This is a genomic window from Reyranella sp., from assembly GCF_052439685.1.
GTDB lineage: Bacteria > Pseudomonadota > Alphaproteobacteria > Reyranellales > Reyranellaceae > Reyranella.
Genome location: NZ_JBQVQG010000035.1, coordinates 1 through 50779 on the forward strand (window position 1 = coordinate 1; position 50779 = coordinate 50779).

51 protein-coding genes are annotated in these 50779 nt (G+C 66.5%); 29 read left to right on the forward strand and 22 right to left on the reverse strand.

The genetic code is table 11. The annotated features are described in order from the left end of the window. Positions 1 to 21 precede the first annotated feature (21 nt). From ACT6UX_RS26900 to ACT6UX_RS26940, 9 genes are all read left to right on the forward strand, one after another. Entirely contained in the window at positions 22 to 1014 is a 993-nt protein-coding gene (locus ACT6UX_RS26900) for a branched-chain amino acid ABC transporter permease (RefSeq protein ID WP_444778282.1), read from the forward strand. Further along, complete coding sequence (locus ACT6UX_RS26905) at positions 1007 to 1759, forward strand: ABC transporter ATP-binding protein (RefSeq protein WP_444778233.1); 753 nt, start codon at positions 1007 to 1009, stop codon at positions 1757 to 1759. Before ACT6UX_RS26900 ends, ACT6UX_RS26905 begins: the two co-directional genes overlap by 8 nt. Then, on the forward strand, positions 1759 to 2460 hold the full coding sequence (locus tag ACT6UX_RS26910) for an ABC transporter ATP-binding protein (RefSeq protein ID WP_444778234.1): 702 nt from the start codon (positions 1759 to 1761) through the stop codon (positions 2458 to 2460). Before ACT6UX_RS26905 ends, ACT6UX_RS26910 begins: the two co-directional genes overlap by 1 nt. Before the next feature lie 16 nt (positions 2461 to 2476). Then, the gene (locus tag ACT6UX_RS26915; protein WP_444778235.1) at positions 2477 to 3562 is read left to right on the forward strand and encodes a polyamine ABC transporter substrate-binding protein; all 1086 of its coding nucleotides are present in this window, start codon (positions 2477 to 2479) and stop codon (positions 3560 to 3562) included. 1 nt (position 3563) lies between these two features. After that, positions 3564 to 4574 carry an ABC transporter ATP-binding protein gene (locus ACT6UX_RS26920; protein ID WP_444778236.1) on the forward strand — a complete coding sequence of 337 codons (1011 nt, stop codon included), beginning with the start codon at positions 3564 to 3566 and terminating at the stop codon, positions 4572 to 4574. 194 nt (positions 4575 to 4768) lie between these two features. Continuing rightward, positions 4769 to 5608 (forward strand): ABC transporter permease subunit, encoded by an 840-nt coding sequence (locus ACT6UX_RS26925; protein WP_444778237.1) that lies wholly within the window; start codon positions 4769 to 4771, stop codon positions 5606 to 5608. Between the two features lie 10 nt (positions 5609 to 5618). Further along, a complete protein-coding gene (locus ACT6UX_RS26930; RefSeq protein WP_444778238.1) occupies positions 5619 to 6410 on the forward strand; it encodes an ABC transporter permease in 792 nt (263 codons plus the stop codon). 30 nt (positions 6411 to 6440) lie between these two features. Next, entirely contained in the window at positions 6441 to 7682 is a 1242-nt protein-coding gene (locus tag ACT6UX_RS26935) for a sulfite oxidase (RefSeq protein WP_444778239.1), read from the forward strand. Further along, entirely contained in the window at positions 7679 to 8119 is a 441-nt protein-coding gene (locus ACT6UX_RS26940) for a hypothetical protein (RefSeq protein ID WP_444778240.1), read from the forward strand. Before ACT6UX_RS26935 ends, ACT6UX_RS26940 begins: the two co-directional genes overlap by 4 nt. Positions 8120 to 8131: 12 nt before the next feature. On the opposite strand, the gene ACT6UX_RS26945 is transcribed toward ACT6UX_RS26940, so the two are convergent. Next, complete coding sequence (locus tag ACT6UX_RS26945) at positions 8132 to 8347, reverse strand: winged helix-turn-helix transcriptional regulator (protein ID WP_444778241.1); 216 nt, start codon at positions 8345 to 8347, stop codon at positions 8132 to 8134. Positions 8348 to 8389: 42 nt separating this feature from the next. Between ACT6UX_RS26945 and ACT6UX_RS26950 the strand changes: the two genes are divergently transcribed. The 6 genes from ACT6UX_RS26950 to ACT6UX_RS26975 all read left to right on the forward strand — a co-directional run bounded on the left by ACT6UX_RS26950 (position 8390) and on the right by ACT6UX_RS26975 (position 14725). Next, complete coding sequence (locus tag ACT6UX_RS26950; RefSeq protein WP_444778242.1) at positions 8390 to 8599, forward strand: hypothetical protein; 210 nt, start codon at positions 8390 to 8392, stop codon at positions 8597 to 8599. A gap of 27 nt (positions 8600 to 8626) precedes the next feature. Continuing rightward, positions 8627 to 9517: a LysR family transcriptional regulator gene (locus ACT6UX_RS26955; protein ID WP_444778243.1), complete on the forward strand. Its 891-nt coding sequence runs from the start codon at positions 8627 to 8629 to the stop codon at positions 9515 to 9517. A gap of 96 nt (positions 9518 to 9613) precedes the next feature. Then, positions 9614 to 10081 (forward strand): formate dehydrogenase subunit gamma, encoded by a 468-nt coding sequence (locus ACT6UX_RS26960; protein ID WP_444778244.1) that lies wholly within the window; start codon positions 9614 to 9616, stop codon positions 10079 to 10081. Then, positions 10078 to 11634, forward strand: coding sequence for a formate dehydrogenase beta subunit (locus ACT6UX_RS26965; RefSeq protein ID WP_444778245.1), 1557 nt, complete (start codon positions 10078 to 10080; stop codon positions 11632 to 11634). The genes ACT6UX_RS26960 and ACT6UX_RS26965 overlap by 4 nt, the downstream gene beginning before the upstream one ends. Before the next feature lie 11 nt (positions 11635 to 11645). Then, the gene (fdhF, locus tag ACT6UX_RS26970) at positions 11646 to 14489 is read left to right on the forward strand and encodes a formate dehydrogenase subunit alpha (RefSeq protein ID WP_444778246.1); all 2844 of its coding nucleotides are present in this window, start codon (positions 11646 to 11648) and stop codon (positions 14487 to 14489) included. A 5-nt stretch (positions 14490 to 14494) separates the two neighbouring features. Then, a complete protein-coding gene (locus tag ACT6UX_RS26975; protein ID WP_444778247.1) occupies positions 14495 to 14725 on the forward strand; it encodes a formate dehydrogenase subunit delta in 231 nt (76 codons plus the stop codon). On the opposite strand, the gene ACT6UX_RS26980 is transcribed toward ACT6UX_RS26975, so the two are convergent. Together ACT6UX_RS26980 and ACT6UX_RS26985 are read right to left on the reverse strand one after the other, a co-directional pair. After that, on the reverse strand, positions 14715 to 15872 hold the full coding sequence (locus ACT6UX_RS26980) for a benzoate/H(+) symporter BenE family transporter (RefSeq protein ID WP_444778248.1): 1158 nt from the start codon (positions 15870 to 15872) through the stop codon (positions 14715 to 14717). The genes ACT6UX_RS26975 and ACT6UX_RS26980 overlap by 11 nt on opposite strands. Positions 15873 to 16004: 132 nt before the next feature. Next, positions 16005 to 17246, reverse strand: coding sequence for a Zn-dependent hydrolase (locus ACT6UX_RS26985; RefSeq protein WP_444778249.1), 1242 nt, complete (start codon positions 17244 to 17246; stop codon positions 16005 to 16007). 120 nt (positions 17247 to 17366) lie between these two features. On the opposite strand from ACT6UX_RS26985, the gene ACT6UX_RS26990 reads away from it, so the two are divergent. Then, positions 17367 to 18539 carry a CaiB/BaiF CoA transferase family protein gene (locus ACT6UX_RS26990; RefSeq protein ID WP_444778250.1) on the forward strand — a complete coding sequence of 391 codons (1173 nt, stop codon included), beginning with the start codon at positions 17367 to 17369 and terminating at the stop codon, positions 18537 to 18539. A 9-nt stretch (positions 18540 to 18548) separates the two neighbouring features. Continuing rightward, on the forward strand, positions 18549 to 19586 hold the full coding sequence (locus tag ACT6UX_RS26995; protein ID WP_444778251.1) for a histone deacetylase family protein: 1038 nt from the start codon (positions 18549 to 18551) through the stop codon (positions 19584 to 19586). Here ACT6UX_RS26995 and ACT6UX_RS27000 read toward each other — a convergent pair. The 3 genes from ACT6UX_RS27000 to ACT6UX_RS27010 are packed head-to-tail and all read right to left on the reverse strand — an operon-like array spanning position 19583 to position 22630. Further along, a complete protein-coding gene (locus ACT6UX_RS27000) occupies positions 19583 to 20596 on the reverse strand; it encodes a Bug family tripartite tricarboxylate transporter substrate binding protein (RefSeq protein WP_444778252.1) in 1014 nt (337 codons plus the stop codon). The genes ACT6UX_RS26995 and ACT6UX_RS27000 overlap by 4 nt on opposite strands. After that, positions 20554 to 21522 carry a Bug family tripartite tricarboxylate transporter substrate binding protein gene (locus tag ACT6UX_RS27005; protein WP_444778253.1) on the reverse strand — a complete coding sequence of 323 codons (969 nt, stop codon included), beginning with the start codon at positions 21520 to 21522 and terminating at the stop codon, positions 20554 to 20556. The genes ACT6UX_RS27000 and ACT6UX_RS27005 overlap by 43 nt, the downstream gene beginning before the upstream one ends. A 46-nt stretch (positions 21523 to 21568) precedes the next feature. Further along, positions 21569 to 22630 (reverse strand): TauD/TfdA family dioxygenase, encoded by a 1062-nt coding sequence (locus ACT6UX_RS27010; RefSeq protein WP_444778254.1) that lies wholly within the window; start codon positions 22628 to 22630, stop codon positions 21569 to 21571. A gap of 99 nt (positions 22631 to 22729) precedes the next feature. Here ACT6UX_RS27010 and ACT6UX_RS27015 point away from each other — a divergent pair, with 99 nt between their 5' ends. Continuing rightward, a complete protein-coding gene (locus tag ACT6UX_RS27015) occupies positions 22730 to 23419 on the forward strand; it encodes a GntR family transcriptional regulator (RefSeq protein WP_444778255.1) in 690 nt (229 codons plus the stop codon). A gap of 92 nt (positions 23420 to 23511) precedes the next feature. Here the strand turns inward: ACT6UX_RS27015 and ACT6UX_RS27020 are convergent, their stop codons facing one another. Continuing rightward, positions 23512 to 24354, reverse strand: a complete 843-nt coding sequence (locus ACT6UX_RS27020; RefSeq protein ID WP_444778256.1) for an MBL fold metallo-hydrolase — start codon at positions 24352 to 24354, stop codon at positions 23512 to 23514. 145 nt (positions 24355 to 24499) lie between these two features. Here ACT6UX_RS27020 and ACT6UX_RS27025 point away from each other — a divergent pair, with 145 nt between their 5' ends. The 5 genes from ACT6UX_RS27025 to ACT6UX_RS27045 are packed head-to-tail and all read left to right on the forward strand — an operon-like array spanning position 24500 to position 30921. Further along, positions 24500 to 25339: an ImuA family protein gene (locus ACT6UX_RS27025; protein WP_444778257.1), complete on the forward strand. Its 840-nt coding sequence runs from the start codon at positions 24500 to 24502 to the stop codon at positions 25337 to 25339. Beyond that, positions 25257 to 26906: a Y-family DNA polymerase gene (locus tag ACT6UX_RS27030; protein WP_444778258.1), complete on the forward strand. Its 1650-nt coding sequence runs from the start codon at positions 25257 to 25259 to the stop codon at positions 26904 to 26906. The genes ACT6UX_RS27025 and ACT6UX_RS27030 overlap by 83 nt, the downstream gene beginning before the upstream one ends. 14 nt (positions 26907 to 26920) lie before the next feature. After that, entirely contained in the window at positions 26921 to 27172 is a 252-nt protein-coding gene (locus tag ACT6UX_RS27035) for a FitA-like ribbon-helix-helix domain-containing protein (RefSeq protein ID WP_444778259.1), read from the forward strand. Further along, positions 27169 to 27609, forward strand: a complete 441-nt coding sequence (locus ACT6UX_RS27040; RefSeq protein WP_444778260.1) for a type II toxin-antitoxin system VapC family toxin — start codon at positions 27169 to 27171, stop codon at positions 27607 to 27609. Before ACT6UX_RS27035 ends, ACT6UX_RS27040 begins: the two co-directional genes overlap by 4 nt. 3 nt (positions 27610 to 27612) lie before the next feature. Beyond that, complete coding sequence (locus ACT6UX_RS27045; RefSeq protein ID WP_444778261.1) at positions 27613 to 30921, forward strand: error-prone DNA polymerase; 3309 nt, start codon at positions 27613 to 27615, stop codon at positions 30919 to 30921. 17 nt (positions 30922 to 30938) lie between these two features. Here the strand turns inward: ACT6UX_RS27045 and ACT6UX_RS27050 are convergent, their stop codons facing one another. Further along, entirely contained in the window at positions 30939 to 33410 is a 2472-nt protein-coding gene (locus tag ACT6UX_RS27050; RefSeq protein WP_444778262.1) for a ligase-associated DNA damage response DEXH box helicase, read from the reverse strand. On the opposite strand from ACT6UX_RS27050, the gene ACT6UX_RS27055 reads away from it, so the two are divergent. Genes ACT6UX_RS27055 through moaA form a run of 3 tightly spaced genes read left to right on the forward strand, consistent with a single transcriptional unit; the run spans position 33409 to position 37091 of the window. After that, positions 33409 to 34440: a ligase-associated DNA damage response exonuclease gene (locus ACT6UX_RS27055; protein ID WP_444778263.1), complete on the forward strand. Its 1032-nt coding sequence runs from the start codon at positions 33409 to 33411 to the stop codon at positions 34438 to 34440. The genes ACT6UX_RS27050 and ACT6UX_RS27055 overlap by 2 nt on opposite strands. 3 nt (positions 34441 to 34443) lie before the next feature. After that, a complete protein-coding gene (locus tag ACT6UX_RS27060; RefSeq protein ID WP_444778264.1) occupies positions 34444 to 36102 on the forward strand; it encodes a cisplatin damage response ATP-dependent DNA ligase in 1659 nt (552 codons plus the stop codon). Then, the gene (moaA, locus tag ACT6UX_RS27065; RefSeq protein WP_444778265.1) at positions 36099 to 37091 is read left to right on the forward strand and encodes a GTP 3',8-cyclase MoaA; all 993 of its coding nucleotides are present in this window, start codon (positions 36099 to 36101) and stop codon (positions 37089 to 37091) included. The genes ACT6UX_RS27060 and moaA overlap by 4 nt, the downstream gene beginning before the upstream one ends. A 2-nt stretch (positions 37092 to 37093) precedes the next feature. On the opposite strand, the gene ACT6UX_RS27070 is transcribed toward moaA, so the two are convergent. The 3 genes from ACT6UX_RS27070 to ACT6UX_RS27080 form a co-directional block, all read right to left on the reverse strand. Continuing rightward, complete coding sequence (locus ACT6UX_RS27070) at positions 37094 to 38020, reverse strand: DMT family transporter (RefSeq protein WP_444778266.1); 927 nt, start codon at positions 38018 to 38020, stop codon at positions 37094 to 37096. Positions 38021 to 38100: 80 nt separating this feature from the next. Then, complete coding sequence (locus ACT6UX_RS27075; protein ID WP_444778267.1) at positions 38101 to 38790, reverse strand: gamma-glutamylcyclotransferase; 690 nt, start codon at positions 38788 to 38790, stop codon at positions 38101 to 38103. A gap of 10 nt (positions 38791 to 38800) precedes the next feature. Then, on the reverse strand, positions 38801 to 39268 hold the full coding sequence (locus tag ACT6UX_RS27080; protein WP_444778268.1) for a MaoC family dehydratase: 468 nt from the start codon (positions 39266 to 39268) through the stop codon (positions 38801 to 38803). 150 nt (positions 39269 to 39418) lie between these two features. On the opposite strand from ACT6UX_RS27080, the gene ACT6UX_RS27085 reads away from it, so the two are divergent. After that, on the forward strand, positions 39419 to 40240 hold the full coding sequence (locus tag ACT6UX_RS27085; RefSeq protein ID WP_444778269.1) for an enoyl-CoA hydratase: 822 nt from the start codon (positions 39419 to 39421) through the stop codon (positions 40238 to 40240). 3 nt (positions 40241 to 40243) lie between these two features. Here the strand turns inward: ACT6UX_RS27085 and ACT6UX_RS27090 are convergent, their stop codons facing one another. The 7 genes from ACT6UX_RS27090 to ACT6UX_RS27120 all read right to left on the reverse strand — a co-directional run bounded on the left by ACT6UX_RS27090 (position 40244) and on the right by ACT6UX_RS27120 (position 46006). Then, complete coding sequence (locus tag ACT6UX_RS27090; protein ID WP_444778270.1) at positions 40244 to 41041, reverse strand: ABC transporter permease; 798 nt, start codon at positions 41039 to 41041, stop codon at positions 40244 to 40246. 1 nt (position 41042) lies between these two features. Further along, positions 41043 to 41867 (reverse strand): ABC transporter ATP-binding protein, encoded by an 825-nt coding sequence (locus ACT6UX_RS27095; protein ID WP_444778283.1) that lies wholly within the window; start codon positions 41865 to 41867, stop codon positions 41043 to 41045. Positions 41868 to 41879: 12 nt separating this feature from the next. After that, complete coding sequence (locus tag ACT6UX_RS27100) at positions 41880 to 42914, reverse strand: ABC transporter substrate-binding protein (protein ID WP_444778271.1); 1035 nt, start codon at positions 42912 to 42914, stop codon at positions 41880 to 41882. Positions 42915 to 43000: 86 nt separating this feature from the next. Beyond that, positions 43001 to 43864 carry a crotonase/enoyl-CoA hydratase family protein gene (locus ACT6UX_RS27105; protein WP_444778272.1) on the reverse strand — a complete coding sequence of 288 codons (864 nt, stop codon included), beginning with the start codon at positions 43862 to 43864 and terminating at the stop codon, positions 43001 to 43003. Positions 43865 to 43875: 11 nt separating this feature from the next. Then, the gene (locus tag ACT6UX_RS27110) at positions 43876 to 44208 is read right to left on the reverse strand and encodes a DMT family transporter (protein ID WP_444778273.1); all 333 of its coding nucleotides are present in this window, start codon (positions 44206 to 44208) and stop codon (positions 43876 to 43878) included. Between the two features lie 3 nt (positions 44209 to 44211). After that, complete coding sequence (locus ACT6UX_RS27115; RefSeq protein WP_444778274.1) at positions 44212 to 45273, reverse strand: glycosyltransferase family 2 protein; 1062 nt, start codon at positions 45271 to 45273, stop codon at positions 44212 to 44214. Beyond that, positions 45266 to 46006 (reverse strand): class I SAM-dependent methyltransferase, encoded by a 741-nt coding sequence (locus ACT6UX_RS27120; RefSeq protein ID WP_444778275.1) that lies wholly within the window; start codon positions 46004 to 46006, stop codon positions 45266 to 45268. The genes ACT6UX_RS27115 and ACT6UX_RS27120 overlap by 8 nt, the downstream gene beginning before the upstream one ends. A gap of 60 nt (positions 46007 to 46066) precedes the next feature. Between ACT6UX_RS27120 and ACT6UX_RS27125 the strand changes: the two genes are divergently transcribed. Beyond that, positions 46067 to 47650: a hypothetical protein gene (locus tag ACT6UX_RS27125; RefSeq protein ID WP_444778276.1), complete on the forward strand. Its 1584-nt coding sequence runs from the start codon at positions 46067 to 46069 to the stop codon at positions 47648 to 47650. A gap of 102 nt (positions 47651 to 47752) precedes the next feature. Here the strand turns inward: ACT6UX_RS27125 and ACT6UX_RS27130 are convergent, their stop codons facing one another. The 4 genes from ACT6UX_RS27130 to ACT6UX_RS27145 are packed head-to-tail and all read right to left on the reverse strand — an operon-like array spanning position 47753 to position 49960. Then, the gene (locus tag ACT6UX_RS27130; RefSeq protein WP_444778277.1) at positions 47753 to 48214 is read right to left on the reverse strand and encodes a PaaI family thioesterase; all 462 of its coding nucleotides are present in this window, start codon (positions 48212 to 48214) and stop codon (positions 47753 to 47755) included. Then, positions 48211 to 48654, reverse strand: coding sequence for an acyl-CoA thioesterase (locus tag ACT6UX_RS27135; RefSeq protein WP_444778278.1), 444 nt, complete (start codon positions 48652 to 48654; stop codon positions 48211 to 48213). The genes ACT6UX_RS27130 and ACT6UX_RS27135 overlap by 4 nt, the downstream gene beginning before the upstream one ends. 5 nt (positions 48655 to 48659) lie before the next feature. Beyond that, positions 48660 to 49505: a VOC family protein gene (locus ACT6UX_RS27140; RefSeq protein WP_444778279.1), complete on the reverse strand. Its 846-nt coding sequence runs from the start codon at positions 49503 to 49505 to the stop codon at positions 48660 to 48662. Further along, on the reverse strand, positions 49502 to 49960 hold the full coding sequence (locus tag ACT6UX_RS27145; protein WP_444778280.1) for a MaoC family dehydratase: 459 nt from the start codon (positions 49958 to 49960) through the stop codon (positions 49502 to 49504). The genes ACT6UX_RS27140 and ACT6UX_RS27145 overlap by 4 nt, the downstream gene beginning before the upstream one ends. Positions 49961 to 50047: 87 nt before the next feature. Here ACT6UX_RS27145 and ACT6UX_RS27150 point away from each other — a divergent pair. Then, positions 50048 to 50779: adenylate/guanylate cyclase domain-containing protein (locus tag ACT6UX_RS27150; protein ID WP_444778281.1), on the forward strand; the 732-nt coding region annotated here is incomplete at its 3' end.

Here is a 50779-nt window from a genome sequence, read left to right on the forward strand (position 1 = left end):
CCACTGGAGTGGCGCGCTCCAATGAGAGACCTGTTCTCCACCCTCCACACGCCGCGCGGGCTCGCGACGGCCCTGATCCTGCTGGTGCTGGCGGTCCTGCCGCTTCTCACCCAGGCGTTCGACCAGCGCTATCTCCTGTCGATCGGCACCCGCATCGTCATCTGGTCGATCGCCGCGGTCAGCCTCAACATGATCCTGGGCTATGGCGGACTGGTGAGCTTCGGCCACGCGATGTTCTTCGGGATCGGCGGCTATGCGGTCGGAATCCTGTCGGCGGAAGGCGTCTCCAGCGGCTGGATCCAGTGGCCCGTCGCCCTGCTCGCGGCCACCGCCTGGGCCGCCGTGATCGGCGCGCTGTCGCTCAGGACCCGCGGCCTCTACTTCATCATGATCACCCTGGCTTTCGCGCAGCTCGTCTACTACGTGGGCAGCGGACTCGAAGCCTATGGCGGCGACGACGGGCTCAACATCGGCCGCAGCCGCTTCCCCGGCCTGATCGACCTGCGCGACAAGGCCAGCTTCTACTGGCTGTGCTTCGCCCTGCTCTGCGCCAGCCTGTGGTTCTGCAGCCGCTACGCCAACTCCCATTTCGGACTCGTGCTCCGTGGTGCGAAGTCGAACGAGTTGCGCATGACCGCCCTCGGGTTTCCGGTGTTCCGGTACCGGCTGGCCGCCTTCACCATCGCCGGCACGCTGGGCGGCCTTTCCGGCATCCTGCTCGCCAACGAAGGCGCCTACGTCTCGCCGGCCATGATGTCGTGGATGAAATCGGGCGACCTCATCGTCATCGTCGTGCTGGGCGGCATGGGCACGCTGTTCGGCCCGCTCTACGGCACCATCGCTTTCTTCGTGCTGGAGGAGGCGCTGCCGCCGATCCTCAACCTCATTCACAAGGGCTGGGGCGAATACTGGATGATCGTGTTCGGGCCGCTGCTGGTCCTGATCGCCCTCTATGCGCGTGGCGGCATCGACTCCCTGTTGGGACGCGACAATGAGCGAGCGGGCCATGACTGAGCCCCTGCTGCGCACCGACGGGCTGGTGAAGCGCTATGGCGGCCTGCTGGCGACCGACAATGTCTCGATCGACGTCCGGCCGGGCGAGATCCACGCGCTGATCGGCCCGAACGGCGCCGGCAAGACCACCCTGATCCACCAGCTCACCGGCGTGGTCGCCCCGGATTCCGGCGCCATCCATTTCGCCGGCCGCGACGTCACCCGCCTGCCCACCCACGCGCGCGTGCGGCTGGGCCTCGGCCGCTCCTTCCAGATCACCTCGGTGCTGCGCGAGTTCACGGCGCTGGAGAACGTGGCCCTCGCGGTGCAGGGTCATGCCGGCCATTCCTTCCGCTTCCTGGCCGATGCGCGGCGCGATGAAAGCCTGCGCGGCCCCGCCCGCCGCCTGCTCGAAGAAGTCGGGTTGGTCGAGCGTGCCGCCACCTTGGCCGCCTCGCTCAGCCATGGCGAGCAGCGACAGCTCGAGATCGCCATGGCGCTGGCCGGCGAGCCCCGCCTGCTGCTGCTCGACGAACCGATGGCCGGCATGGGCGTCGAGGAGAGCCAGCGGCTGATCGGCTTCCTGCGGGCGCTGAAGCAGAAGCACGCCATGCTGCTGATCGAGCACGACATGGACGCCGTGTTCCAGCTCGCCGACCGCATCACCGTGCTGGTCTATGGCCGCGCCATCGCCAGCGGCACGCCTGACCAGATCCGGGCGAACGCGGACGTACGCCAGGCCTATCTGGGCGAGGAGGCGGCCTGATGCTCCGGGTCCGCGAGCTCGACGCCTTCTACGGTCCCAGCCAGGCGTTGTTCGGCATGGAACTGCGCGTCGACGCCGGCGAGGTCGCGACCCTGATGGGGCGCAACGGCATGGGCAAGACCACCACCGTACACACCATCATGGGTCTGCTGCCGGCGCGCCGCGGCGCCGTCGAGTTCGAGGGCAACAGGGTCGAGGGCCTGCCCGCCTTCCGCATCGCCCGGCTCGGCCTCGGGCTGGTGCCCGAGGGACGCCAGATCTTCCCCAACCTCTCGGTGCGCGAGAACCTTCTGGCCGCCAGCGCCAACCGCATGGCGCGGCCGAACCCGTGGACCATCGCGCGCGTCTTCGAGTTTTTCCCGCGGCTGGCCGAGCGCCAGCGCAACATGGGCAACCAACTTTCGGGCGGCGAGCAGCAGATGCTGGCGATCGGCCGCGCGCTCATGACCAACCCCAAGCTCCTGATCCTCGACGAGGCGACCGAGGGACTGGCACCGCTGATCCGGCAGGAAATCTGGTCCTGCCTCGGCCGTCTCAAGAACGAGGGCCAGGCGATTCTGGTCATCGACAAGAACGTGTCGGCCCTGATCCCGCTTGCCGACCGCCACCACATCGTCGAGAAGGGCCGCGTCGTATGGGTCGGCTCGTCCCAGGCCCTCGCCGGGGACAAGGACCTGCAGCACAGGTATCTTGGCGTCTGATCCTGCGGAGTTGCTGATGCGTCTGCTTGCCGTTGCCTCGTTGCTCTTCCTCGCCGCTGCCGGTCCCGTCGCTGCGCAGGGCTCGGTCAACGTCTACAACTGGTCGGATTACATCGCCGAAGGCCAGGTCAAGGAGTTCGCCAAGGATACCGGCATCAAGGTCAACTACACGACCTACGACAGCAACGAGATCCTCGACGCCAAGCTGCGCACCGGCCGCTCGGGCTACGACATCGTCGTGCCGACGGCCTCGCCCTTCTTCGTGCGCCAGCTCCAGGCCAACATCTTCCTGCCTCTCGACAAGTCGAAGCTGAAGAACTGGAAGAACCTCGACCCCGAGATCATGGCGGCGCTGGCCAAGTACGATCCGAACAACGCCCATGGCGTGCCGTGGATGTGGGGCACGACCGGCATCGGCTACAACGTCGCCGAGATCAGGAAGCGCATGGCCGACGCGCCGGTCGATTCGCTGCGCATGATCTTCGATCCGGCGGTCGTCTCGAAGTTCCAGGATTGCGGCGTCATGCTGCTCGACAGCGCCACCGACGTGCTGCCGGCCGCGCTCAAATATCTCGGCCTCGATCCCGATTCGAAGAAGCCGGAGGACCTCGCCAAGGCCGCCGACGTCGTGAAAGCGGTGCGGCCCTATGTCCGCAAGTTCCATTCGTCAGAGTACATCAACGCGCTGGCCGGCGGGAACATCTGCCTCGCCTTCGGCTTTTCCGGCGACATCTTCCAGGCGCGCGACCGCGGTGCCAAGGCCGCCAGCAAGGTCGACATCGAGTATTCGATCCCCAAGGAAGGCTCGCAGCTCTGGATCGACGTCGTCGCGATCCCCAAGGACGCGCCCAACCAGGCCAATGCCTATCGCTTCCTGGACTTCATGATGGAGGCCAAGGTCGCCGCGGCCTCGACCGAGCTCACCGGCTACGCCAACGGCAACAAGGCGGCCTTCACGCTGCTGCCGAAGGACATTTCGGAGAACCCGCTGATCTATCCGCCGGCCGCCGTGCGCGCCAAGTTCTACACCATCACCGCCGGCACTGCCGAACAGGTGCGCGAGCGCACGCGCCTGTGGACCTCGGTCAAGACGGGCCGTTGAATTGAGCATTGCTTCTCGCGATGGCCCGATCGTCCGCATCGAGGGACTGACCCGGCGCTTCGGGCCGATCGTCGCCGTCGATCGCGTCGATCTCGAGATCGCGCGCGGCGAGCTGTTCGCGCTGCTGGGCGGCTCGGGCTGCGGCAAAACCACTCTGCTGCGCATGCTGGCCGGCTTCGAAGCGCCGGACGAGGGCCGGCTGTTCATCGACGGCCAGGACATGACCGACGTGCCGCCCTACCGGCGGCCGGTGAACATGATGTTCCAGTCCTATGCCCTGTTCCCGCACATGGATGTGGCGGCCAACGTGGGCTACGGGCTGCGCCGCGACGGGGTGAAGGCGCCCGAGATCGCCGCGAGGGTCGCGGAGATCCTGAAGCTCGTGCATCTGCAGGATCATGCGAGGCGCAAGCCGTCGCAGCTCTCCGGCGGCCAGCGCCAGCGGGTGGCGCTCGCACGCGCGCTGGTGAAGCGGCCCAAGCTCCTGCTGCTCGACGAGCCGCTGGCCGCGCTCGACCGCAAGCTGCGCGAGGGCACACGCTTCGAGATGGTGCGACTGCAGGAGCAGCTCGGCCTCACCTTCGTCATGGTCACGCACGACCAGGAAGAGGCGATGTCCATGGCGACGCGGCTCGCCGTGATGAATGCTGGCCGCATCGTCCAGATCGGCACGCCGCACGAGGTCTACGAGCACCCGGCCTCGCGCTTCGTGGCCGACTTCATCGGTATCGCCAACATCATCGCCCTCGACGGCGGCGGCTGGATGGCGCTGCGCCCGGAGAAGATCACGCTCTCGGCCGACCGGCCCGCCCTGCCGCGGACCGTAGCCGGCCGCATCGTCGACGTCGCCTATGAGGGCGACCGCTCGCTCTATCACGTCGAAACCGAAGCCCACGGCATGATGACCGTTTCGGCGACCAACACGAGCCGCAGCGCGGGCCAAGCCTTTGCGCGCAGCCAGTCGGTCTGGCTCGGGTGGGCCGACGAGGCCGGCCAGAGGCTGGAGGCCTAAGCGTTTATGGGCGAGATTGAATTGAGCCGAGCATTCCCACACCGACCTCACCCTGAGGAGCATCGCGCAGCGATGCGTCTCGAAGGGTCGGAACGCGCACCTTGCCTGTTGCCCATCCTTCGAGACGCACCGCTTCGCGGCGCTCCTCAGGATGAGGTAAGTGGGTCAATGTAGAGATGGAAGGACTCTAGGCGATGCGGTTCGTCATCGGCCTGCCGTTCCTGTGGCTCGGGATCTTCTTCCTGCTGCCCTGCCTGCTGGTGCTGGCCATCTCGCTGGGGACCTATGCGCCCGACTCGGTGCCGCCGGTCGAGCTGGGGCTCAGCTTCAAGAGTTTCGCGCTGCTCTTCTCCGACGATCTCTATCTGGCGGCCTGGCTCTCCTCCCTGCGCATCGCCGCGACCTCGACCCTGGTCGCGCTGCTGCTGGGTTATCCCATGGCCTATGCCATCGCACGCACCGCGCCCAACCGGCGCCCGCTGCTGCTGATGCTGGTCGTGCTGCCCTTCTGGACCTCGTTCCTGATCCGCATCTATGCCTGGATGGGCCTGCTGGCCGACAACGGCCTGATCGAGCAGTTCCTGCGCTGGAGCGGCCTCGCGTCCAACCCCGGCACCATCCTCGGCACCGAATGGGCGGTCCATCTCGGTATCGTCTATGCCTACCTGCCCTTCATGGTCCTGCCGCTTTATGCCACCCTGGAGAAACTCGACCACGGCCTGCTCGAAGCGGCGGCCGATCTCGGCGCCAGACCCTTCGCCGCCTTCCTCACCATCACGCTCCCCCTGTCGCTGCCCGGCATCGTCGCGGGTTGCCTGCTGGTCTTCATCCCGGCCGTCGGCGAGTTCGTGATTCCCGATCTGCTGGGCGGCACCGAGACGCTGATGATCGGCAAGGTCCTGTGGGACGAATTCTTCACCAACGGGGACTGGCCGCTCGCCTCGGCGGTCGCGGTCTGCCTGCTGGTGCTGCTAGTCGGACCGATCGCGCTCTTCCAGCGCAACCAGGCGCGCAGCCTGGAGCGGCGCACGTGAGGGCGCCCGCATGACGGGTCGCGCCCGTTTCGCCTTCGGCATGCTGGCCTTCGGCTATGCCTTCCTCTACCTGCCGATCGCGCTGGTGATCGTCTATTCGTTCAACGAATCGCGCCTCGTCACGGTCTGGTCGGGTTTCTCCCTGAAATGGTGGCACGCCTTGTTCGCCAACGAGGCGATGCTGGAGGCGGCGTGGCTGTCGCTGCGCATCGCCCTGGTGAGCGCCACGGGCGCCGCGCTGCTCGGGCTGGCCGCCGGCTATGCGCTGACCCGCGCGCCACGTTTCCCGGGGCGTACGCTGTTCGGGAGCCTCGTGGTCGCGCCCATGGTGATGCCGGAAGTCGTCATGGGCATCTCGATGCTGCTGCTGTTCGTCGGGTCGGAAAGGCTCTTCGGCGGCCCGGACAGAGGCTTCCTCACCATCGCCATCGCCCACACGACCTTCTCGGTCGCCTTCGTGGCCATCGTCGTGCAGGCCCGCCTCACCGACTTCGACCGCGCCCTGGAAGAGGCGGCGATGGATCTCGGTGCCACGCCCTGGGTGACCTTCCGCACCATCACCCTGCCGCTGATCGCGCCGGCCGTCGGCTCGGGCTGGCTGCTCGCCTTCACATTATCGTTGGACGATCTGATCCTGACGCAGTTCGTTGCCGGGGCGCAGTCGCAAACGCTCCCGATGCGCGTCTATTCCAGTGTCCGGCTGGGCGTCGACCCGCAGATCAACGTGCTCGCCACCATCGTGGTGACCATCGCGGCCTGTGCACTGATCCTGTCCGGCTGGCTGACGCGGCGCAGAGTTTGAGCTAAGAAAACCTCCTCAGGGAGGAAAAAAATGCTGCGTTCCGGAACGTCCAAGGCGTCGCGTCGTAACGTGCTGAAGGGGGTCGGGATGGCCACTGTCGGTGCGTCGGTGGGTGCCACTCTGCCGCCGGTCGGGTTAGCTCTTGCGCAGGGCGCGCCGGCGGCTGCCAAGGGGCCCAAGCTTCTTGAGATGGACGGCAAGGTCAAGCTCGCGGTCCTCGGCGACAAGCCGCTCGTGGCCGAGACGCAGGCCGAGCTGCTCGACGACAATGTCACGCCGACCAACAAGCTCTTCATCCGCAACAACGGTCAGGTTCCCGACGTCACGGGCGATCCCAAGGCGTGGAAGGTCAAGATCGACGGCGAGGTCAACACGCCGCTGGAGATCACGGTCGGCGACCTGATGACCAAATTCCCCGCCGTCACCTATCAGCTCATGCTGGAATGCGGCGGCAACGGCCGGTCCTTCTTTACGCCGGAGGCGCGCGGCAACCAGTGGACCAACGGCGGCGCGGGTTGCCCGATGTGGACCGGCGTGCGCCTGGCTGACGTGCTGAAGGCGGCCGGCCTGAAGCCCTCCGCCGTCTTTACCGGCGCCTATGGTGCCGACCCGACCCTGGCCGGCGAAACCAACAAGCCCACCATCTCGCGCGGCGTGCCGATCGCCAAGGCGATGGAGGAGCACTCGCTGATCGCCTTCAAGCTGAACGGCCAGGACCTGCCGCTGATCCACGGCGCGCCTGTCCGGCTCGTCATCCCCGGCTGGCCCGCCTCGGCGTCGACCAAGTGGCTGAACCGCATCTGGATCCGCGACAAGGAGCATGACGGTCCCGGCATGGGCGGCTTCTCCTACCGCGTACCGAAGACGCCGATTGTGCCTGGCAGCAAGGGCGATGCGAAGGACATGGCGATCCTGGAATCGATGCCGGTCCGCTCGATCATCACCTTCCCGGCCGACGGCGCCCGCCTCACGTCGCGTAAGCTCGACCTGCGCGGCCATGCCTGGGCCGGCGACTTCGACATCAAGACCGTCGACATCTCGACCGACTACGGCGTCACCTGGAAGCCCGCGAAGGTCGAAGCGCCCGCCAACAAGTATGCCTGGCAGAACTTCAGCGCCTCGATCGAACTGCCGACCACGGGCTACTATGAAGTCTGGGTCAAGGCGACCGACAGCAAAGGCGTGACCCAGCCCTTCCAGGCCGCCAACTGGAACCCGCAAGGCTACGGGGCCAATCCGGTCAACCGCATCCGCGTGCTCGTCGAATCTTGACCCGCCTCAACGTGATACACGCCGCCGTCATCGGCTTGACGGCGACGTTCCTGTTGCTCGCCTTCGATCGCGCCGGCGAGCTGCACAGGGACAAGTATGTCTACGTGCCGCCGGCGCCCAAGGTGGCGGCGGCACCGCCCGTTATCGATCCCGACAAGGGCAAGCCGCCGCCGCACAACGACACGGTCGAGGACCTGCCCGAGGGCAAGAACCGCGAGCTCACCTTCTATACCTGCACGGCCTGCCATGGCGTCGCGCTGATCAAGGCCCAGGGCCTGACGCGCGACCTCTGGGATTCGACCATCGACCTGATGCTGGAAAAGCATCGTATGCCGCCGATCAAGGCCGAGGAGCGCTCGGAAATTCTCGACTATCTGGCCGAGAGTTTCCCGCCGCGCCGCAAGGGCCGCGGCAGTGACAATCCGTTCCTGAAGTGAGGCGGGCGGCGGCTATGCCGTCGCCTTCGCCCACTTCTCCGACCAGACGTGCAGCGGCAGGAACAGCCGCAGCAGCTCGTTGCCCAGCGCCGTGAGCCGATAGCCCGCTGCCTCGTCGAGTTCGACCAGCTTCGCCTCGCGCAGTTCGGCCAACCGCGTGTTCACGATGGTGGGGCTGGCGCCGGTCAGGTCCTGCAGCTCGCGGAAACGCCGGGGCTGCTCGCGCAAGGGCCGGCCGATGCGCCGTGCTGGTCGGCCGATGAACAGGCGTTGCTAGCCGCCGTCGACGATCTCGTCGACCACCGCACGATCGGCGAGATGGCGTGGAGTAACCTCGCCGCCCATTTCGACGAGGCACAGATCCTCAAGATGATCGCGCTCGCGGGCTACTACCACACGATCAGCTTTCTCTGTCGCGCCCTCGACCTGCCGCTCGAAACCTACGGCGCGCGCTTTCCGGCACCACCTCTGTTAGGCTGATCGAGCCATGATGCCCGCCCGCCCCTCATGATCGACAAGCTGGAGTTTCTTCTGGCGCTCGCGCGGGAGCGAAACTTCGGCAAGGCCGCGGAAGTCTGCGGCGTCACCCAGCCGACCTTTTCGGCCGGCATCAAGCATCTGGAGGAAATGCTGGGCGTCATGCTGGTGCAGCGCTCCTCGCGCTTCCTCGGCTTCACCGCCGAAGGCGACCGCGTGCTCGAATGGGCCCGCAGCATCGTCGCCGACACACGCGCCATGCGGCAGGAGGTCCAGGCCCTGCGGAAGGGCCTCACCGGTCGGCTACGGATCGCCGCCATCCCGACGGCCCTGGCCATGGTGTCGGCGTTGACCACGCCCTTCCGCGCCAAGCATCCCAACGTGCAGTTCACCATCCTGTCCCGCACCTCGACCCAGATCCTGTCGATGCTGGAGAATCTCGAAGTCGATGCGGGCCTGACCTACATCGACAACGAACCGCTGGGACGCCTGCGCGCTGTGCCGCTCTATCTCGAGCAATATCGGCTGCTGACCTCCGAGAACAGCCCGCTGGGCAATCGCGAGCGCGTGACGTGGGCGGAGGTCGGCCGCATTCCTCTCTGTCTCCTCACCCCCGACATGCAGAACCGCCGCATTATCGACCAGTTGCTGGGCGCCGTCGGTGAACGATCCGACCCGACACTCGAATCCAATTCGATGATCGTGCTGTTCTCGCATGTGCGGACCGGCCGGTGGGCGAGCGTGATGCCCGAGAAACTGGCCGACACGCTGGGACTGACGGAGCATCTCCGGTCGATCCCGATCGTCGAGCCCGAGGCGGTGCACGGGATCGGCCTCGTCGTGCCGCCACGCGAGCCCATGACGCCGCTGGCCGCTTCCCTTGTCGCCGAAGCCGAGCAGGTGGCGAAGTCGCTGGCCTGAGCTTCACACGATAGAGGGTCTCTATCGCCTTACGGGTCTGCTTTCTTGAAGCGACGCACCCGACGGCAGATCATGCGCCGAAACGGGAGCGAAACGATGCCAGTGGCCTGGAATGAGCCGCAAGCCGCAGAAATCGTCCGGCGCCATGTCGGCCAGGAAGGTGCACTGCTGCCGATCCTGCACGATCTGCAGGCAACCTTCCGCTGCATTCCGCTGCCCGCGGTGCCTTTCGTCGCCCACGCGCTCAACCTCACCCGTGCCGAGGTGCATGGCGTCGTCAGCTTCTATCGCGATTTTCGCGACGCGCCGCCGGGCCGCCATGTCCTGAAGCTCTGCCGGGCGGAGGCGTGCCAGGCAATGGAAGGCGACCGTATTGCCCGCCAGATCCTCGATCGCTTCGACCTCGACTGGGGTGGCACGACACCCGACGGCCGGCTGACCATCGAGGCCGTCTACTGTCTCGGCCTTTGCGCCTGCGCGCCCGCTGCCCTGCTCGACGAGGCGCCGATCGGCCGCCTGAACGATGCCTCGCCAGATGAGTTGGCGCACGAGGTCGGCGCATGACGCTCAGAATCTTCGTGCCGCGCGACGCTGCGGCTCGTGCGGTCGGTGCCGATCGTGTCGCAGACGCCCTCGTCACGGAGGCCCATCGGCTGGGTATCGTCCTCGAACTGGTGCGCACGGGCTCGCGCGGCCTGTTCTGGCTCGAGCCGATGGTGGAGCTGGAAACCGGCGGAGGTCGTCTCGCCTTCGGGCCCATGGCTCCGGCCGACGTGCCGGGCCTGCTCGCCCTTGGCCCGCAGGCAGCGAACGCCCACCCGCTCTGCCTCGGCCGGCCCGACGACATCCCCTTCCTGAAACGCCAGACCCGGATCACCTTTGCGCGCTGCGGTGTCATCGATCCGCTGTCGCTGGACGACTATCGCGCCCATGGCGGCTATCGGGGCCTCGCTCGCGCCCTCTTCCTCGGGCCTGCCGCCACGATCGAGGAAGTGGTCCGGTCGGGCCTGCGCGGTCGCGGCGGTGCGGGCTTTCCGACGGGCATCAAGTGGCGGACGGTCGCCGACACTGACGCCGACCGCCGGTACATCGTCTGCAACGCGGATGAAGGTGACTCGGGCACCTACGCGGACCGCATGCTCATGGAAGGCGATCCGTTCAGTGTGATCGAAGGTATGACGATCGCGGGCTTCGCCGTCGGCGCCGCCAAGGGCTTTGTCTACATTCGATCCGAATACCCCGACGCCATCCGTGTCATGAACGAAGCGGTGAACATCGCCCGCGCGAGCGGCTGTCTCGGCGCGGACGCCGCCGGCAGCGGCTCCGCCTTCGACATCGAGATCAGGGTCGGTGCCGGCGCTTATGTCTGCGGGGAGGAGATGTCGCTTCTGGAAAGTCTCGAGGGACGGCGCGGCCAGGTCCGCGCCAAGCCGCCCCTCCCCGCCCACAAGGGCCTGTTCGGCCGCCCGACGGTGATCAACAATCTCCTCACCCTGGCCTGCGTGCCGGCCATCCTGGCCGAGGGAGCCGACCGCTACGCCACGCTCGGCAGCGGCCGTTCGCGCGGTACCATGCCGATCCAACTCGCCGGCAACGTCCGGCATGGCGGCCTTTTCGAGACGGCCTTCGGTCTCACCCTGGGCCAGATCGTCGATGATATCGGCGGCGGGACGGCCAATGGCCGCCCGGTGCGCGCCGTCCAGGTCGGCGGCCCCCTCGGCGCCTATTTCCCCCGCGCGCTGTTCGACACGAAGTTCGACTACGAGGCCTTCGCGGCCCGCGACGGCCTGCTCGGCCACGGCGGCATCGTGGTGTTCGACGATCGCGTCGATATGGCCCGGCAAGCCCGGTTTGCGCTCGACTTCTGCGCCCACGAATCTTGCGGCAAGTGCACGCCCTGCCGCATCGGCTCGGTGCGCGGCACCGAAACCATGGACCGCATCCTGCGGGGCGAGAACGTCGACACCAACCTCGCGCTGATCGAGGACCTCTGCCAGACGCTCAAGTTCGGCTCGCTCTGCGCCCTCGGCGGTTTCACTTCTTATCCGGTGATGAGCGCCTTGCGGCATTTCCCGGAGGATTTCAGCCACCCGCGCCTCGCCGCGGCGGCGGACTAGAGGATAGCCTCATGTCGTTCGTTCACGAGATCGACCATGGCACGCCCGCCAGCGCCTCAGCCGCGACGGTCAAGCTCATCATCGATGGCCACGAGGTGACCGTGTCGGCCGGCACCTCGATCATGCGGGCCGCCGTCGAGGCCGGCATCCAGGTGCCCAAGCTATGCGCCACCGATTCGCTCGAGGCGTTCGGCTCCTGCCGGCTGTGCCTGGTCGAGATCGAAGGCCGCGCCGGCACGCCCGCCTCCTGCACCACGCCGGTCGCGGCCGGCATGGTGGTCTCGACCCAGACGGAGCGGCTGAAACAGGTCCGCAAGGGCGTGATGGAACTCTACATCTCCGACCATCCGCTCGACTGCCTGACCTGCGCCGCCAACGGCGACTGCGAGCTCCAGGACATGGCGGGCGCCGTCGGCCTGCGTGAGGTCCGCTACGGCTACCAGGGCGCGAACCATCTTGGCCAGGCCAAGGACGAGTCCAATCCCTACTTCGCCTTCGATCCCTCCAAGTGCATCGTCTGCTCGCGCTGCGTGCGCGCCTGCGAGGAGGTGCAGGGGACCTTCGCCCTGACCATCCAGGGGCGCGGCTTCGAGTCCAAAGTCTCGGCGGGTATGGCCGAGAGTTTCATCGCGTCGGAGTGCGTCTCCTGCGGCGCCTGCGTGCAGGCCTGCCCGACGGCCACGCTGATCGAGAAGTCGGTGATCGAGATTGGTCAGCCGGAGCACGCGGTGACGACGACCTGCGCCTATTGCGGCGTCGGCTGCAACTTCAAGGCGGAGATGCGCGGCGAGGAGCTGGTGCGCATGGTTCCGGCGAAGGACGGAAAGGCCAATCACGGCCATTCCTGCGTGAAAGGCCGGTTCGCCTGGGGCTACGCCCATCATCGCGAGCGCATCCTGAAGCCGATGATCCGCGAGACCATCGACCAGCCCTGGCGGGAGGTGAGCTGGGACGAGGCCATCGGTCGCGTCGCCTCCGAGTTCAGGCGGCTGCAGCAGGCGCACGGCAAGCGCGCCATCGGCGGCATCACCTCGTCGCGCTGTACCAACGAGGAGACCTACCTTGTCCAGAAGCTGGTGCGCGGCGGCTTCGGCAACAACAACGTCGACACCTGCGCGCGTGTCTGCCACTCGCCGACCGGTTACGGGCTGAAGGCGACCTTCGGCACATCGGCCGGCACCCAGGATTTCGATTCGGTCGAACAGGCCGACATCGTGCTGGTGATCGGCGCCAACCCCACCGACGCCCATCCGGTCTTTGCCTCTCGCCTCAAGAAGCGCCTGCGCCAGGGCGCGAAGCTGATCGTGATCGACCCGCGCCGCATCGATCTGGTGCGCACGCCGCACATCGAGGCCGCCTTCCATCTGGCGCTGCGGCCCGGCACCAACGCCGCGATCCTCAACGCCCTCGCCCACACCATCGTCACCGAATGCCTGGTCGACGAGGCCTTCGTCCGGGAGCGCTGCGATCTCTCGACCTTCGAGGACTGGGCAGCCTTCGTTGCCGAACCGTGCAACAGTCCGGAGACGGTCGGACCGCTCGCCGGGGTTCCGCCCGAGACGATCCGGGCCGCCGCCCGCCTCTTTGCCACCCGCGGCAACGGTGCGATCTACTACGGGCTGGGCGTCACCGAGCACAGCCAGGGTTCGACCGTGGTGATGGCCATCGCCAACCTGGCGATGGCCACCGGCAACATCGGCCGGCCCGGCGTCGGCGTGAATCCCCTGCGCGGCCAGAACAACGTCCAGGGCTCTTGCGACATGGGCTCCTTCCCGCACGAATTCTCGGGCTACCGCCATGTTTCCGACGACGGCGTGCGCGGCACCTTCGAGGCGCTGTGGGGTCGGCCGCTCGATGCCGAGCCGGGCCTGCGCATCGGCAACATGCTGGATGCGGCGCTCGACGGCAGCTTCAAGGGCCTCTACGTCCAGGGCGAGGACATCCTGCAGTCCGATCCCGACACGCACCACGTGGCCGAGGCGCTGGCCGCCATGGAATGCGTCGTCGTGCAGGACCTGTTCCTGAACGAGACGGCGGCCTATGCCCATGTCTTCCTGCCCGGCTCGACCTTCCTTGAGAAGGACGGCACCTTCACCAATGCCGAACGACGCATCAACCGCGTGCGCAGGGTCATGACACCGAAGAACGGCCTCGCCGATTGGGAAATCACCCTGGCGATCGCCCGCGCGATGCGCTTCGACATGCACTACGACCACCCCTCGCAGGTGATGGACGAGATCGCGCGCACCACGCCTACCTTTGCCGGCGTCTCCTACGCGTTGCTCGACCGCGAGGGCTCGGTCCAGTGGCCCTGCAACGAGCGCGCCCCCACCGGCACGCCGGTGATGCATGCCGACGGTTTCGTGCGCGGCAAGGGGTGCTTCATCGTCACCGAGTACGTGCCAACCGACGAGAAAGTCGGGCCGCGCTTTCCGCTGCTGCTGACGACCGGCCGCATCCTGTCGCAGTACAATGTCGGCGCCCAGACGCGGCGCACGGCCAACATCGTGTGGCACGACGAGGACGTGCTCGAGATCCACCCGCACGACGCCGAGGACCGGGGCGTGCGCGACGGCGACTGGGTGAGGCTCGACAGCCGCGCCGGCGGCACGACATTGCGCGCCCGCGTCACCGATCGCGTGGCGCCGGGCGTCGTCTACACGACCTTCCATCATCCCGGCACGCAGGCCAACGTCGTCACCACCGACAATTCCGACTGGGCGACCAACTGCCCCGAGTACAAGGTGACCGCTGTCCAGGTGGCGCCGTCGAACGGCCCGAGCGACTGGCAGCGCACCTACGATGCCCAGGCTCTCGCCCACCGGCGCATCGCGGCCGCACCAGCGGCGGAATAGAAACGATGGAAGCCGCCAAGCTGGTGCGCATGGCCAACCAGATCGGCCAGTTCTTCGCCTCGCAGCGCGGCGCCGACCCGTCCATCGCCATCGCCGATCATCTGCGCAAGTTCTGGGAGCCGCGCATGCGGGCAGCCATCGTGGCGCATCTGGAGGCGGGCGGCGCTGGGCTCGAGGCGCCGGTGCGCGAGGCCGTCGCGCGTCTCAAGGCCGAGGCGTCCGGCCCTACCGCCTGAACAGACGCTCCAGGCTCAGGATCAGCAGGCCGAAGCACAGCCCCCAGAAAGCCGAACCGACGCCCATCAAGGTGACGCCCGAAACGGTGACGGCCAAGGTGCCCGTCGCCGCAAGACGGTCCTGCTCGCCGACCAGCGCGATGCCGAGGGCGCCCGCCGTCGAGCCCAGCAGCGCGGTGCCCGCGACCGTCGCAAGCAGGGCCGGCGGCAGTGCGCCGAACAGACCGACCAGCGAGGCGCCGAACAGGGCGATCAGGATCCAGAACAGCGCGTAGAACGGTCCCGCCTTCCAGCGCTGCGCCGGATCGGGATGGGCGTCAGGGCCGGTGCATAGAGCGGCCGAGATCGCGGCGAGGTTCGACGTATGGGCGCCGAGGAACGCCGTGCCGAGCGATGCGGCTCCCGTGACGGCAAGGATGGGCTCCGTCGGCGGCTGATAGCCCGAGCCGCGCAGCACCGCGAAGCCCGGCAGGTTCTGAGACGCCATCGTGACCAGATAGAGCGGCACGCCGAGACCGACGAGCGTGGCCACGTCCCACGCGGGCGCCGTGACGACCAGCGTCGAGAGGCCGAGCGACGGCAATGGCTTCACGAGGCCGAGCGACCAGGCGAGCAGCGCGCCGGCGACCAGCACGATCAGCGAGGAAAGGGCGGGGAAGCGGATGCGCGCCACCAGGAACAGGGCGATCAGCGGAAGCACCAGCAGTGGCGCGGACGGCACATGCTCGACCATGGCCATGACGAGGCGCAGCAGGATGCCCGCCAGCATGGCGGCGGCGATGCTGGGCGGAATCTTGCCGATCAACCGGCCGAGCGGCTTCACCGCGGCCGTCAGCAGAATCAGAAGCGCGGCCAGCACGAAGGCGCCGACCGCCGCCGCGAAGCTCGGCACGCCGGAGGTCGAGGCGATCAGCGCCGCCCCGGGCGTCGACCAGGCGGTGATGATCGGCATGCGGTACCGCACACTGAGCAGCAGCGCGCTGGCCGCCGTGGCGAGGCCGAGCCCCGACACCCAGGAACTCGCCTGATCGGGCGTCGCGCCGACGGCCTGCGCGGCGGCCAGCACGACCGGCAAGGTGCCGCCCACGCCTGCGATCGTCGCGACCAGCGCAGCGGCCGCGACGGAAACGAGACCGCCGGCTTTCACCGGCGCACGCGTGCGGAGGTCAACCTCGGCGTCGTCCCGAGCGAAGCGAGGGACCCTTCGCGATAACGATCAAAGGTCCCTCGCCTGCGGCTCGGGATGACAAACTCCGTCGAACGATCGCCGTACGATATGTCAAGCATTCGCCCGCTCGACCATCGCCTGCAGCAGGATCTGCGCGCCGGCGCCGACATCGCTCTTGCTGGCGTCCTCGATCTCGTTGTGGCTGACGCCGTCCTTGCAGGGCACGAACACCATCGCCGTCGGGGCGACGCGGCTGACATAGCAGGCGTCATGGCCCGCACCGCTCACGATGTCCATGTGCGGATAGCCCGCCTGGTCGGCACCGCGACGCACCGCATCGACCAGCTCCTTCGCGAAGGGCGACGGCGGGAAGTACCAGATCTGTTCGATCTTGACCTCGAGCCGGTGGCGCTTGGCGATGTCGGCCACGGCGGCGCGCATCTCGGCATCCATCTTGGTCAGTTCGCCGTCATCGGGATGGCGGAAGTCGACCGTCATGAAGACGCGACCGGGGATGGTGTTGCGCGCCTGCGGCTGGCTCTCGATCACGCCGATGGTCGAACGTCCGTTGGGACGGTTGCCGATGGTGCGGGCAGCGACGATCAGCTCGGCCGCCCCGACCAGCGCGTCCCGGCGGCCTTCCATCGGCGTCGTGCCGGCATGGCTCTCCATGCCCGTCCAGTTGATTTCGTACCAGCGCTGGCCCTGCGCGCCTGTGACCACGCCGATCGTCTTCTTCTCGCGCTCCAGAATCGGGCCCTGCTCGATATGCGCTTCGAAGAACGCGCCGACCGGCCGCCCGCCGACCGGCTCCTTGCCGTCGTAGCCGATCTGCTTCAGCGCCTCTCCGAAGGTCACGCCGTCACGATCCTTGATCGACAGCGCATGCTCCAGGGTGAAGGCGCCGCCGAATACGCCCGACGCGACCATGGCCGGCGCGAAGCGGCAGCCTTCCTCGTTGGTCCAGACGGCAACCTCGATCGACGCCTCGGTGACGTAGTTCGAATCGTGCAGCACGCGCAGCACCTCCAGCCCTGCCATCACGCCATAGGCACCGTCGAACTTGCCACCGGTCGGCTGGGTGTCGAGATGGGAGCCGGTCATGACCGGCGGCTTCGCCGGATCGCGACCCTCGCGGCGAGCGAAGACGTTGCCCAGCTGATCGACCTTGATGGTACAGCCCGCCTCCTTCGCCCAGCGCACAAACAGATCGCGACCCTGCCGGTCGAGGTCGGTCAGCGCGATGCGGCAGACGCCGCCTTTCTCCGTGCCGCCGATCTGCCCGAGCTCCATCAGGCTCGACCAAAGCCGGTCGGGATCTACGCGGAGATTGGGGCGGTCGCTGGCGGTCATTGGCTGTGGACTCCGGATAGGGACAAGCCGGGACCATAGCAAATGCCAGCCAGCGAAACGAAGTGCTTGAGCAGGTGTGCGTCGTCTTGCATGGGTGGAGCTCAGGAGGAATTTCATCGCATGCTTCCGCTGTCCGATACGCTCGTTCTCGACCTGACTCAGGTCATCGCCGGTCCTACGGCCGGCCAGATTTTGGGCGACATGGGCGCCGACGTGATCAAGGTCGAGCCGCTGAACGGCGAGCACTTCCGGCCGCATTTCGGCGGGGCCTGGGTGCCGTCGATGAACCGCAACAAGCGGGGCCTGGCGATCGACCTGCGCAGCGAGGGCGGCAAGGACGTACTGATGCGGCTGGTGAAGAAGGCCGACGTTTTCATGGAGGCCTTCACACCGGGCGTGATCGACAAGCTTGGTTTCGGCTGGGACGTCGTCTCGAAGGTCAATCCGCAGGCGATTTATGCCTCGATCTCGGGATATGGCCAGACCGGTCCCTACTCGCCGCGCGCCGGATACGATCCCTGCATTCAGGCCGAGATCGGTCTGATGGATGCGACCGGGCCCTATCAGGGCGAGATGTGCCGCGTCGGCACCGCGCCCATCGACTATTCGACCGGCCTCGCCTGCGCCGGCGGTATCGCGTTCGCGCTGCTGCACCGGATCAAGACCGGCAAGGGCCAGCGGCTCGACCTGTCGCTGTTCGACGTCGGCATGCACATGATGAGCCACTGGATCACCAACCATGGCCTCACCGGCGAGAATCCCGAGCGCATGGGCACGTCGAACACGATCCTCTGCCCGCTGCGCGTCTTCCCGACGAAGACGCAGCCGGTGTTTGTGGCCGGCACCAACGACGCCTTCTGGCGCCTGCTCTGCACGGCGCTCGGCCGCAAGGACTGGCTCGACGACGAGCGTTTCAAGACCAATGCCGGCCGCGTCGCCCATCGCGGCATCCTCGAGAGCATGATCGAGGACTATTTCCTGCAGTACACGGCCGACGAGCTGCTCGAGAAGCTGATCCCCGCCGGCATGCCCTGCTCGGCCGCCTATAAGGTGAGCGACGTGATGGCGAGCGAGCACGCCAGGGCGCGCGGCAGCGTGCTCGAGATCGACTATCCCGGCATTGGCCCGGTGAAGTCCGCCGCCAACCCGATCAAACTGTCCGCCGCGCCGGTCGAGACGCGGCAGAAGTCGCCGGGCATCGGCGAGCACACGGTCGAGATCATGCGCGAGGTGGGCTATAGCGATGATGAGATCGCCGCCCTCAAGACGGCGAAGGCCATCGTGACGAGCTGAGGTCCCAGGATGAAGATCGTCTATTCCGACAAGCACGCCCAGCACGACCCGCAGCATTTCGTCGTGCGGGGCACCAAACTGCGCAGCGCCGAGCAGCCCGAACGCGCGATCCGTCTGCTGGCCGCCGCCACGGAAGCGGGACACACGATCCTGGCTCCCGGGTCATACGGTCCGGCGCCGGCCTCCACCGTGCATACGCCGGACTATCTCGACTTCCTGCAGATCGCCGCGCGCGAATGGGCGAAGCTGCCGGGTGCGGGCCCGGAAGTGGTGCCAAACGTCCACCCGGCGCGCGCCCATGCCTCCTACCCGAAGGCGCTGGCTGGTCGTGCCGGCTGGCATCAGGTCGATACGGGCTGCCCGATCGGCCCGCACACCTGGGACGCGGCCCTCGCCGCCACCGAAGTCGCTGCCACGGTCGCCGACATGGTGCTGTCTGGTGAACACCATGCCTACGCACTCTGCCGGCCGCCGGGCCATCACGCCTATGCCGACATGGCCGGAGGTTTCTGTTTCCTGAACAACACGGCCGTCGCCGCACAGAGACTGCGGGCCGCGCACCAGCGCGTGGCGATCCTCGATGTCGATGTGCATCACGGCAACGGCACGCAGGGCATCTTCTACGAGCGCGACGACGTGCTGACGGTCTCGATCCACGCCGACCCCGATCACTACTACCCCTTCTTCTGGGGCCATGCGCAGGAGCGAGGCGCCGGCCAGGGCGAGGGTTTCAATCTCAACCTGCCCCTACCGCTCGGTTCTCCCGACGCACCGTGGCTCGACGCCGGCGACAAGGCCTTGGCGCGCATCCGCGACTTCCAGCCGACCGCGCTGGTGGTGGCGCTCGGCCTCGACGCCAGCGAAAGCGATCCGCTACAGGGCCTCAAGGTCACCGGTGCCGGCTTCCATGCCATGGCCGAGAAGATCGCCCGCATGGGCCTGCCGACGGTGCTGGTCCAGGAAGGCGGCTATCTCGGCGACGATCTCGGTCGCAACCTCGTCCAGTTCCTGGCCGGCTTCGAAAAGGGACGCAGCGTCGGCGCCTAGTCGACCTGTGCGCCTGCCATCGTCACGATCTTGCGCCACTTCTCGATCTCGGCCTCGACGAAGGCCTTCGTTTCGGCGGGCGTCAGTGCCTCGCTCGCCTCGACGTTCAGGGCTTTGAGCCGCTCACCCAGCGTCGGATCGGCCAGCGCCTTGTAGATGGAAGTGTTGAGGCGGCGGACGATGTTGGCCGGCGTGCCCGCCGGAACGGCGATTATGTTCCAGGTGCCGCCCACGAAGTCGGCCAGGCCGGCTTCCTTCATCGTCGGGATGTCGGGCATCACCGTGCTGCGCTTGTCGGCCATCAGCCCGACCGGGACGAGCTGCCCCGCCCGGACATTCTCCATCACCGGTCCCAGCGTGGCGAACATCAGCGCATGGCGGCCGGCGAGCAGGTCCTGAAGTGCCGGCCCGGTCCCGCGATAGGGCACGTGCAGGATGTCGACTCCGGTGCGCGTCTTGAACAGTTCGCCGGCGAGATGATTGGTCGTGCCATTGCCAGAAGACGGATAGCTCGCCTTGCCGGGCTCAGCCTTCAGCTTGGCAATGAGGTCCGGCAGATTCGTCGGCTGTCCGGCGGGCACCAGCAAAGCCATCGGCGCGAGGCCGACCAGCGCGACAAGCTCGAAATCCTTCACCGGGTGATAGGGCAAGGTCTTGTAGAGCGAGATGTTGATGCCGTGCGTCGCCGCCGTACCGAACAGCAGCGTGTAGCCGTCGGGCTTCGATTTGGCGACCATCTCGGTTCCGACATTGCCGCCGGCGCCCCCTTTGTTGTCGATGATGACCTGCTGGCCGAGATCGGCCGCCATGCCGACAGCGACCACGCGCGCGATCAGGTCGGTCGGGCCGCCAGGGGGGAACGGGACCACCATGCGCAGGGCCTTGTCGGGATATTGCGCGAACGCCGGCCCGTCCGACAGCATCCCAACGACACAGGCGAAGAGCGAAGCAAGGATGAGCCGCATGGTCAGTCCACCTTCGCGCCGGCGATGCGGATGACGTCGCGCCATTTGACGATCTCCGCCGCCACGAAGGCGCGCGTGCTGGCCGGCGTCGAATCGGTGACCGCCTCGATGCCGAGCTGCTGCAGCCGTTCCGCCACCGTGGCGCTTGCCAGCGCCTTGTTGACGGCGGTGTTGAGGCGGTCGACGATCGGCTTGGGCGTACCAGCCGGTACTGCCACGACATTCCATGTGCCGCCGACGAAGTCGGCCAGCCCTGCCTCTGCCGCGGTCGGCACGTCAGGACGTGCCTGGCTACGCTTGTCCGCCATGATGACGACAGCGTAGAGCTTGCCGGCCTTGATCTGCTCCAGCGATGTTCCGAACGAATCGAACATGAAGGTCACTCGGCCACCCATCAGGTCCTGCAGCGCCGGCCCCGAGCCGCGATAAGGCACATGGACCGCCTCGATGCCGGCGCGCGTCTTGAACAGCTCTCCGGCAAGATGATTGGTCGTGCCATTGCCGGACGAGGCGTAGCTCGACTTGCCACGCTCTGCCTTCAGCTTGACGATCAGTTCCGGCAGCGTGCGAGGCTGCTCGGACGAGACCAGTAGAACCATCGGCACGAGACCGGCCAGTGCCACCAGTTCGAAATCCTTCAGCGGATCGTAGGGCAGCTGGTCGTAGAGCGAGACGTTGATACCATGCGTGGCGGCCGTGCCGAACAGCAGCGTGTAGCCGTCGGGTTTGGCCTTCGCGACCAAATCGGTGCCGACCGTACCGCCGGCGCCGCCCTTGTTCTCGATCACGACCTGTTGTCCGAGCTGCTCGGAAAGCGCTGCCGACAGGACGCGCGCGAAAACATCGGTCGGACCGCCCGGCGGGAACGGCACGACAAGCTTCACGGGCTTGTCAGGGTATTGAGCCATCGCGGGCGCGCACGTCAGCATGAGCGCCAGCACCACGGCCAGCACACGCCTCGTCATCGTCATTTTTCCTCCGGTTGTTCTTGGTTGATTCGGCCGAGACGAGGCAGCGCTAGTGGGTCGTCACCTCCTTCATGGTGACGAAATTGTAGGACGGCGGCCGCGGGCTGCTGCGCCACTTGTCCATGTCCTCGTAGCGATCGCGCAAGGAGGCGGGATAATCGGTGAAGGCCGCCGTCCGCAGCCACAGGCGCAGCAAGTGCCGCTTGCGATCCTGTTCGCCGTGATCAACGTAGGCTGTTCGCGAGTGCAGTACGCAGTAGTTGTTCACGAATTGCATGTCGCCACGCTCCAGCTTCATGTCGAGACGGAACAAGGGATCCTTGCAGTAGGCTGCCATGGTATCGAGCGCCTCGATCTGCAGCTTCGTCAATCGCGGCACCTCGTCGAAGCGCTGCGCGGAGTCGATGAAGGTGCGATTGAAGCGATTGAACATCCGCCCCTTGTGCCAGATGAAGATCGGCGTGACGTAATAGGGCTTCTGCCCTTCCGACTCCTCGCCGCGCCGGTCGGCATGGAACGGCTGGGCCAGGACCTTCACGAGGTCGGGACGTGAGCGCAACATTGCGTTGTAGACAGCAACCGAGCTGGCAACGGCGGAAAGGCCGCCGCTTTGCGCCGTCTCGAGGCAGCACAGGCCGACGATGTCGCAGGAATCGTTGTGGAACGGCAGCAGCGAGGCGGTCTGATAGCCGCGTGCATGCATGTCCTTGTACTGGTCGCGGCCGAGATCGCGGACGTGACCGAGCACGTCACCCTGTGCGTTCTGCGCCACGGCGCGCCCGAAATGCGCCCCGATGCCCCAATAGATCAGACCCATTTCCTCGGCACTGTATCGGTCGCGCGGCAAGCCTCGTATCAGCAGGATCCCCAGGCCGTTCTCGATCTCAGTCTGGAGCAGTCGCAACGTTCGCGCGAAATGCTTCAGTGGGAAGTGCTCCTTGCCGATGTCGGGAATCTGCCGGCCGGTCGCCTGCAGATGGCGCAAGGCTACGTCGATCTCGGCAATCTCGGTGTCGTTCAGCCGGTAGATCCACTCGTCTTCCTTGTCGTGCAGGTCCCGGCCGAGCCAAGCCGAGCGCCCGACGATTTCCTCCAGTTCCATTTCCTTCATGAGGCCATCCTCCGTATGAATGTCGACATTATTAATTATGGACATTCGAACATGGACTAGCTGGAAGCAAGCAGGAAATCCGGCTAGACGTTCCTATCCATGGCTATGCCCCTCCAGAAGACCTACGACATCTATGCCACGCTCCCTGCGCAAATTGCGGTGCGGATCGGGCAGGCCATCGTCGAGAACGAGTTCACGCCAGGCCAGAAGCTGCGCGAGATCGATCTTGCAGCGGCTTTCGGAGTGAGTAGGGCCTCCGTCCGCGAGGCCCTGCGCATCGTCGAACACGAGGGGCTGGTGACGATCCTGCCGCAGCGCGGCGCACAGGTGACGACGCTCAGTGCCGATGAGGTCCAGGACATCTTCGATATCCGCGCCCATCTGATGGGCCTCGCCTGCGAACGTCTCGTGGCCGCCCTCCCCCGGACCGGCCGGACCGAACTGGAACGCCTCTACGCCGACCTGGAAAGATCGTTCGACGATGCCGAGGCCTATGCGCGCGCGAGTCTGGCGATCAGCGAGTTCTGCGTGCGCAATGCCGGCAGTCGGCGGCTGGCCGACCTGATCCTGTCTTTCGGCCGCCAGACCGCCCGCTATACCAAGCTCAGCCTGTCGACATCCGAACGACGCCGGCAATCGATCGCGAACTGGCGCGGGCTGGTCCAGTCGATCCTCGCCGGCGACGCCAAGGCGGCCGAAGGCTTCGCGCGCCAACTCGTCTTCGACACCCGCGACACCGCATTGAGCATGCTGGCCAACGGGACGTCGGAACCCGCCAGACCGGGCTGATCAGCTTCAGGATTTGAGCGCGCCCGATGCGAGGCAGCCGACGGCGAGATCGAGCGTCGGCTGGTTGCCAGCCCACGATGTAGTGAGCAGGATCAGTCGCCGCCATTCCCGCCGACGACATAGACGGTGAGCTTCTCGGGCAGCGTGTCGTGTACGACCTCGATGGTGCGGCGATCGGGCCAGACGAAGACCGCGTCCTGGTCAACCATCAATTCCTCGAAACGTGCGACCTGGCCACGTCCCCAATAGTGCATCGGCAGCACGATGCGCGGCTGGATCTGGCGGATGACCTCGACCATCACCGGCAAGCCGACCGTGTAGGCGCCGTCGATCGGCACCATCAGCACGTCGATGCGGCCCAGCTCGTCGAGATGGTCCTTGGTCAGCCGGTGATGCAGGTGGCCGAGATGGGCGATGCAGAGATCGCCGATGGTGAAGGTGAAGATCGAGTTGCCGTTGATGCGCGCCGAGCCGCCGCCCCAGTCGCGCGCATTGGTCGGCAGGTTCGTCACCTTGAGATCCTTGAGCGAGACGTCGTGGCGCGCCTCGGTCTGGCCGGCCTCGTCCGGCCAGCCGCGCAGCACGTAGGTGATCCCGTCCTCAGGCTGGTCGGTGTAGTGCGTGGAGTGCGCATTGTTCATCGTCACGATGTCGGGCTTGCGGCCGAAGCCGTTCAGCCCGTTGTAGTCGGTGATGGCGCGCACGCCCTGCGGCGTGTCGATCTCGAAGCTGGCATGGCCTAGGAAGGTGATGATGGCGCGGCTCGCCGTATCCGCCGCCAGCTGCACCCCGTCGAGCGAGGCCATCTGTACGCCCCGGCCCTGCAGGGTAGGACCGAGTTCGACCAGGTTCTTGGAACAGCGCGCCAATGCCGGGCCGGCCAACAGGGCGAAAGCGGTGGCGCACAGCGCGGCGAGGAACAGACGAAGAGTCATGGAGCCTCCGGGTCAGGACGGCAGCTTCTCCCTGGATGCACTCGATATGCCACCCTTTAGTCCCGTTGACTCACGATTGTGAAGCAACTAGAACAAAACACGAACATTTAACCCACAGCCCATCCACCAGACCGACGAGGGGGCGATGCCGGTCATTTCCCCGAGTGCCTTTGCTCCTCCGGTTTCCGGAGCCGCCAACGATAGGGTCGCCCCGGTGCCGGCCTCCTTGCGGGAAAAGGTGCGTCGACTGGAAAGATCGAACAGTGTCCGGCGCAGCGGCCGGGCCGCCTCCGTTCCGCTTGGAATTTCCGCCATCGACGCCCTGCTGCCCGAGGGTGGGTTGCTGACGGGCGCCCTGCACGAGATCGAGGCGGGGCCCGCTCCCTCCGGCCGGGTGTCGCCGCACGATGGTCCGGTGCTCGGCTTCGCCGGCCATCTATTGGGCCGGCTCGGGCCGGGCACCATCCTGTGGTGCCGCCGCCCCACCGGCACGTTCGATGCCGTGCCTTATGCGCCGGCGCTCTCCTCCTGGTTCGATCCCGCGCGCCTGCTGATGGTCACGGCGCGGCGCGACGAGGATCTTTTCTGGGCGATGGAGGAAGGGCTGCGCTGCCCCGGCATCTCGGCCGTTGTGGGCGAGACGCGGGCTGCCGATCCCACGGCCGGCCGCCGCCTGTCGCTCGCCGCCGAGAAGAACGGCGTGCCGGCCCTGCTGCTGCGCGCCCAGCCGGCGCCGCCACAAAGCGTATGCACCACCCGGTGGCGGATCACCTCGGCGCCGTCCTGCTCGACGCCCGGCCTCAGGGATGTCGGCGCCCTGCGCTGGCGCCTCGAACTTCGGCGCAACCGATTCGGCACGCCGTCCGCCGACGAAACACCGTCCTGGCTCCTGGAGTGGAACGATGAAACGCATTGTCTCGCTGTGGTTCCCCAAACTCTCCACGGATCGCCTGGCGCGCATTTCGAAGAAAGACTGGTCGGATAGGGCGGCCGCCACCGTCGTCTGGCGCGAGGGCTGCCCGCGCCTCGCCGCCGTCAATCCGCACGCCCGTGCCGCGGGTCTGCGCCCGCACATGCGGCTGGCCGATGCCCGCGCCCTGCTGCCGGACCTCGTCACCGAAGCGGGAGAGCCGCAGGCCGACCTCCGCCTGGTCGAAGCAATCGCGGGCTGGTGCGATCGTTACACGCCCTGGGTCGCGATCGACCCGATGGGCGGGGCCCTCGCCGATGACATCGAGCAGACCTGCAGCACCGGCGGCTTCGGCGGCGATGCCGGTCTGCTGCTCGACGTGACGGGCTGCACGCATCTCTTCGGCGACGGCGAGAGCGGCGAACGCGCGCTGCTGGCCGACCTGGTCACGCGCCTTGCCCGGCGCGATCTTACCTGTCGGGCCGCAATGGCCGACACGGCGGGTGCCGCCTGGGCGCTGGCGCGCTTTGCCGAGCGCCAGACCGATCTCTTCTGTCCGGCACGCGGCCAGCGCGATGCGCTCGCCTCGCTGCCGGTCGAGGGACTGCGTCTCGAGGCGCCGATCCTCGAGACCTTCCTGAAGCTCGGCCTGCGCCGCATCGGCGATCTCTATCCCATGCCGCGCGCACCGCTGGTCCGCCGCTTCGGCGAGCAGCCGGTGCGCCGCATCGACCAGGCGCTGGGCCGGCTCGACGAGCCGATCGAGCCGCGCCGGCTGCCGCCGGCCTTTCGTACGCGTCTGGCCTTCGCCGAGCCGATCGGCCGGGCCGAGGACATCGCTGCCGCGACCAGCCGCTTGCTGGCCGCTCTCTGTCGCCAGTTGGAACAGGCGGGTGTCGGCGCGCGCCTGCTCGAGATTGCGCTCTACCGCGTCGATGGCTCGGTCGACCGCACCTCGATCGGCACGAGCCGGCCCAACCGCGACAACCCGAAGCTGATGAAGCTGTTCGAGGAGAAGCTCGGCGAACTCGATCCCGGCTTCGGCGTCGAACTGATGATCCTGGCCGCCCCTGAGGTCGAGGCCTGGAGTGGCACGCAGGATGCGCTGCCCGATCAGGATTCACCCACGGTCGCAGCGGGGGCGGACGGCACGCTCGACCTCGCCGACCGGCTGGTGCTGCGGCTGGGCGCGGAGAACGTCGTGCGGCTGCTGTCGCGCGACAGTCACCTGCCCGAACGCGTCCAGGTCGTCACCGCCATTGCGTCGACGCCCGCCACGGCAGGCGCCTGGCGCCGCATCGCCAGCCTCAAGGGTGCGAGGCCGACGCGCCTGCTGCAGCGGCCCGAGCCCGTCGAGGTCACCGCCTTCGTGCCCGACGATCCACCCTCGGTCTTCCGCTGGCGACGACATGCCCATCGCATCGTGCGCGCCGATGGGCCGGAGCGGATCGCCGACGAATGGTGGCGGCCGCGCCCCGACGGCAGCCGCCCTCCCGCCGGCACCCTGCCGCCGGTGCGCGATTACTACCGAGTCGAGGACGATGACGGAGGCCGCTTCTGGCTGTTCCGCGACGGGCCCTATCAGCTCGCCGCCAATGGCCTGCCGACGGCCCGCTGGTTCCTCCACGGTTTCTGCGCCTGAAGAGAGAGAAGGAAATGGAAGCAGCATCGGAAACACCGACGAACAAGCGCGGCACCACGCTCACCATCCGCGGCCTCGATGTCGCGATCATCGAGCGTCTGAAGAATCATGCGCGCGCCAGAGGCCGGTCGCTCGAGGCCGACCTGCGCGATCTGCTGACCTATGCGTCGGGCCAGCCGCTGGTGCTCGATCCGCTGGAAGAAGCCGATCGCATCGCCGCCATGACGCCGCCGGCCGCCATCGCACAGATGGGAGGGGGCAAGTGATCGTCGTCGTCGATCCCGGCGTTGCGATAAAGTGGTTCGTCGAGGAGCCGCTGCGGCCCGAGGCGCGCTGGCTGCTGGCCAATCGTCACGAGATGATCGCGCCCGACATCCTGATCGCGGGTGTTGCCGAGTTGGCGTGGCAGAAGACGACGCGCGGCGAGATCACAGTGGATCAGGCCGAACCCATCGTGCGCAACATCGCCTTGCCGTCGTTCATCTCGGCCTTCGTCGAATCGCCGCAGTTGCGCAATCGCGCACTGGCCATCGCCCTGCAGTGCGGCCGGCCGGTGCACGACTGCTTCTATGCCGCCTGCGCCGAATCTGCCCAGGCGCCTCTGGTCAGCGCCGACGAGGATTTCCTGCACGCACTGAAGAGCGAGGGGATCGATGTGCGTGGCATCCCGCTCTCCCGTGTGCACGAACTCGCCCTATCGTGATCCATGGATTACGCCGAGCTCCAGGTCACGACCAATTACAGCTTCCTGCGCGGTGGCTCGCATCCGCAGGAGCTGGTGGAGCAGGCGATCAAGCTCGGCCACACCGCCATCGGCATCACCGATCGCAACACCCTGGCCGGCGTCGTGCGAGCCTTTGCGGCGTCGCGCGGCGAGAAGAAAGCCGATCCCGACAGGATCAAACTGCTGGTCGGCAGTCGCCTCGAAACGCGCGACAGCTGTTCGTTGCTCGTCTATCCGACCGATCTCGACGCCTACAAGCGCCTGTCCCGCCTGCTGACCCTGGGCAACCGGCGCACAGAGAAGGGAAAGTGCGACATCGGCTTCGACGACCTCGCCGAACATGCCGAGGGACTGTTGGCGATCGTGCTGCCGCCGCGCAAGCCCGAGGAGATGGCCTTCGTCGACCGGTTGCAGAAGTTCGCAGAGTTGTTCGAAGGGCGCTGTTACCTCGCGGCTTCCATTCTCTATCGCGGCGACGACGCGCGCCGTCTCTCTCTGCTCGACGATCTTGCCGACCGGCACGGCGTGAAGCTCGTCGCTACCAACGACGTGCACTATCACGTGCCCGAACGGCGCGCGCTGCAGGACGTCGTGACGGCCATCCGACTCGGCTGCACGGTCGAAGATCTGGGCTTCCGCCGTTTCGCCAGTGCGGAACGTCACCTCAAGGAACCGGCGGAGATGGCCCGCCTGTTCCGTCGCCATCCGCACGCCATCGCCGCCACGCAAGAGATCGTTCGGCGCTGTACTTTTTCGCTGCGGCAACTCACCTATCAGTATCCCGTCGTCTACGAAGGCGGCGAGATGCCCATGGACAAGCTCATGCGCCTCACCTGGGAAGGCGCGGCATGGCGCTATCCTGACGGTGTTCCGGAGGACGTGGCCAGTACGATCCGGAAAGAATTCGAGCTCATCGCGCTCAAGCAAATCGCACCTTATTTCCTGACGGTGCATGAGATCGTGATGGAGTCCCGCAGGCGCGGAATCCTGTGCCAGGGCCGCGGCTCGGCCGCCAATTCCGCGGTCTGCTACTGCCTTGGCATCACCTCGGTGAATCCAAAGGAGACGAAAGTTCTTTTCGAGCGCTTTCTCTCGAATTCTCGAAACGAGCCACCTGACATCGATGTCGATTTCGAGCACGAGCGTCGCGAGGAGATCATCCAGTGGATCTACGACACGAAGAGCCGCGACCGCGCGGCCCTGGCGGCCACGGTGATTTCCTTCAGGAGCCGTAGTGCCATCCGCGAGGTCGGCAAGGTCCTGGGCCTCTCGCCCGACACGGTGGGCGTGATGGCCGACACGGTGTGGGGCATGGGATCGAGTGGCGTGAGGATCGACCATGTGCAGGAGGCGGGTCTCGATCCATCGGATCCACGCATCATGCTGGCGCTCGAACTTTCGTCGGCGCTGTGCAGCTTCCCGCGTCACCTCTCCCAGCATGTCGGCGGCTTCGTACTGACCGAAGGCCGGCTCGACGAGCTGGTGCCGATCCAGAATGCGGCGATGAAGGATCGCACCGTCGTCGAGTGGGACAAGGACGATCTCGACGTGCTGGGCATCTACAAGGTCGACGTGCTGGCGCTCGGCATGCTGACGGCCTTGCGCAAGAGCTTCACGATGATCGAGGAGCATTTCGGCAAGAAGCTGGATCTCAGCATGCGGCCGGACGATCCAAGCGTCTACGAGATGCTGTGCCGCGCCGACTCGGTCGGCGTTTTCCAGGTCGAGAGCCGGGCGCAGATGTCGATGCTGCCGCGCCTGAAGCCCAGGGAGTATTACGACCTGGTCGTCGAGGTGGCGATCGTGCGGCCGGGGCCCATCCAGGGCGGCATGGTCCATCCTTACCTGAAGAACCGTGCAAACCCCGACGCCGTCGTCTATCCGAAGCCGGAACTCGAAGCCGTCTTGAAGAGAACATTGGGCGTTCCTCTGTTTCAGGAACAGGCGATGCAGATCGCCATCGATGGAGCAGGTTTCTCGCCGGAGAAGGCCGACGAACTGCGTCGCGCCATGGCGACGTTCCGGCACAACGGCACCATCTACAAGTTCAAGACCCCCTTCATCGATGGCATGGTGGAACGGGGCTACGAACGCGACTTTGCCGAACGCTGCTTCAAGCAGATCGAAGGGTTCGGCGAATACGGTTTTCCGGAAAGCCACGCCGCGAGCTTCGCGATCCTGGTCTACGCCTCGTCCTACGTGAAACACTACTATCCCGAGGTCTTCGCCGCGGCCCTGATCAATTCCCAGCCTATGGGTTTCTATGCACCCGCCCAGCTCGTGCGGGACGCACGGGACCATGAAGTCCAGGTGCTGCCGCCCGACATCAACGCCAGTTCCCGGGATTGCACGCTGGAGGCGGGGAAGGACAATCGCTGCGCCCTGCGTCTCGGTTTGTGCCAAGTCACAGGCCTCTCAAAGGAGGCGGCCGGCAGGATGGTCGAACGCCGTGGCGAGACCCCCTATAGCGATCCTACCGACCTGTGGCGACGTAGCGGGCTCAGCAAGAAGCAGATCATCGCCCTGGCCCGCGCCGATGCCTTCGCGTCGCTAAACCTCACCCGCCGCGACGTGTTGTGGTCCATGCGCGGCTTTGCCGATGGGCAGCTGCCCCTGCTCGATTCCCAACCGCGGGTGCGCGACCTGGAACCCGCCGTCATCCTGCCCGGCCTTACCTTGGGCGAGCAGGTGGTGGACGATTACAGCAGCTTCTCCCTCTCCCTGCGCTCCCATCCGATGCAGCTGCTGCGGCAGACCTTCACCCCGCGGGGAATCTCCAGCACCGACGCCCTGACATCGGCAAAGAACGGCGATGTCCTGATTCTGGCCGGCCTGGTGCTGGTGCGCCAGCGTCCGGGGACCGCCTCCGGCGTAGTGTTCGTCACCCTCGAAGACGAGTTCGGCGTCGCCAATCTCGTGGTCTGGCCTGCGGTGTTCGAAGCGTATCGCCGGGTCGTGATGGGCGCGCGCATGGTGGGGGTGCGGGGACGCATCCAGTGCGAGGGAGAGAAGCAGTACAAGGTGATTCACCTCGTCGCCGAGGAGATCTGGGACCTTTCGACCGAACTCGATTCGATCTCCGAGCTCGACCTGTTTCACCTGACCCACCCTCGCGGCGATGAGGTTAGCGATCCGGGAGATCGTCGGGTCAAGGTCGCGGAAGCCAATGCCACGCGTCACCGGTCCAGCCGTTCCACGCCAGCCAGGACGGCTGTCGAGCCCCACTACGACCGGGATCGCATCGTCCTCGATCGGCCGAAGATCCGCATCCAGAGTCGGGACTTCCACTGATCCCGCTCTGCCGTTCGTCAGAGACGCGTCGCCTCGTCGATCAGTTCCTGGGCGGCGATGTCCAGCAGCTCGTCCTCGGCGGTGCCGTCGAGCACCCTTTCCTTGCCGATTTCCAGCAGCACCGGCACGGCGAGCGGCGAGATGCGGTCGAGCCGACGATAGACGATGCGACCCTTCGCGCGCTTGAGCAGATCGCCCAGCCTCTTCAGGTCCGCGAGCTGCCAGGCCGCATCCTGGCGGGTGGCGCGCAGCAGGATGTGGTTGGGCTCGTGCTGGCGCAGCGTGTCGTAGATCAGGTCGGAGCTGAAGGTGACCTGGCGGCGCGATTTCTCCTCGCCGGGAAAACGCCGCTCGATCAGGCCGGCGATCACCGCGACGTTGCGGAACGAGCGCCGCAGCATACTCGATTCGTCCATCCAGGCCTCGAGATCGTCACCCAGCATGTCCTCGTCGAACAGCTCCTCGAGCTGCTTCGGCGAGGCCGGCCGCAAGCCCCAGAGGCCCAGCACATAATCGGTGGCAACGAAGCCCAGCGGCCGCAACCCCATGCGTTCCATGCGCCGCGTCAGAAGCATGCCCAGCGTCTGGTGCGCGTTGCGGCCTTCGAAGCAATAGGCGACCAGGAACTGCTTGCCGCCGCGCGGAAAGCCCTCGACCAGCAATTTGTCGGCCGGCGGCAGCATCGAACGGAAGACCTGGATGCGCAGCCACTCCTGCACCTCGGCCGGCAGCTTCGGGTGCTTCAATGGATCCTGCAGGATGCCGCGCACCCTTGCCGCGAGGAACGTCGAGAGCGGCAGCCGGCCGCCGCCATAGGCCGGCACCTTGGGATCGCCGCCGGTCGCCGGCGAACAGATCGCCGCCAGTTCCTTGACGCCTTCGAAGCGCAGCAGACGGCCGGCAAACACGAACGTATCGCCCGGTACCAGGCCCTGCACGAACCCCTCTTCGACCTCGCCCAGCACCGCGCCGCGCCGCAGCCGCACCTTCATCAGGGGCAGCTCGACGATGGTGCCGACATTCATGCGGAACTGCTTGGCCACCAGCGGCGAGGCCAGCATCCAGCGCCCGTCGGGCAGCTGCTTCAGCCGGTGCCAGCGATCGTAGGCAGCCAGCGCGTAGCCGCCGGTCGCCACGAAGTCGAACGTGTCGTCGAAATCCTGGCGCGGCAGGTCGCGATAGGGCTGCGCCCGGCGAACCTCGGCGAAGAAAGCCTCGCGGTCGATCGGCTGGGCGCAGGCAGTGCCCACGATATGCTGGGCCAGTACATCCAGACACGGCGGCCGCGGCGGATCGCCGTCCAGTTCACGGGCCTCGACGGCTTCGAGTGCAGCCAGCGATTCCAGCACCTCGAAGCGATTGGCCGGCGCGATCATGGCGCGGCTGGGCTCGTCGAGCCGGTGGTTGGCGCGACCGATCCGCTGCATCAGGCGGCTGACGCCCTTGGGCGCGCCCATCTGGATGACGAGGTCGACATCACCCCAGTCGATGCCGAGGTCGAGCGAGGAGGTCGCGACCACCGCGCGCAATTTGCCCGCCGCCATCGCCGCCTCGACCTTGCGCCGCTGCTCGACGGCGAGCGACCCGTGATGAAGGCCGATCGACAGATTGTCGTCGTTGATGCGCCAAAGCGCGTCGAAGGCCAGCTCCGCCTGGGCTCGGGTGTTGACGAAGATGATCGACGTCTTGTGCTGCCGGATGATGTTGTAGATTTCCGGGACCGCATGGCGCCCCATATGGCCACCCCACGGCAGCCGCTCGTGCGCATCGATGATCGACACGACCGGCGGCGCGCCCGGCTCACCCATTACGATCTCGACCGGCTGGTCGCGCAAATTCAGGAACTCGGCGAGTTCGGGCGGATCGGCGACAGTGGCCGAGAGGCCGACGAAGCGCGCCTGCGGCGCGAGCGTCGCCAGCCGCGACAGGCAGAGCGCCAGGTGATGGCCGCGCTTGCTGGTGGCGAAGGCGTGCAGTTCGTCGATGATCACACATTTGAGGGTGGCGAAGAACTTCGCCGCATCGAGATAGGACAGAAGCAGCGCCAGCGACTCCGGCGTCGTCATCAGCAGGTCGGGTGGCCGCTCGCGCTGACGCAGCCGGCGGCTCTGTGGCGTGTCGCCGGTCCGGCTCTCGGCGCGCACCGGCAACTGCATCTCGGCCAGCGGCTGTTCGAGATTGCGGCGGATGTCGGTCGCCAAGGCTTTCAGAGGCGAGATGTAGAGCGTGTGCAGCTCCCCCTGCCCCTTCTTGTACGCAAGGTCCTCGCCGGCCTGCCGCCGCTCGGTGAGTTCGATCAGGGACGGAAGGAAGCCCGCCAACGTCTTGCCGCCGCCCGTCGGCGCGATCAGCAGCGCGCTCTTGCCCCGACGTGCCAGGTCGACCAGCGCAAGCTGGTGCGGCCGCGGCGCCCAGCCGCGACTCTCGAACCAGCGTGCAAACAGGTCGGGAAGCCCCATATCCATGGGGTAGGATGCATCAGGAGCCATGGCAATCACGACGGCAATCGAGACCCTCAATCCCCGGACGTGGCTCTATCCAACGCCGCGCGGCCTCTATTGCGAACCGGGCGATTTCTATATCGATCCGGCCTTCGCCGTGCCGCGCGCGGTGATCACGCATGGCCATGGCGACCATGCGCGGCCGGGCCATCGCAAGGCGCTGGCGACACCCGAGACGCTGGCGATCATGCGCACGCGCTTCCAGGACATGCCCGACACCGACCAGCAGGCGCTGAAATACGGCGAGAGCGTGCGGATCGGCGAGGTCGAGGTCTGCTTCGCGCCGGCCGGTCACATCCTCGGATCGGCGCAGGCAGTGCTTGCATACAAGGGCCAGCGCATCGTCGTATCGGGCGACTACAAGCGCCGGCCGGATCCGACCTGCCCGCCGTTCGAACCCGTACCGTGCGACGTCTTCATCACCGAGGCGACCTTCGCGCTGCCGGTCTTCCATCATCCCTCCGATGCCGGCGAGATCGGCAAGCTGCTGCGCTCTGTCTCCACCTTTCCCGAGCGCACTCATCTGGTGGGCGTCTATGCGCTCGGCAAGTGCCAGAGGGTCATCCGCCTGCTGCGCGAGTCGGGCTACGACAAGCGCATCTGGCTGCATGGCGGCCTGATGTCCTTGTGCAAGCTCTATCAGGAGCATGGCGTCGATCTCGGCGACGTCGCGCCGGTGTCTGAGGCGATCCTCGAGACCTTCAAGGGCGCCATCGTGCTCTGCCCACCCTCCGCGATCGCCGACCGCTGGTCGAGGCGTTTTGCCGATCCGATCGCCGCCGTGTGCTCGGGCTGGATGAACGTGCGCGCCCGGGCGCGGCAACGCGGAGCCGAACTGCCGCTGGTGATTTCCGATCACGCCGACTGGCCGGAACTCACGCAGACCCTGAAGGATGTCGGCGCGCCGAAAGTGTGGGTGACGCACGGTCGTGAGGAAGCGCTGGTGCACTATGCGCGCGGGATCGGCATCGATGCCGAGGCGTTGCACCTGGCAGGTCGCGACGAAGAGGACTCTTGATCCGTGCAGGCCTTCGCCCGCCTTCTCGACTCCCTCTCCTTCCAGCCGGCGCGAAACGCCAAGCTGCGGCTGATCGAGACGTACTTGCGTGAGACGCCCGATCCCGATCGCGGCTGGGCGCTGGCGGCGCTGACCGGCGGGCTCGACTTCCCGTCGGCCAAGCCCGCCCTGCTGCGCGGCTTCGGCCAGGAGAAGATCGGCGAGGACTTGTTTGCCCTCTCGTACGATTATGTCGGCGACCTGGCCGAGACGCTGGCGCTGATCTGGGAAACCGATCCCGCCGCCGGCCCACCCCCGACGCTCGCCGAAGTCGTCGAGACGCTGCAGCGGGCCACGCGCACGCAGACGCCGGCGATCCTGAAGCGCTGGCTCGATGCCCTCGATTCGACCGGCCGCTGGGCCCTGTTGAAACTCCTGACCGGCGCGCTGCGGGTCGGCGTCTCGGCACGGCTGGCCAAGCAGGCCGTCGCCAACATCGGCGGCCAGCCGGTGGATGCCGTCGAGGAAGTCTGGCACGGGCTGGACGCACCCTACCGGCCGCTGTTCGACTGGCTGCTGCAAGGGGCGCCGCGGCCCAGTACGAATGCGGGGGCGGCCTTCCTGCCCGCGATGCTGGCCAACCCGATCGACCGCACCGAACTCGACGCGCTCGATCCCGCGCATTTTCGCGCCGAATGGAAATGGGATGGCATCCGCGTCCAGGTCGCGGCCTCGGGCGGGTTAAGGCGGCTCTACAGCCGCGCCGGCGAGGATGTATCCGGCGCCTTTCCCGACATCATCGAGGCGATCGACTTCGAGGGCGTGTTCGACGGCGAACTGCTGGTGCGCCGCGAGTCGGCCGTGGCGCCCTTCAACGACCTGCAGCAGCGGCTGAACCGCAAGACCGTGACCCCGAAGATGCTGAAGGAGCATCCGGCGCATGTCCGCCTCTACGACGTGCTGTGGCTCGACGGCGAGGATCTGCGCGGCCTCTCCTTCGACGAGCGCCGCGTCCGTCTCGAAGCCTGGATCGGGCGGAAGGAACGTCCGCGCTTCGACCTATCACCGCTCGTGACCTTCGCCGACTGGAACGAGCTTGCCGCCAAGCGTGAGGAGATGCGGGCCGACGGCATCGAGGGATTGATGCTGAAGCGCGGCGACAGCGCCTATCTGTCCGGCCGCCCCAAGGGCCCGTGGTTCAAGTGGAAGCGCGACCCTATGCTCGCAGACTGCGTGATGATGTATGCCCAGCGCGGCCACGGTAAGCGCAGCTCGTTCTACTCGGATTTCACGTTTGGCTGCTGGCGCGATACCGCGTCGGGCGGGCGCGAACTGTCGCCCGTCGGCAAGGCCTATTTCGGATTCACCGACGAGGAGCTGCGCTGGCTGGACAAATGGGTCCGCGACCATACGACCAACCGCTACGGCCCGGTGCGCGAGGTCGAGCAGAAACTCGTGCTGGAGATCGCCTTCGACGGGATCGCCCGCTCGACCCGCCACAAATCCGGCGTGGCCATGCGCTTCCCGCGCATCAACCGCATCCGGACCGACAAACCGGCCGGCGAGGCCGACACCGTCGACAATCTGCTGCGGCTGCTGACGAAATCGAAGCCGGAATCGCCCCTTGCAGGGGGTATGTCGCATGCCCATTATCCGGGCGTCACCGTAACCGAAGAGCCATGATCGACCCGTTCGGCCGCCACATCTCATACCTCCGCGTCTCCGTGACGGATCGCTGCGATTTCCGCTGCGTTTACTGCATGGCCGAGGACATGACCTTCCTGCCCAAGGCGGAAGTCCTGTCGCTCGAGGAGCTGGAGCGGCTGTGCACCGCCTTCGTCCGTCGCGGCGTCAAGAAGCTGCGCCTCACGGGCGGAGAGCCGCTGGTGCGCAAGAACGTGATGTCGCTGTTCCGCGGGCTTGGGAAACATCTCGACAGCGGCGCCCTGGAAGAGCTCACCCTCACGACCAACGGCAGCCAGCTCGCGAAGTACGCCCAGGAACTGGCCGACATCGGTGTGCGCCGGGTGAACGTGTCGATGGACACGCTCGATCCGGACAAGTTCCGCCAGCTCACGCGCTGGGGCGATCTCGACCAGGTGATGCGGGGCCTCGACGCCGCCCAACGCGCCGGGCTCGCGATCAAGATCAATGCGGTGGCGCTGCGCGGCGTGAATGATGGCGAGTTCGAGGAGATGATCCGCTGGAGCCACGGCCGCGGCATGGACCTGGTCCTGATCGAGGTCATGCCGATGGGCGAGATCGGCGACGCAGCCCGGCTCGACCAGTATCTGCCGCTGTCGCTCGCACGCACCGAGATCGCCCGGCACTTCACGCTGACCGAGACGGACTACCGCACGGGCGGCCCCGCGCGTTACTTCCGGATCGAGGAGACAGGGGGGCGGCTGGGCTTCATCACGCCCCTTACGCATAATTTCTGCGAAAGCTGCAACCGCGTCCGCCTCACCTGCACCGGCACGCTCTACATGTGCCTGGGCCAGGAGGATGCGGCCGACCTGCGCGCGCCGCTGCGCGCCTCCGAGAGCGACGAAGTGCTGGACCGCGCCATCACCGACGCGATCGCCCGCAAGCCCAAGGGCCACGATTTCATCATCGACCGCCGCCACAGCGGCCCCGCCGTCCCCCGCCACATGAGCGTGACCGGCGGCTGAGCTCAAGCCTCCGGACTGGCCTTCGCGGCCGCCGTCCTGATCTGCGCCCGCCGCACCGCCTCGCGGTGAGAGATGTAGAGGGCGCTGGCGAAGATCACGGCCGCGCCGACGAAGGTCCAGACGTCGGGCTTCTGAAAGAACAGGAAATAGCCCAGCATCGTGTTCCAGATCAGCGACAGGAAGCCGATCGGCTGCAGCAGCGTGATGTCGGCCAGCTGATAGCCGCGTTGCTGGCATATATGGCCGAGCGTGCCGGCCAGTCCTGCCAGCAGGAACCAGACGATGTCGCCCCATAGCGGCGTCTGCCAGAACCACAGCGCGAACGGCAGCGCACAGGCGACGATCACGATGTTCTGCCAGATCACGATCGTGGTCGAGGAATCAGTGCGGGCCAGCGCCTTGGAGATGAGGTTCGAGGCCGAGAAGATCGGTGTCGAGATCAGGACGCAGATGACGCCGAGGTGGATGTCGCCGAAGCCCGGCCGGATGATGATCATGGCGCCGATGAAGCCGACGATGACGGCCATCCAGCGCCGTAGGCGCACTTTTTCGGCGAGGAACAGCGCGGCGCCGATGGTGACGAAGATCGGCCCCGTGAATCCCAGCGCGGTAATCTCGGCCAGGGTGGTAAGCGGCAGCGCCACGAACCACAGCATCATGCCCGCGGTATGGATGGCGCCACGCGAGATGTGCAGCGGCAGGCGCCTGGTGTGGAGCGAGCGGTAGAGGCCAAGCCGCATCACGATCGGCACGAGGAACAGCGCGCCGAAGAAATAGCGCAGGAAGGCCATCACATAGGGATTGAGATGCTGCGCCGGGATCAGCGTGAAGACGTTGAGCAGCGCGAACAGCACGCCCGATATTGCGACCCAGAGGATCCCGCGCAAATTCGGCGGCAGCGCGAGCCAGCGGGCGACGAGAGCGGACACGCCGCGACTATGTCACAGGCCCTGCGACCCCGCACCATCGACGGTGTGGCCGCTTCCGAGAGGCGAGGTGCTTTACCGGGTCAGGCGACGGCGCCTGGCGCCTGATGCTCACGCAACCGGACGACGCGATCCACCAGTTCCTCGAGATAGGGATCGTGGATACCCAGCGACCGCGCATGCTCCGCCGTGTTGATCAGGTACTCGCGGCAGGCGCCGCGACGGCCCTCGGCGAAGGCGATGTGGTAGGCCGCCCGCTCGATCGGCAGGTCACCGCAATACTGGCAATGCGCGGTCTCGACCACGAAGGTCACGGCGCTGACGGTCCGCCCGTCCCGCAGCCTGGTCGGAACCCAGCGCGGCTTGTAGAGGCCCGCCAGCATCTCGCGGTTCCACAAAAGGCCGAGCTCCTGCCGTACCAGTTCCGGCGAGAGACGATAGGCCATCCCTTCGCATGCGCCGCCATCCGCCAGCGCCAGCATCAACCCCGGCAGTTCCGGCGTGCCCCGGCCCATCGGCAGCCAGAAGCAGAACGAGCGGCGCCAACCGTCTACTTTGCAGGGCTGAACCTCGGCATATTCGAGGGCGGGATTCCACATCAGCGAGCCGTAGGCGAACACCCACACCTCTTCACCCGGCGGATGATCGAGCAGCGCCTCGTTGAGGCTGGCTTCGCGCTCCGGCGACGACAGGAAGAAGTCGTAGCCGGCGGCTCGGGCGTCGGCGACGATCTGGTCGATCCGTTCCGACGTCAGGTCCTCGCGGGTCAGCAAACGCGGTGCCTCAGGTGCCGTAGACGATGGACATGGTCTCGGCCACGCAAGCCGGACGCTCCTGTCCATCGATCTCGATAGTGACCTGGTTGGTCAGGCGAACGCCGCCCTTGTCCATCGGATCCGCCGCGATCAGCTTGGCACGCGCCCGCACCTTCGAGCCGGCCGGCACGGGGCTGGTGAAACGCACCTTGTTGCAGCCGTAGTTGATGCCGTTGCGCACGTTGTTGATGTGCGAGATCTGATGGCTGAGCATCGGGATCAGCGACAGCGTGAGAAAGCCGTGGGCGATGGTCTTGCCGCCCGGCATGTCCTTCTTGGCGCGCTCGACGTCGACATGGATCCATTGATGGTCGCCGGTCGCATCGGCGAAGAGGTTGATCCGCTCCTGCGTAATCTCGACCCAGTCGCTCACGCCGATTTCCTCTCCCACGTGCTTCTGCATCTCACTGGGATGAGCGAACTCTCGCTTTGCCATTTAACGCCTCTGCTGCATTAATTTTCGTTACAACTGCAAGATTGCCGCATACGCGCACGAGGCGGGTCCGGCGCTCTCCTCCGCGTTTGTATCGTCGCGGCGTTTTGCTCATCATGCCACTCACAAGAATGCACAGGAGGAGCCCCCCATATGGCGTACGAGACCGTTCTCTATGAAGTGGCCGACCGCGTCTGCACGATCACGCTCAACCGCCCCGAGAGGCTCAATGCCTGGACCCGGCAGATGCATCTCGACCTCAAGGACGCCATGCACGCGGCCGGCGCCGATCCGGAGGTTCGGGCGATCATCCTGACGGGTGCCGGCCGCGGTTTCTGTGCCGGGGCCGACATGGGCGGGCTCCAGGCGATCGGCTCGGGGGCCTCGGCCGACAGGTCGACCAAGGCCCAGGAGGGGCTTCCCGGCGGCAGCACTTTGCCCGAGTTCCGAATGAACTACTCCTACTTCCCGGCGATCCCGAAGTTCATCATCGCGGCGATCAACGGGCCGGCGGCGGGGCTCGGCATGGTGATACCGCTCTACGCCGACCTGCGTTTCGCGGGCGAATCGGCGGTGTTCACGACCGCCTTCGCGCAGCGCGGCCTGATCGCCGAGCACGGGGTGAGCTGGCTGCTGCCGCGGCTGGTCGGCCTTCCGACGGCGCTCGACCTGCTCTGCTCGGCCCGCAAGTTCCGCGCCCCAGAGGCGCTCGCCATGGGGCTCGTCAACCGGGTCATTGCCGATGACAAGCTGCTGGCCGAGGCCCGCGCCTACGCCACCCTGCTGGCCAACACGGTCTCGCCGCGCTCGGTGGCGGTGATGAAGCGGCAACTCTGGGAAGCCCAGTTCCAGACCCTGACCGAGGCCACGGTGCAGGCAAATCACGAGATGGAACTGTCTTTCCAGACGTCGGACTTCAAGGAAGGCGTCGCCCACTATCTCGAGAAGCGGGCGGCGCGGTTTACCGGCCGGTGAGCTTCAAACCTTCTCCGTTTGACCCGCCTTGGGCTGCCAGGTCATCAGTCGGCGCTCGACGAGGCCCACGAGGCTGTCGAGCACGAGGGCGCAGGCGGTCAGGACCAGGATGCCGGCGAACACCGTGTTGATGTCGAACGTGCCCTCGGCCTGGAGGATCAGGTAGCCTACCCCCATCGAGGAGCCGAGATATTCGCCGACTACGGCGCCCACGAAGGCCAGGCCCACCGCGTTATGCAGGCTCGCGAACACCCAGCTCATGGCGCTCGGCAGGTAAATCGAGCGCAGGAGCTGGCGCTGCGAGGCCCCCAGCATGCGGGCATTGGCGATCAGGTTGGGACTGACCTCACGCACGCCCTGATAGACGTTGAAGAAGACCACGAAGAAGACGAGCGTCACGCCCAGCGCCACCTTCGACCAGATGCCGAGGCCGAACCAGACAGCGAAGATCGGCGCCAGCACGACGCGCGGCATGGAATTGAAGCCCTTGATGTAGGGATCGGTAATCGCCGAAGCGGTGGGCGACAGCGCCAGCCACAAGCCGATGCCGAGACCGGAGGCCGCGCCGATCACGAAGCCCAGTGCCGTCTCGAGCAGAGTGATGCCGAGATGGGGAAAGATCTCGCCGCTCGCGAACCAGTCGACGATCACCCAGAAGACCTTTTGCGGCTCGCCGAAGAAGAAGGCGGCCCGGTTGGCCTTGTCGAAATAGAAGGGCGGGACCAGCCCCGGCGCCGTCATCACGTACCAGGCCACGACCAACAGGCCGAGAAGGAGCAGTTGCAGAATCCTGAGCCGCATCTCAGATCGCCTTCTGCTGTGCGTAGGCCTTCAGCACCTCTTCCTTCATCGCCGCCCAGATCTCGCGATGCAGGTCGAGGAAGGCCGGCGTCATGCGGATTTCTGAGACGTCGCGCGGCCTGGGGAGATCGACCCTGAAATCGCCGATCGGCCGGGTCGCCGGGCCGGCCGACAGGACGACGACGCGATCGGAGAGTGCGATGGCCTCCTCGAGATCGTGGGTGATGAACAGCACCGACTTGCGGTCCTCGGCCCACAGCGCCAGCAGTTCGTTCTCCATGAGCTGGCGCGTCTGTACGTCCAGCGCCGAGAAGGGTTCGTCCATCAGCAGGATGTCGGGGCTGAGGATCAGCGTCTGCGCCAGCGCGAGGCGCTTGCGCATGCCGCCCGACATCTGGTGCGGATAGCGGTCGCCGAACCCGGCCAGACCGACGCGGCGCAGCCACGCCTCCCCCTGCCCGACCGCCTCGGCCCGCGGGACGCCGCGGAATTCGAGGCCGGCGACCACATTGTCGATGCCCGTACGCCACGGCATCAGCGCGTCGGCCTGGAACATGTAGCCTGCCCGCCGGTTCACGCCATTGCCCGCCAGCAGCCTCTCGCCGAACACCTCGACCGTGCCGGACGACGGCTCCAGCAGCCCCGCCGCCACGTTGAGCAGGGTGGACTTGCCGCAGCCGGTCGGGCCCACCACCGACACGAACTCGCCGCGCGCGACGTTCAGCGTGGCGTTCGCCACGGCGGTGTAGGCCTGGCTCGCATCGTCGCGGGCGGCGAAGCGACAGGTGATGTCGGCCAGCGCGAGCGCCGGCACTTCATTCGTCATGGTCACGTCGAATTAGCTGCGCTTGGCGGCCCGCTGGGCAAACTCGTTGTTCCAGGTGTCGGCGAGCTTCACCGTCCCGGCCTTGATGCCGGGATCGCTCTCCGCCAGGAACTTCAGGCAATTCTCCATCGCACCGGCGGGCATGGTGCCGTCCGGCGAGATCGTCTCGCGAACACCCGCGAACGACTTCTCGTAGACTGCACGATCACCCAGCAGGTAGCCCTCGGGCACGGCATTGGCGACATCGGCCGGCGACGCCGTCTGCAGCCACTGATTGGCGCGCACGATGCCGGTGGCCAGCGCCTGCGTGGTGCCGGGGTTCTTCTTGATGAAGTCGGATTGCGAATAGAGGCTGGCCGCCGGAAAGGGGCCGCCGAACACTTCCTGATTGCCCTTGGTCGTTCGCGTATCGACGACCACCTTCACCAGGTTCTTGTCGGTCAGAATGGTGAGCGCGGGATCGGTCTGGGAGACACCGTCGACTTCGCCCTTCTCGACCGCGGCAATGACCGAAGCGCCGGCGCCGACGCCGATCGCCACCACGTCGCTGGCCTTCAGCCCGCCCTTGGCCGCCCAGAAGTTCAGCAGCATGTTGGTCGACGAGCCTGGCGCCGTGACACCGAATTTCATGCCTTTGATATCGGCAGGGCCTTTTACCCTGGCGGCCACGTCGTTGCGCAGGGCGATGCAGATCTGCATGCCGCGACCGATCAGGGCGAAACCCGTCACGTCCTGGCCGCGCTGCTGCATGCGGATCGTGTGCTCGTAGGCGCCGGCAACCACGTCGGCACTGCCGCCCATCAGGGCCTGCAGCGACTTGGCGCCGCCCTGGAAGTCGTTGATCTCGACGTCGATGCCGGCTTCCTTGAAGAAACCCTTGCGCTCGGCAATGGTCAGCGAAAGGTAATAGAGCGCCGACTTGCCGCCTACGGCGAGAATGACCTTGCTCTTCTCGGGCTTGGCCTGCGCTCGCGCGACATGGGGGGCCGCCAGTACCATCGGGGCGGCCGCCAGCAAGGTCCGGCGCCGCATCTGCAGCTTGGTCATTGTTTCCTCCGCAACAGGCTTGTTTTTCGCACCTTGCCGCAAGGTGCGCGCCACGGCAACCGCCGCCGGTCGCGGAGAAGACTCGGCTACTTGAACTTACGTTCCGGCCACCACGGGAAGTAGGACGGCATGCCGTCGCTTACCTTCATCGGGAAACGCGCCGGGCGCTTCTCGAGGAAGGCGGTGACTCCCTCCTTCACATCCTCCGACTTGCCGCGCGAGTAGATGCCCTTGGAATCGACCTTGTGCGCCTCCATCGGATGGTCGGCGCCCAACATCCTCCAGATCATCTGGCGATTGAGCGCGACCGAGACCGGCGCGGTGTTGTCGGCGATCTCACGGGCCAGCGCATAGGCGGCCGGCAGGAGATCGTCGGGCTTGTGGATGGAGCGTACGAGCCGGCCGTTCAGCGCCTCCTCGGCGGAGAAGACGCGGCCTGTCATCACCCATTCCAGCGCCTGCTGCGGGCCCACGAGGCGCGGCAGGAACCAGCTGGAGCAGGCTTCCATGACGATGGCGCGGCGCGTGAACACGAAACCATAGCGCGCCGCCTCGGAGGCGAGGCGGATGTCCATCGCCAGCTGCATCGTGATGCCGACGCCGACCGCCGGTCCATTGCAGGCAGCGATCGTTGGCTTCAGCGATTCATAGAGGCGCAGCGTGAAAAGGCCGCCGCCGTCGCGATGGCCGTCGAGGCCGGGATCGACCGGCCCGCGATTCTCGGAATTGAAGGTGTTGGCACCGCCCGACAGGTCGGCCCCGGCGCAGAAGCCGCGGCCCGCGCCGGTGAACACGACGGCGCGCACGTCATCGTCACGATCGGCGCGATCCATCGCGTCGAGCAGCTCAGACAGCATCTTGCCGGTGAAGGCGTTGAGCTTGTCGGGACGGTTGAGCGTGATGGTGAGGATACCGTCCTTGGTGTCGTACTTGATCTGCTCGTAGTCCACGGGAACGCCCCTCAGCTCTGGTTGATGAGGACGACACCGCCCACGATCAGAGCAATGCCGCCGATCTGCTTGATGCCGAACGGCTCACCGAAAAGGAAGTGCCCGGCTACTGCAACGATCGCATAGGAGAGCGACACGCTGGGAAAAGCCACTGAAACCGGAATCTTTCGCAGAGCGATGATGTAAAGGAAAGCCGCCGAGCCATAGAGCGCCAGGCCCGCGATGGTCGAAGGACGCAGGAGCTGGCTCACGAAATCGGGCGCGTCGGCCCCGGTCTTGAGCAGGATCTGGCCGCCGATTCCGGCCAGGACGCCGATCCCGAGCGCCACGTAGTAGATCGTCATGCTTCAGCTCTCCCTGCGGCGCAGCTCGTGCGAAGGCTCGCGGTGCGGCTGGCCTGCGGCCCGCGTATCGACCTTCGGGCGCTCGATGTCGAGCGCCGCCGTCGCGTCGCTTCCCGTTCCGCGCCTGACCACTTCGCGCACGAGGTATTGCGGCTTGCGATTCACGGCGAGGAACATGCTGCCGAGATACTCGCCGATCATGCCGATCACGAGCAGCTGCACGCCCGCGAGGACCAGCACGGCCACCATCAGCGACGCCCAACCCTGCGGCGCCCTGTCCGAGATGATCGCCTCGACGATCGTGATGCCCGCAGCCAAGGCGCCCAGGGCACCGAAGACCAGCCCGAGGATCGTGGCGATTCGGAGCGGCATCACCGAGAAATTCAGGAACATGGCCAGCCACAGCCGCAGCAGACGGCGCAGCGTGTAGTTCGAGCGCCCTTCCGCCCGGGGCAGATGGTTGACCTGCAGGCGACTCACATTCTGGGTGATCTGGAAGATCAGCCCGTCGACATAGGGTGCCGGCCCCTCGTAGCTCGACACGACCCGCTCGCGCAGGAAGCGCGAAACGCAGCGGAAGCTCGAGAGATAGAGCCCTTGCGGCTTGTCGATCAGCTTGTCGGCGCACCAGTTGGTGAAGCGGCTGCCGAGATTGCGCCACGCCGCGTGCTTCTTCTCTTCGTAGTAGGTGTAGACCGCATCGTAGTTGCCGTCGCGCGCATGCTCGAACAGGCGACGCACTTCCTCGGGCGGATTCTGCAGGTCGTCGTCCATGGTGATCGTGTAGGCCCCGCGCGCCCGCGCGAAGCCCGCCATGACCGCATTGTGCTCGCCGAAGTTCCGGCTGAGACTGAGGACTGTCACCGGTGCCCCGGGCTCGGCGGCGAGTTGCTTGCAGACGTCGAGGCTGTTGTCGGGGCTGCCATCGACCACCAGGACGATCTCCAGCCCGCCCTCGATCTCCAGGGCGCGTAGCGCCTTCACCAGCTCCCCAACGGTCGCCGCCCCATTATAGACCGGCACGACGATGGAGAGGGCCGGACCCTCGTCTGGATTCTCAAGCATCACGCACCGCCACGATCATGAGGGAACCGCCGAACGGCAGGCTGAGCCCGGCGCCGATGGCGGCGCGCTCGATGGCGAGCGCAGTGGAGAAAATTGCGTCGAGCCAGCGCGGATAGTCGCGCACGTCGCTCTCCGCGTCGCCGCGCTCGGCCAGCCGATGGATGAGCATCAACGGAAACAGGAGTGTGTTCCAATAGCTCGCACGAAGGACACGGAAGCCCGGCGCGGCGATCAGGCCGCGCGCCTCCCCCCGCGTGAAGCGGCGGGCATTGTGCACACGCCTGTCGTGGGCCGACAGCATCCAGGAGTAGGCCGGCAGATTGAAGACCGCGATCGCGCCCGGGCCGAGGCAACGATACGCCTCTTCCAGGGCACGCGCTGGGTCGACATTGGCATGACAGAGCACATCGAGGGAGACATAGGCCCCGAGCGTCCCGTCGCCCAGCGGCATTTCGTTGACCGAGCCCGAGACGACGGGACGATCCGCCTTGGCCTTTGCAAGGCCGGCGGCCACGGGATCGTATTCGAGGCCAATGGTCGGGCGACTGGCGACGGCCGGGCCCAGGACCCGCAGCATGCCGCCGGTGCCGCATCCCGCATCGAGGACCGGCCCATCGGCTCTCGATCGCGACAGCGCCCGGGCGAGCTGGTCCGCGACCAGACGGCGCAGGCCGCGATACCACCACATGCGGTCTTCGACCGCATGCATATGCTCGTACTCTGCCCGTTCCACGAAGCGGCGTCTCCCGGGAAGTCTCCTCTTCCTGTCCGCTTATGATATCTTCGCCTCGCCTTGCCAACCGTTCACACCAAACCTCCCACGATCCCGCCGCGCGTCGAGCAGCTCCTTCTGGTCCCGCTGTTCGCTCTCCCGATCCTATGGCTGGCGGGCTACTTCTTCCCGCCGATCAACCACGACGTCGCCGCTATCCTCGACGTGTCGACCCGCTGGGTCGGCGGCGAGAAGCTCTATGTCGAGGTGCTGGACGAGAACCTGCCGCTGACCTTCATCGTCCATGGACTGCCGGTGCTGACGGCCAGGTTCCTGCCCGGCACCGTGGCCTTCTGGTTCACGGCCTGGGTGGTGGCCGGAATCTTCGCTTCTTTCTGGGCCTGCCGGCGGCTGATCCGTCTGGTTCCCTCGGCCGATCACGCGCTCACCGAGGCGCTGCTGCCGCCGGTGCTCCTGTTCCTGTTCTCCGTGCTGCCCAACGAGCATTTCGGCCAGCGCGAGCACATCATGTTCGTGGCCTGCGCGCCTTACCTGATCGCCTCGATGGCACGCGCCGAGGGCGTGAACCCGTCACGCTCCGCCTCGATCCTGGTGGGCCTCGTGGCCGGCGTGGCACTCGCTATGAAGCCGCACTACCTCGCCATCCCGGCGGCAGTCGAACTTTACCTGCTCTTCCGGCGCGGCGTACGCCCGACTTTCACTGACCCGATCCCGTGGGCCATCGGATTGATGGCCGTCGCTCACCTGGCGATCATGTATCTGGTCTTCCCCGAGTTCGGGCATTTCGTCCTGCCGCTGGCGATCGAGGCCTATGCTCCGATCGGCGAGGCGGGCTGGCGGGAGGTGCTGACCAGCAACGTGCTGGGCCCCACCCTGCTGGCGCTGGCGATTTTCGGCCTGCTCGCCGTGGTCTTCACCAAGACCATCGCGGCGCGGGTGCTCGTGGTGTTCGGCGTGGGCGCGGCCCTCTCGGCCATCGGCCAGGCCAAGGGCTGGCCCTACCACGTGCTGCCGGCACTTTCGGCCGCCATTCTGCTCGCGGCCCTAACGGTCTCGCAGACCGTCGACCGCTACCTGCCGATCAGTCGCAGCGCCCATCGTCTGCCGGTGGCGGTGATCTGTGCCACCTTCATGGTGCTGCTCTACTTCCAGGCCGCCCTCTACACGCCCCCCTTCTACAAGCAGCGCCAGTTCGAGGCGTCCATTGGTGGCCGGCTGCAGCACATCATCGAGCAGAACGCACCGAACCGAACCATCCTCGTATTGTCGCCGGGCATCTATCCGTTCTGGCCGATGGTGAACTATATCGGCGGCCGCATGACCACGCGGTTCCTGACCATGTGGGTGCTTCAGGGAGTCTACGCGACCTGCGACGACTTCCCCGCGCTCTACAATCCGCCCGACACGATGGGCGACTCCGAGAAGTTCGTGTTCGACACGGTGAGCGAGGACTTCGCCCGCGAGCATCCCGACCTGCTGATCGTCGACCGCATCGCCGGTGTGCCGCGCTGCCAGGGCAAGGAATTCGACTATCTCGAATACTTCATGCAGAATCGAATCTTCGCCGACGCGTTCGAGAATTACGAACACCTGATGGATTTCGACCGCTACCGGATCTACCGGCGGAAGAAGCTGAAGAAGTAGCCGTAGCTGTCGTCCTGAGCGCCGCGAAGGACCTATCGGAATGGCCAACACTGCGTGGCCAGCACGAGATTCTTCGCGGCGCTCAGGATGACAAGGAACTGCTCACCTCTTCCACGGCGGCGACAGCGCAACGGCGCGTGCCGCTTCGGGAATCTTGTCAGGGTCGGGCACCTTGAAGACACCCGAGGCCACCAGGACGATCTCGCCGCCGCAGACGAGGTCGCAACTGGCAAAGCAGAAGTTGATCGTACGCCGCGCGATGCGCGCCTTGCCCTCAAGCCACTGTCCGAGCTTCGCGCCGCGCACGAACTCGCTGGTGAGCGAGATCGTGGGATGCGGCCAGAACAGGCCGGTCGAGAAACCCGAGCCCACGCCCATCACCATGTCGGCGACGGTGACCAGCAGACCGCCATGGGCCCAGCCCATCGGATTGCCGTGCCGCTTCTCCAGCGGCAGGCCGATCCTGAGACCGTCCTCTTCCGCCTTGAACCAGAGCGGTCCCACGAGCCCGACGAAGTCGTCGGTGACATCGAGCTTGCGGAAGCCTTCCGGTACGGCAGTCATGGTTCGAGCCCGTCCTTCGAGGCCGCGAGCCGGTCGAGCATGGCGCGCACTACGGGATCGAACGGCGTGGCGCGATGCGTCTCCTCGTTCAGCGACACCATGATCACCTTCTGCACGGCGGTGCAGTTGCCCTCGCCGTCGAACAGGCCCTGGCCGACGATGCACTTGCGGTCGTGGGCCTCGATCAGGCGGCAGCAGGCCACGGCCGTGCCGGGATAGAACATCTGGCGCTTGAAGTCGGCCTCGATGCGGCCGACGACCATGCGGAAGCGCGGCAGCCCCGTGCGCACGATCTGACGAAGGTACGCGACGCGCACATTCTCCAGCAGTTCGAGAAAGGCCCCGTTGTTGATGTGCCCGTTGGCGTCGACGTCCGCGAAGCGCAGGTTTTCGGTGGTCGAGAAGCCGTAGATGCCGCGGTCGGCAAGATCGAACGCCATGAAGACTAGAGCTCCGAAAATTCCAGGGTGAGATGCGCGGCTTCCGATGGCGGGATGACCAGCCGCCCGGAATCGGGCTTCGTGAACTTGACGCCGTTTTTCTTCAGCAGGGCCTCGCAGGCTGCGAGGTTCTCGACGCGAATCGTGAGCAGCGCCGGATGGTCGCCCGCGCGTACCGGCGTGATGCCGGGATAGCGGACGGCATAGTCCTTGGGAGTCATGTAGCGGATCGGCTGGGTGCCGGTGTCGACCACCAGCCCCTCGCCCTCGCGCTTGACCGAGCCCGGCCCGAAATACTTCTCGAGTTCGGGAATCCATTTGGCCGGCTGTTCGGCAATGACGGTGACACCCAGGATGCCGCGCGCTCCGTTGGGATGCGCGGCCCATTCCGGCCGGTAGACGAATTCCGGCGTCTGGTGTTCGCACACGAAGAAGCCGACGACCGGCATATTGTCCTTCGGGATGCGCACCGTGCGGAACTTGGCGAGTTCCGTCTTTCCCGCGACCTCGACCGCACGGTCGAAGAAGAGCGGAGCATCGGGGTTGAGGCCGGCCACCTTGAAGGCTTCGTAGGCCACGTCGGCGCCGTCGGTGGCCAGGGCCACGTTGGCGAGGCCGCCGCCACCCTTCAGCCATTCGCGGCGCTCGGCGTTGAACTCGGTGTCCTCGACGATGCCCAGGATCTCGAAATAGTCGGTGTCGAAGATCATGAGGTGGTTGGCCGTGCCGAGCTTATTGTGAAAGCCGCGCGGCTGGACCTGGAAGCCGAGCCTCCTGTAGGCAGCCTCGGCCGCGTCGATGCCATCGACCATGACCACCACATGGTCGAGTCCCTTCACCGCACGCTTCATACCGGCCTCCTACGCACCATGTTGACCCCCTTGGAGGTCATGACCAACTCGCCGTTCTGATTGATCGCCGTCCAATGCTCGTGGATGACGCCCAGCGTCGGGCGGCTCTTCGACGGGACCTTGTCGGCGCACTCGACCCAGGCAGTGAGCGTATCGCCCGGCCGTACCGGCTTCAGCCAGCGCAGCTCGTCGAGGCCGGGAGAGCCAAGCGCCGTGCGTTTGTCGACATAGTTGTCGACGAAGAGCCTCATCAGCTTGGCCGCGACATGCCAGCCGGAGGCGCAAAGCCCTCCGAAGAGCGAGGATTTGGCGGCTTCGGCATCGACATGGAAGGTCTGTGGATCGAACTTCTCGGCGAACTCGATGATTTCCTCGGCCGTGAAGCTGGTCGAGCCGAGAGGGTATTTCCTGCCGACTTCGTAGTCTTCCCAGTAGCGGGGCTTTTCGGATTGCATGATTCGGTCTTCGCAGAGCATGGCCGATCACGCAAGCATGTCCTCCGGCGTGGGCTATGCTAGCCTCGGCTCGGAAACCAGCACGCAATGACCGACACAAATCTCGTCCGACGCCTCACGACGATCCTCGCCCTCGACGTGGTGGCATTCAGCACCATGTCGGCGCGCGACGAGGAGCGTGCCCTGGCGCTGCTGGCCGCTCGGCTCGACTCGGCCGGCGCGCTCGTGCGCCAGCATCGCGGGCGCGTCTTCAAGATGACGGGCGACGGATTGCTGGCGGAATTCGCGAGCCCGGTCGAGGCCGTCCGAGCCGCCCTCGAAATCCAGGAAGCGATGCGCTCGGCCAATGCAACGGCGCAGGCCGACGACCAACTCACCCTGCGGATCGGCATCAACCTGGGCGACGTCGTGGAAAGCGGCGACGATCTGATGGGTGATGCCGTGAACGTGGCGGTGCGGCTCGAGGCGATCTCGGAGATCGGCGGCATCTGCATCTCGTCTTCGGTCTACGAACACATCATCGGCAAGCTGATGCTGGGTGCGGAGGATCTCGGCGAACAGCACGTCAAGAACATCCCCCGCCCCATCCATGCCTACCGCCTGACCATCGACGGCGCGCGGCCGACCTCGCCCCTGGCCACCGCTCCTCATCCTGCCCACGCGGCGGCCCGGTCGATGCCACGCACCCGTCTCCTCCTGGCTGGCGGCGCCGTGACGGTCCTGCTCCTGGCAGCACTCGCCGGGACGTTCTACCTTCGCCATCCTACGCATCCGCTTTCCCTCCAGACCGCCAAGCCCACGGACGCGCCGCCGACGGAT

Coding starts and splice junctions, on each gene's coding strand:
- ACT6UX_RS26900 (WP_444778282.1), top strand. CDS start 22: ATGAGAGACCTGTTCTCCACCCTCCACACGCCGCGCGGGCTCGCGACG.
- ACT6UX_RS26905 (WP_444778233.1), top strand. CDS start 1,007: ATGACTGAGCCCCTGCTGCGCACCGACGGGCTGGTGAAGCGCTATGGC.
- ACT6UX_RS26910 (WP_444778234.1), top strand. CDS start 1,759: ATGCTCCGGGTCCGCGAGCTCGACGCCTTCTACGGTCCCAGCCAGGCG.
- ACT6UX_RS26915 (WP_444778235.1), top strand. CDS start 2,477: ATGCGTCTGCTTGCCGTTGCCTCGTTGCTCTTCCTCGCCGCTGCCGGT.
- ACT6UX_RS26925 (WP_444778237.1), top strand. CDS start 4,769: ATGCGGTTCGTCATCGGCCTGCCGTTCCTGTGGCTCGGGATCTTCTTC.
- ACT6UX_RS26930 (WP_444778238.1), top strand. CDS start 5,619: ATGACGGGTCGCGCCCGTTTCGCCTTCGGCATGCTGGCCTTCGGCTAT.
- ACT6UX_RS26935 (WP_444778239.1), top strand. CDS start 6,441: ATGCTGCGTTCCGGAACGTCCAAGGCGTCGCGTCGTAACGTGCTGAAG.
- ACT6UX_RS26955 (WP_444778243.1), top strand. CDS start 8,627: ATGATCGACAAGCTGGAGTTTCTTCTGGCGCTCGCGCGGGAGCGAAAC.
- ACT6UX_RS26960 (WP_444778244.1), top strand. CDS start 9,614: ATGCCAGTGGCCTGGAATGAGCCGCAAGCCGCAGAAATCGTCCGGCGC.
- ACT6UX_RS26965 (WP_444778245.1), top strand. CDS start 10,078: ATGACGCTCAGAATCTTCGTGCCGCGCGACGCTGCGGCTCGTGCGGTC.
- fdhF (WP_444778246.1), top strand. CDS start 11,646: ATGTCGTTCGTTCACGAGATCGACCATGGCACGCCCGCCAGCGCCTCA.
- ACT6UX_RS26975 (WP_444778247.1), top strand. CDS start 14,495: ATGGAAGCCGCCAAGCTGGTGCGCATGGCCAACCAGATCGGCCAGTTC.
- ACT6UX_RS26985 (WP_444778249.1), bottom strand. CDS start 17,246: ATGACCGCCAGCGACCGCCCCAATCTCCGCGTAGATCCCGACCGGCTT.
- ACT6UX_RS26990 (WP_444778250.1), top strand. CDS start 17,367: ATGCTTCCGCTGTCCGATACGCTCGTTCTCGACCTGACTCAGGTCATC.
- ACT6UX_RS26995 (WP_444778251.1), top strand. CDS start 18,549: ATGAAGATCGTCTATTCCGACAAGCACGCCCAGCACGACCCGCAGCAT.
- ACT6UX_RS27000 (WP_444778252.1), bottom strand. CDS start 20,596: ATGGCGCGACGTCATCCGCATCGCCGGCGCGAAGGTGGACTGACCATG.
- ACT6UX_RS27005 (WP_444778253.1), bottom strand. CDS start 21,522: ATGACGATGACGAGGCGTGTGCTGGCCGTGGTGCTGGCGCTCATGCTG.
- ACT6UX_RS27010 (WP_444778254.1), bottom strand. CDS start 22,630: ATGAAGGAAATGGAACTGGAGGAAATCGTCGGGCGCTCGGCTTGGCTC.
- ACT6UX_RS27015 (WP_444778255.1), top strand. CDS start 22,730: ATGGCTATGCCCCTCCAGAAGACCTACGACATCTATGCCACGCTCCCT.
- ACT6UX_RS27020 (WP_444778256.1), bottom strand. CDS start 24,354: ATGACTCTTCGTCTGTTCCTCGCCGCGCTGTGCGCCACCGCTTTCGCC.
- ACT6UX_RS27025 (WP_444778257.1), top strand. CDS start 24,500: ATGCCGGTCATTTCCCCGAGTGCCTTTGCTCCTCCGGTTTCCGGAGCC.
- ACT6UX_RS27030 (WP_444778258.1), top strand. CDS start 25,257: ATGAAACGCATTGTCTCGCTGTGGTTCCCCAAACTCTCCACGGATCGC.
- ACT6UX_RS27035 (WP_444778259.1), top strand. CDS start 26,921: ATGGAAGCAGCATCGGAAACACCGACGAACAAGCGCGGCACCACGCTC.
- ACT6UX_RS27045 (WP_444778261.1), top strand. CDS start 27,613: ATGGATTACGCCGAGCTCCAGGTCACGACCAATTACAGCTTCCTGCGC.
- ACT6UX_RS27055 (WP_444778263.1), top strand. CDS start 33,409: ATGGCAATCACGACGGCAATCGAGACCCTCAATCCCCGGACGTGGCTC.
- ACT6UX_RS27050 (WP_444778262.1), bottom strand. CDS start 33,410: ATGGCTCCTGATGCATCCTACCCCATGGATATGGGGCTTCCCGACCTG.
- moaA (WP_444778265.1), top strand. CDS start 36,099: ATGATCGACCCGTTCGGCCGCCACATCTCATACCTCCGCGTCTCCGTG.
- ACT6UX_RS27080 (WP_444778268.1), bottom strand. CDS start 39,268: ATGGCAAAGCGAGAGTTCGCTCATCCCAGTGAGATGCAGAAGCACGTG.
- ACT6UX_RS27085 (WP_444778269.1), top strand. CDS start 39,419: ATGGCGTACGAGACCGTTCTCTATGAAGTGGCCGACCGCGTCTGCACG.
- ACT6UX_RS27090 (WP_444778270.1), bottom strand. CDS start 41,041: ATGCGGCTCAGGATTCTGCAACTGCTCCTTCTCGGCCTGTTGGTCGTG.
- ACT6UX_RS27095 (WP_444778283.1), bottom strand. CDS start 41,867: ATGACGAATGAAGTGCCGGCGCTCGCGCTGGCCGACATCACCTGTCGC.
- ACT6UX_RS27100 (WP_444778271.1), bottom strand. CDS start 42,914: ATGACCAAGCTGCAGATGCGGCGCCGGACCTTGCTGGCGGCCGCCCCG.
- ACT6UX_RS27110 (WP_444778273.1), bottom strand. CDS start 44,208: ATGACGATCTACTACGTGGCGCTCGGGATCGGCGTCCTGGCCGGAATC.
- ACT6UX_RS27115 (WP_444778274.1), bottom strand. CDS start 45,273: ATGCTTGAGAATCCAGACGAGGGTCCGGCCCTCTCCATCGTCGTGCCG.
- ACT6UX_RS27130 (WP_444778277.1), bottom strand. CDS start 48,214: ATGACTGCCGTACCGGAAGGCTTCCGCAAGCTCGATGTCACCGACGAC.
- ACT6UX_RS27135 (WP_444778278.1), bottom strand. CDS start 48,654: ATGGCGTTCGATCTTGCCGACCGCGGCATCTACGGCTTCTCGACCACC.
- ACT6UX_RS27140 (WP_444778279.1), bottom strand. CDS start 49,505: ATGAAGCGTGCGGTGAAGGGACTCGACCATGTGGTGGTCATGGTCGAT.
- ACT6UX_RS27145 (WP_444778280.1), bottom strand. CDS start 49,960: ATGCAATCCGAAAAGCCCCGCTACTGGGAAGACTACGAAGTCGGCAGG.